This is a genomic window from Escherichia sp. B1147 (assembly GCF_001660175.1).
Classification (GTDB): domain Bacteria; phylum Pseudomonadota; class Gammaproteobacteria; order Enterobacterales; family Enterobacteriaceae; genus Escherichia; species Escherichia whittamii.
The window spans coordinates 288,358-346,028 of record NZ_LFHY01000015.1 but is presented as its reverse complement, the minus strand read 5'-3'; the positions used below and the strand labels follow the sequence as shown (position 1 = coordinate 346,028).

Below are 57,671 nucleotides of genomic sequence, written 5' to 3'. Positions count from 1 at the left end.
GTTCGACAAGCTGCCTTTCCCGGGTTATGAGCCAGTCCGGCGGTAGCTTGTCCAGAAACGTAAGCTGCTGCAGTGTTTGCGTAATTAAAGTTTGTGGCAACGGAGATTGCTGACGCAATAGATCCAATTGTTCAGGCGTGAGTACTGCGGGTAACGGTGCCAGAGAGGCAGTAAACTGGGTTTGTAACGGGTCCAGGCGATGAAAAAACTGCCAGGCCCATACCGTTGCTGCACCTATCACCAGCATGGTACACATCCCGCCGACAAAAGATTTCCATTTTTTTACTGGCGCAGGTATTGCCGGCAGTACCTCCACGTTCGGCTGCGTAACATATACCCACTGCACTGCACTGTCTGGCGCCCGGATATCTTCAAACGAACGACCAGTATGGGAAGCTGTTGTTATACCCACGTCATTCATGACCGGATCATGCGAAACGATACCCGACTGAATTGTCGCCCCTGTGCAGATTGTGTCATCGCTGTTCTCCAGCCTGACAGCGTTGTTATGCATCAGGGTACGCAATGTATCCAGCTGACTAAGATGTCTGAGCTCCAGGCGCTGTAAAACCATCCCCAAACGGGTAAGCAGCTGCTCTGCTCGATACAGTTGGCTAAGGTCGCTGTATTTCAGCGGGAGTGAGCGCATCCGTTGTTGCAAACGCAGGCTCAGATTACTGAGGATCTCAATCCTAATATGGACAGGCTAACGGCTGCAGCCAATTGCTCCACTGCGCCACACGTTCACGGCTAGCATCAAGGCGTGTTGTCGGCTCTGTCTGACAAGCGCTAACCAGGGCATTTAACGTGCTCATAAATTAACCTCAGCTGCATCACTGTTTGTGCTGGCGACCGGGTCTGTCACTGCCACTTTCGCCGTGCTGAAGATGGAATCTGGCAGACGGAAGTTTCGCAGTTTCAACAACGCTTTACCGCTGAATGTCTCCACATCCAGCAATGCACCGCAGGACGGAATGTCCAGACGGTAGCGGTTCAGCCCGCCTTCAGTTAATGCAGACAACGCGTTCTTCAGCGTATCTGTCAGACTCATAAGGTTCCTTCAGTCATATTTAAACTCCAGCACAATCCCTTCTTCATCATTCCAGCAGAGCACCAGGGAGTGTGGTTTCTTTTTCGCCGCCATATGAACCAGCAATTGCTGACTCAGCATCGGCAGAATTTGTTGGTTGAGTAGGCTGTCAACATTACGCGCCCCGGTGTCCGGTAGCAGGCAGGCAGCGGTCAGCGCGTCGAACAGGCTTTCATCAATCTGCGTAGTCAGACCATAGTGACGATGTAAGCGCTTGCTGACCTGGGAGAGTTTCATCTCCACAATTGTGTGCATCGCTGCTTCCACCAGCGGACGGTAAATCACGGTCTGGAAACGGGCGAGCAGCGCAGGCTGGAAGTGGTCGCGCAGTATCGGGCGCAGCAGTTCGTGCAGGTCGGCCTCGGTGGCTTCCGGCTGTTCGTTCAGCAACTGCATCAGGTGGTCGCTACCGAGGTTGGATGTCATCAGGACATCGCCTGTGCATCCTGCCAGATATCCAGTGCACTCAACTCTGATACTGGACTCAGATTAATTTTTTCCAACAGGGACGCATAAACTCCACTTGCCACAGGACGTTCAAGGACCACACTCTCGCCACCAGTGGCATTCTCATTATTTACAGACATCAACATATTCCTTATTAATCCGTTAAATCGTTATGGCTGTTTTGGTGCCAGGGCTGAGAGTTCGGCTCTGAGTTCTGCGCTTAATGCCGGGTCCAGCAGAATATTTTCCAGTTCTTTGCGGAAAGCCTGGTTATCCAGAAGATTTGCTTTTAAATCACGAAGTAAATTACGCATGGAAAGCATGGCCTTCAGCTGCGGTATTTGCCGGGAGACTTGTTCCGGGGAGAAATCCTTTATACTGCGGAATGTCAGGTTGATGCTGTCTTCGCTATCGTCATCAGCAAGTGTATTTTTAACGATAAGATTTACTTTTGGTGAATAATCAAAAAGGACTGCATCAAAGTTATTTTTGTTAAGATTAACCTTTTTACGCTCTGATAATGGCGCGGATTCCTGACCATTACTGAAATCACCCGTAATAAGTAACTTAAGGGGTAATTCCATTTTTTTGCTTGCGCCCCCTGTATGCAAATCTAATTTTAGATTAATACGGGCCTTCGGGATCTCCCGCTGGAAGCTGTCACTCATATTTCCCTCACGTAATTCAGTTAAAGTCAAATTAACAACAATATTTCCCTAACCGAATACCAGGCTAATATTAAGTTCAAAAAAAACAATACAGATCAATAAATTGAATTTAAAAAACAGTAAGAAAGCTATCAAACAACAAGAACAATCCCATACATATCAACTAATTAAAAACGCATTTATATATGTTCTTAATTATATTTTCATTACGTAACTAAATTATTTTTATACCCTAATCCAGATTGTACAAAGTGCGAAATGCCTATTTATTAGATAACAACGCTCCTCATGATACTCATGCAGCAGCCCTGAATGTTTTTGCGATGTAATATCAAAGTAATTCGTTTGTATATAAAATCCATCACTATAGTAAACCGTGAATATTCACCGTTCTCTGGCATTTCCTCTTTTCGCCCCCCAGCTCAAAGTCAAACCAGTTTCTATTAGGTTAAAGACCGTAGAAAGAAAGTTTATTTATTAGTACTTTTATTTCAGGAAATCGGAATTTTACATTTTTTGCATCCGCAAACTGCTTCAGGAATACTTTGATTACGCATAAACATTGACGCAGCGCAGCATATTATTTATTTTCACCACATATATTCAAATAGACATTGTAATTGCACAGTAAAAGTAGGTACTTATGCGTAATGGAGTATTTCGGATTAGTAAGTATTTGGTTGTTATTACTGCGATATCCTGTATGTATACCGGATTTGCATTTGCAACGAACGTCGCATTGAATTCTGTCCAGGTAGAACATCTGAATAGTGTTATCAATCGTGAGGTAAAAGGGAAGAATGACCGTAATTTTGTCGATACCAACTGGACTGAAGCTCAACGCGTAGCCGAATTTATTTGCCGACCGCTCGCCCTAAAAGAGCTGCAGAAGCAGTACCCCGACGTAGATAAGGTTATTTTCGATCAGGGAAAACATAATATGCAGAGGCTGCTTTCACCTGCACTACTGACAGGCAATGGCCAGTACCGTAGGGGTATTAACTGGACGACGTTTCACTTCGAATGTGAACTGTCAGTAAAAACCGGGGAAGCAACAGGATTCAGGTTGACGAGAAACAGAGTCCTGACCATGGCTCCAGGGCCAGTTTTTCGATCTGAAGGAGTCAGCCAGTGAAAAATATACTTACGGCATTTCTCATCATTACGTTGCCTGTTTTCTCTGTCACGGCAGCCAGTTTTGACTATCGCCAGTCCCGCAGTGCGGATGAAAAAGCGATTTGTGCATCGCGTACCCTGAATGACATGGATGTGGAGATGAGCGTTAAATACAAATTCCTCCATGGACTTTACGCAATGGGTGCCGCCGGGGAACTAAAAGAATCACAGGCACAGTGGCTGGCTGAACGACGCCATTGTGGCAGTGACAAACCCTGCCTGAGAGAAATATACAGAAAGCGCTTAACAACCTTGAACCATCTTTATGACGCGATTAACAAACCACTCTGAATCTAAAGTGGCCTCGTTGGTTGTCGGAAGTGCCTTAATGTGAGGCACTTCCTTACCAGTGCGCGCAGCTATTGGTTAACGCGTGATAATCCCCGCCATTATTTTTTAATTTAAAAATAGTTTCCATAGAAAATATACGCAGTGATAAATGTGACCTGGATTTAAAAACATATTTATCGCCATAAATAGTCAAGCGCAAAACTATCATATTGATCAATATTCACCGCAAGAATTTTATTATTTTCTTCTGCTTTACCAGGGGATTGTCAACATGTTTATTATGTCCAACTTAAATAGTTAATCACTAAATATCATCGCCATTACTGACGTGTTTTATTTATTGATAACAGTGACATACGTTCTTTTTTTTACAAGCAAACAATCAATCGCTAAATTGTTTTTCGACTCAATAGTTAATCGCGAAACATTTTAAGGATTGATAAAAATCCTAAATTCCTTGTTCATAATGTAGGGGTGTGTTAAATAGGTGGGCAAAATTTGGTTCCCCCTTCTCGCCTGTAATATTGCAGCATCTTCGCACTTCCACGAGACATTGCGACTTAATAAGAAGGTGATAAGCCCTACATAAGCGCATGGGCTGACCATGGTTTTATATTCATTAAAAGACTTCGTTATAACTAATTGATTTAATATCAATAATTTATTGTGGGTTCGGGTTTGTTGTGACTATGGCATTATTTCCGAGCAAAGGAGTTGATATGTCTGAAAGACATTTACCTGATGACCAGAGCAGTACTATCGATCCATATTTAATTACTTCGATTTGCCAGACTCTGGCAGAACAAGGTGCCGCATTACAAAACTTGTCCAAACAGTTGGATTCCGCTCAGTACCAGCGTGCTCTTGAATTGATCATTAATTGTAAAGGACACGTTATTCTTTCGGGGATGGGTAAATCCGGGCATGTTGGTCGAAAAATGTCTGCCACGCTGGCCTCTACAGGTACGCCGAGTTTCTTTATTCATCCCGCAGAAGCTTTCCATGGCGATCTGGGCATGATTACGCCCTACGATCTTCTGATCCTTATTTCCGCCAGCGGTGAAACAGATGAAATCCTCAAGCTTGTCCCGTCACTGAAGAATTTCGGCAACCGGATTATCGCCATTACCAATAATGGGAATTCTACCCTGGCGAAAAATGCTGATGCCGTGCTGGAACTTCACATGGCGAATGAAACCTGCCCGAATAATCTTGCACCAACAACGTCGACCACGCTGACCATGGCGATCGGCGATGCATTGGCGATTGCCATGATCCACCAACGCAAATTTATGCCGAATGATTTTGCGCGCTATCACCCGGGCGGTTCATTAGGTCGTCGCCTGCTGACCCGCGTTGCGGATGTCATGCAGCATGATGTCCCTTCGGTTCACCTGGAGGCGCCATTTAAAACCGTGATTCAACGTATCACCAGCGGTTGCCAGGGAATGGTGATGGTAGAAGACGCAGAAGGCGAACTGGCGGGCATTATCACCGACGGTGACCTGCGTCGCTTTATGGAAAAAGAGGATTCTCTGACATCCGCCACGGCGGCGCAGATGATGACGCGTGAACCGCTGACGTTGCCAGAAGACACCATGATCATCGAAGCGGAAGAAAAGATGCAAAAACACCGCGTCTCGACGTTATTGGTGACCAACAAGGCGAACAAAGTCACTGGCCTTGTGCGCATTTTCGACTAATTAAGCAACAGGGCGCGAGAGTTAACTCTCTCATTGAATTTGCGCCCCACTGAAACTCTGATAATCGTTACATGTTGATAAAAGTGAAGTCTGCCGTATCCTGGATGCGTGCTCGTTTGTCTGCCATCTCCCTGGCAGATATCCAAAAACACCTGGCGAAAATCATCATTCTGGCACCGATGGCAGTGCTGCTGATCTATCTGGCTATCTTCAGCCAGCCTCGCTATATGAGCGAATCGAAAGTTGCCATTAAACGCTCAGATGATTTAAACAGCGGCAGCTTAAATTTTGGTCTGCTGTTGGGTGCCTCTAACCCCAGTTCCGCAGAAGATGCGCTGTATCTGAAAGAGTACATCAACTCTCCAGATATGCTGGCGGCGTTAGATAAGCAACTGAATTTTCGCGAAGCGTTTAGCCACAGCGGGCTCGATTTTCTTAATCATCTTAGCAAGGATGAAACTGCAGAAGGTTTCCTGAAGTACTACAAGGACCGTATCAACGTTTCGTATGACGATAAAACCGGATTGCTGAATATTCAGACGCAGGGCTTTAGCCCGGAGTTTGCGCTTAAGTTTAACCAGACCGTGCTGAAAGAGTCAGAGCGCTTCATCAATGAGATGTCACATCGCATTGCGCGTGACCAGCTTGCCTTTGCAGAAAGCGAGATGGAAAAAGCACGCCAGCGTCTGGATGCCAGCAAAGCGGAGCTGCTCTCTTATCAGGATAGCAACAACGTCCTGGATCCACAGGCACAGGCAGAGGCGGCGAGCACGTTAGTCAATACGCTGATGGGTCAGAAGATCCAGATGGAAGCAGACCTGCGTAACTTACTGACGTATCTGCGTGAAGACGCGCCACAAGTGGTAAGTGCGCGTAATGCGATTCAGTCATTGCAGGCACAAATCGACGAAGAAAAAAGCAAAATCACGGCGCCACAAGGTGACAAATTAAACCGTATGGCGGTGGATTTTGAAGAAATCAAATCAAAAGTAGAGTTCAACAGCGAACTCTACAAACTGACCCTGACCTCCATTGAAAAGACCCGTGTAGAAGCGGCTCGTAAGCTCAAGGTGCTGTCTGTGATCAGTTCGCCACAGTTGCCGCAGGAATCATCTTTTCCAAACATCCCTTATTTGATCGCCTGTTGGTTACTGGTGTGCTGCCTGCTGTTCGGCACCCTGAAACTGTTGCTGGCTGTTATTGAAGATCACCGAGATTAACGCTGTCGCTGAATGAGTTTGTGATGAAATTATTTAAATCAATTTTACTGATTGCCGCCTGTCACGCGGCGCAGGCCAGCGCGGCCATTGATATTAACGCTGACCCAAACCTGACAGGAGCAGCGCCACTGCCCGGTATTCTGAGCGGACAAAAGTCGGATACGCAAAACATGAGCGGCTTCGACAATACCCCACCGCCAGCGCCGCCGGTGGTGATGAGCCGTATGTTTGGTGCCCAACTATTTAATGGCACCAGCGCGGATAGCGGTGCGACGGTAGGATTCAACCCTGACTATATTCTGAATCCGGGCGATAGCATTCAGGTTCGCTTGTGGGGGGCGTTCACCTTTGATGGTGCGTTACAGATTGATCCCAAAGGTAATATTTTCCTGCCGAACGTCGGTCCGGTGAAAGTTGCCGGGGTAAGCAATAGTCAGTTGAACACTCTGGTCACATCCAAAGTGAAGGAAGTGTACCAGTCCAACGTCAACGTCTACGCCTCCTTATTACAGGCGCAGCCAGTAAAAGTGTACGTGACCGGCTTTGTGCGTAATCCAGGTCTGTATGGCGGTGTGACGTCTGATTCGTTACTCAATTATCTGATCAAGGCTGGCGGCGTTGATCCAGAGCGCGGAAGTTACGTTGATATTGTGGTCAAGCGCGGCAACCGCGTGCGCTCCAACGTCAACCTGTATGACTTCCTGCTGAACGGTAAACTGGGGCTTTCGCAGTTCGCCGATGGTGACACCATCATCGTTGGGCCGCGTCAGCATACTTTCAGCGTTCAGGGCGATGTCTTTAACAGCTACGACTTTGAGTTCCGCGAAAGCAGCATTCCTGTAACAGAAGCGTTGAGCTGGGCGCGCCCTAAGCCTGGTGCGACGCACATTACGATTATGCGTAAACAGGGGCTGCAAAAACGTAGCGAATACTACCCGATAAGCTCTGCGCCAGGCCGCATGTTGCAGAACGGCGATACCTTAATCGTGAGCACTGACCGCTATGCCGGCACCATTCAGGTGCGGGTTGAAGGCGCGCACTCTGGTGAACATGCCATGGTGCTGCCTTATGGCTCCACCATGCGTGCGGTTCTGGAAAAAGTCCGCCCGAACAGCATGTCGCAGATGAACGCAGTTCAGCTTTATCGCCCATCAGTGGCTCAGCGTCAGAAAGAGATGCTGAATCTCTCGCTGCAAAAGCTGGAGGAAGCGTCACTTTCTGCCCAGTCCTCCACCAAAGAAGAAGCCAGCCTGCGTATGCAGGAAGCACAACTGATCAGCCGCTTTGTGGCGAAAGCACGCACCGTGGTTCCGAAAGGTGAAGTGATCCTCAACGAGTCCAATATTGATTCTGTTCTGCTGGAAGATGGCGACGTCATCAATATTCCGGAGAAAACGTCGCTGGTTATGGTTCACGGCGAGGTGCTGTTCCCGAACGCGGTGAGTTGGCAGAAGGGTATGACCACCGAGGATTACATCGAGAAATGCGGTGGCCTGACGCAGAAATCGGGTAACGCCAGAATTATCGTCATTCGCCAGAACGGTGCTGCGGTCAACGCGGAAGATGTGGATTCACTCAAGCCGGGCGATGAGATTATGGTTCTGCCGAAATATGAATCGAAAAACATTGAAGTTACCCGTGGTATTTCCACCATCCTCTATCAGCTGGCGGTGGGTGCAAAAGTGATTCTGTCTTTGTAAGGAGTTGAGATGAGCAAAGCAGTTATTGTCATTCCGGCTCGCTATGGCTCCTCGCGCCTGCCAGGTAAGCCACTGCTCGATATTGTTGGTAAACCGATGATCCAGCACGTTTACGAGCGTGCGTTACAAGTGGCGGGCGTTGCGGAAGTTTGGGTGGCAACAGACGACCCGCGCGTTGAACAGGCCGTGCAGGCGTTCGGCGGGAAAGCCATCATGACGCGCAACGATCATGACTCCGGCACCGATCGGCTGGTCGAGGTGATGCATACGGTGGAAGCAGATATCTACATTAACCTGCAGGGCGATGAACCAATGATTCGCCCGCGGGATGTAGAAACGTTGCTACAAGGAATGCGTGATGATCCCGCGTTGCCAGTGGCAACGCTATGCCACGCGATTTCTGCCGAAGAAGCGACAGAGCCAAGCACGGTAAAAGTGGTGGTAAATACCCGCCATGATGCACTTTATTTCAGCCGTTCGCCGATTCCCTATCCGCGCAATGCTGAAAAAGCGCGCTACCTGAAACACGTTGGTATTTACGCTTATCGTCGCGAAGTGCTGCAAAACTACAGTCAGTTACCGGAGTCCATGCCGGAGCAGGCGGAGTCACTGGAGCAGCTACGGTTGATGAACGCGGGGATCAACATTCGCACATTTGAGGTTGCCGCAACCGGGCCGGGCGTCGACACACTGGCATGCCTTGAAAAAGTGCGCGCCCTGATGGCACAGGAACTGGCTGAAAACGCATGATTGGCATTTACTCGCCTGGCATCTGGCGTATTCCACATCTGGAGAAATTTCTGGCGCAGCCGTGCCAGAAACTTTCTCTGCTGCGCCCTGTTCCGCAAAACGTCGATGCTATCGCCGTGTGGGGGCATCGCCCCAGCGTGGCGAAACCGGTGGCAATCGCCAAAGCAGCGGGAAAACCCGTCATCCGTCTGGAAGATGGATTTGTGCGCTCGCTGGATCTTGGCGTTAATGGTGCGCCACCGCTCTCCCTGGTGGTGGACGATTGCGGCATTTACTACGATGCCAGCAAGCCTTCGGCGCTGGAGAAACTGGTACAGGATAAAGCCGGAAATGCAGCGCTGATAAGCCAGGCCAGAGAAGCGATGCACACCATCGTGACCGGGGATTTGTCGAAATATAACCTGGCGCCTGCGTTTGTGGCTGATGAGCCGGAACGTGCAGACATCGTTCTGGTTGTCGATCAGACATTTAATGATATGTCCGTGACCTATGGCAATGCTGGCCCACATGAGTTTGCCGCCATGCTGGAAGCCGCAATGGCGGAAAATCCTCAAGCCGAAATTTGGGTGAAGGTGCATCCGGATGTACTGGAAGGAAAGAAAACAGGTTATTTCGCTGACCTGCGCGCCACGCAACGAGTACGTTTGATTGCCGAGAATGTCAGCCCGCAATCGCTGTTGCGGCACGTTTCCCGGGTTTACGTCGTGACCTCCCAGTACGGCTTTGAAGCCTTGCTGGCAGGAAAACCAGTGACATGTTTCGGTCAGCCCTGGTATGCAGGCTGGGGCTTAACCGACGATCGTCATCCGCAATCCGCTTTGTTATCTGCCCGACGCGGTTCTGCCACGCGGGAAGAACTTTTTGCCGCAGCATACCTGCGTTACTGTCGCTATATCGACCCGCAAACGGGGGCCGCGAGCGATCTGTTTACCGTGCTGCAATGGCTACAATTACAGCGCCACCATCAGCAACAGCGTAATGGCTATTTATGGGCGCCAGGCTTAACGCTGTGGAAGTCGGCGATCCTGAAACCTTTTCTGCGAACGGCGACAAACAGACTGAGTTATTCACGTCGCTGTACTGCGGCCACCGCTTGCGTGGTATGGGGTGTAAAGGGAGAGCAGCAATGGCAGGCCGAAGCGCAGCGAAAATCACTGCCGTTATGGCGAATGGAAGATGGTTTTCTGCGTTCATCCGGACTTGGCTCTGACCTGTTGCCGCCGCTATCGCTGGTGCTGGATAAACGCGGGATTTACTATGACGCCACGCGCCCCAGCGACCTGGAAGTGCTGCTGAATCACAGCCAGTTAACGCTGGCGCAGCAGATGCGAGCTGAAAAATTACGCCAGCGACTGGTTGAAAGCAAACTGAGCAAGTACAACCTGGGAGCCGATTTCTCTCTGCCAGCCGAAGCCAAAGGTAAAAAAGTTATCCTGGTGCCGGGGCAGGTAGAGGACGATGCCTCTATTAAAACAGGCTCCGTCTCGATTAAGAGCAACCTTAAGTTATTGTGCACCGTACGTGAACGTAACCCGCACGCCTACATCATTTATAAACCGCACCCGGATGTATTAGTGGGGAATCGCAAGGGCAATATTCCGGCTAAATTGATCGCTGAACTTGCCGATTATCAGGCACTGGACGCAGATATTATTCAATGCATTCAGCGCGCAGATGAAGTGCATACCATGACGTCGCTGTCGGGGTTTGAAGCGTTATTACATGGCAAGCAAGTTCATTGTTACGGCCTGCCCTTCTATGCCGGTTGGGGTTTAACCATTGATGAACATCACTGCCCTCGCCGCGAGCGAGAATTAACGTTAGCAGACTTGATCTATCAGGCGTTGATTGTTTACCCAACATACATTCACCCAACACGGCTACAACCTATTACGGTTGAAGAGGCGGCTGAATATTTGATCCAGACGCCGCGCAAGCCGATGTTTATTACCCGAAAAAAAGCGGGGCGAGTCATACGCTATTACCGCAAATTAATTATGTTCTGCAAAGTCAGATTTGGCTGAACAATTTCATTATTGACTATTACAAAAATTATTTATGCCAGACAACGCACTAACCGTTTTATTATCGGGTAAAAAATATCTGCTTTTGCAGGGGCCGATGGGACCTTTTTTCAATGACGTCGCCGAATGGTTAGAGTCATTAGGTCGTAGCGCTGTGAATGTCGTATTCAACGGCGGTGATCGTTTTTACTGCCGCCATCGACAATACCTGGCTTACTACCAAACGCCGAAAGAGTTTCCTGGTTGGTTGCGAGATCTCCACCGACAATATGACTTTGATACCATTCTCTGTTTTGGTGACTGCCGCCCATTGCACAAAGAAGCAAAACGCTGGGCAAAGTCGAAAGGGATCCGCTTTATGGCATTTGAAGAAGGATATTTACGCCCGCAATTTATTACCGTTGAAGAAGGCGGAGTGAACGCATATTCATCGCTACCGCGCGATCCGGATTTTTATCGTAAGTTACCAGATATGCCTGCGCCGCACGTTGAGAACTTAAAACCTTCAACGATGAAACGTATAGGCCATGCGATGTGGTATTACCTGATGGGCTGGCATTACCGTCATGAGTTCCCTCGCTACCGCCACCACAAATCGTTTTCCCCCTGGTATGAGGCTCGTTGCTGGGTTCGCGCATACTGGCGCAAGCAACTTTACAAGGTAACACAGCGTAAGGTATTGCCGAGGTTAATGAATGAGCTGGATCAACGTTATTATCTTGCCGTTTTGCAGGTATATAACGATAGCCAGATTCGTAACCACAGCAATTATAACGATGTGCGTGATTATATTAATGAAGTCATGTACTCATTTTCGCGTAAAGCGCCGAAAGAGAGTTATTTGGTGATCAAACATCATCCGATGGATCGTGGTCACAGACTCTATCGACCATTAATTAAACGGTTGAGTAAGGAATATGGATTAGGTGAGCGAGTCATTTATGTGCACGATCTCCCGATGCCGGAATTATTACGCCACGCAAAAGCAGTAGTAACGATTAACAGTACGGCGGGGATCTCTGCGCTGATTCATAATAAACCACTCAAAGTGATGGGCAATGCCCTGTACGACATCAAGGGATTGACGTATCAAGGGCATTTGCACCAGTTCTGGCAGGCCGATTTTAAACCGGATATGAAACTGTTTAAGAAGTTTCGGTGGTATTTATTAGTGAAGACGCAGGTTAATGGGGTTTATTATGGGGAGATGGTTTTTAACAAGATAAAAAATGATAAAAAAGATTGTATTATGCTATCAAAAAAAACATTACAATGAATGGCATTAAAATAATCATTCATTAGTACCCATCCATCAAATAAAAATCAATATGCTATAATTGGAAAACACAAAAAAACATTAAAATAAATAGAATAGGTTATACATTTGGTAATAAGTTATATACTAGTAAAGTTAACATGAGCACTTCGTAATGCAGCTCTGATGGCATTAGTTTCAACTAATATTGAGTCTGGTGCAGAAAATGGTCGATTTTTATTAGTAAAATCAGAATTTCCGATGTAAAGACTTTCTTTATTTCTTAACGCCTGAATGTGCCATCGCGACCAGGAATCCCAATATTTTTGGCGTTCCAGTGAAATGCCCTGAGATGTATATCCTGTGGTAGGTGAATTCATTAACGAGTCGGTACGATGACTTCCTAGTGTCAAAGGCAATTTAATACGATGTATAGAGGAAGCGCCAAAAATTATCTTAAGCCGAGCAATGAATTCACTATCAGCTCCAGTTTTAACGCAGTCCCAAACGCCCGCTCTTTGCAATACCTCCGCCCTTCTAAACAGCAAAGAAGAAGGATTCAGTCTTTTTAGTGGATAGACCGCACGCGCATAAAAAATCCCATTATCTTGTAACCTTACCCAATCGGAGATCGAACAAATTAGTTTAGGGTTTAACAATAAAGGTGAAATCTGTCTAAATAATTTTTCAGGATGGGACCAGTCATCTGAATCATGGCATGTCACAAATTCTCCTCTTGCTTGTTTCAAGCCTATTCGTTTTGCAACATAGGTCCCAACATTTTGAGGCAATTTAATAATTTTTATTCGACTATCTTTGAATGCTAATCTTTTAAGGCGTAATGACGTATCATCAGTACTGGCATCATCCACAATAATTAGCTCAAATGACCGATATGTTTGATTAAGCAATGATATTACTGCATTCTCCACCCGTCTGCCAGTATTGTATGTTGTCATTAAAATAGAAATCAAAGGGCCTGTATGGGTAGAAGAAGGAATCGATGTAATAACATTACAAGGCGATAAGGGAGATGCATTGTCTGCAAGCGCGACCGGAGATAAACCAAAATGAGTATAGTATGCGTTAAGTCTATTTAAAGAGATTTCTGGTGCTTCCCTGAAAGCATTATTTTGCAAGAGTAATATATCAGGAGAAGAAACAATACTACTGGAATCAATCTGAGCAAGTGTTGATATGGCTCTTTTAGATAAGCCAACTCTTAATTGAAGAGCTGCATATAAATCTAAAGGATAATTATCCACATCATCTAACAATGATAAAGAAAACGCAGGAGAGTATGATGCTAAGTTTTTTGCCAACTCAACTCTTTGATATATTTCCGCGAATTCATTTTTAAATTTCGCTAATAAATCCGGAGTTAGACTTATGTCACCACAAGCAACTTTAGCCACTTTAACTGCTAACTTACACCGCCATTCTGGCGGTGTATCGTTGATATTACGCAATGACCAATACATATTAAGATCATACATTGCTAAGATACGTTTTGACTGCCAAAACTGGCAGTCATCGTGTATTGCTGCTAAGGCATAAACATATCGTTTATTTTTTAAGTGCCATAAGAATTTTAAATTCCTGAACATAATTAAGAATCGACACCAAATAAATCACGGGTATAAATTTTCTCGCCTACATCTTCTAATTCTTGTGTACGACGGTTTGCTACTATAACATCAACACGTTCTTTAAACGCATTAATGTCGCGCTCAACATAAGAACCAAAGAAATACGATTCTTTTAGTACAGGTTCATACACAACTATCTCAATTCCTTTGGCTTTGAGTCGTTTCATTACACCTTGAATACTACTTGCTCTAAAGTTATCACTACCTGCTTTCATTATGAGGCGATAGATTCCTACAACTTTTGGTTTACGACTTAATATATCCTCCGCAACAAAGTCTTTTCGAGTAGTATTGGCATCGACAATTGCCTGGATTAAGTTCTGCGGAACATCACGATAATTTGCAAGTAATTGTTTAGTGTCCTTTGGTAGACAATAACCTCCATAGCCAAAAGAAGGATTATTATAATGTTGACCAATTCTGGGATCTAAACCAACGCCCTCTATGATTTGTTTTGTATCTAAGCCATGAACTGCAGCATAAGTATCCAGCTCATTAAAATAAGCTATCCGCATTGCAAGATAAGTATTTGCAAAAAGTTTAATGGCTTCAGCTTCAGTGCTATCCGTTAACAATATTGGAATATCTTTTTTTATAGCGCCTTCACAGAGAAGCTCTGCGAACTTTCTTGCTCGTTCACTACGCTCTCCGACAACTATGCGAGATGGATATAGATTGTCATAAAGAGCCTTACCTTCACGTAAAAATTCAGGGGAAAAGATAATGTTATTCGTGTTTAGATCGCGTTTTAGTCGTTCAGTAAAGCCGACGGGGACTGTAGATTTGATTATGATAGTTGCATCAGGATTTATACTTAGTACGTCACATGCCACTGATTTGACAGAGTGTGTATCGAAGTTATTATTAATAGGGTCATAATTGGTTGGTGTCGAAATAATAACATAATCAGCATCTCTATAAGCTTCATATTTTTCTGTTGTAGCATATAGATTCAACTTTCTATTTGATAAAAAATCTTGTATTTCAGGATCACATATTGGTGATAGCCTTTTATTAATTAACTGAACTTTCTCAAGATCTATATCCAGAGCAATAATATCGTGTTTTTGTGAAAGCAATGTTGCAATTGACATGCCAACATAACCAACACCTGAGATTGTAATTTTCACAATTAACTCACAATTTATATTATTTATATTGTCTTTACTGACATTAATACCAAGCGAAAATTTATGATAAGGGCAAATAATAGAATAAATTAAGTCAATTTTACCAAGGTAAAGATCATAAAATTTTATGGCTTACATTAAACTTCTTCAAATGTTTTAATTTTGGGCAACCCATTGACTTCAAGATATTCGTTAAAATTATCAAATAATTTGTTTATATTCTTAAAAAATCTGTCATAATTCATATATGACTTAATTTGACTTAATGACATGGAATAAATATCCTCTAAGTCAATGCTGGGCAGATTAAAAAACTCAGTCAATTCTTGCGTTCTAGCATCGTGAGTTAACCATAATGCAGGAACACCACTAAGAACAGAGGCCATATTCACGTGAAATCTAGTTCCGAATGTATAATCTACACATTCTCGATTGAATTCATACCACGCTTTCGTATTTCTAAATAACCTATATCTTGTTTTTATATACATATTTAATTGTTCTTTATTAAGTAAAAATTCATCATTATTAATCATTGATTTAAAGTAGTATGGTATCTCAAGGTCTTCTTTCTCTTTAATGAGATCAATATAATATTGATGAGTACGTTTATTTACTGGCTCAATAAAAAATGCATTGCTTAGCACTGCTCTTTCAAAAAGTTGTCTCTCTGATGCTCGTGACAAATTTGTCACATTTATAGATGCCACATTAAAATCTCTTTTAGAATATTTTTCATAAAGAGCACGTAATGCTATTGGATCAGAAAATAAAGATGGACAACCAGTAACAAACACATTTTTTATATTGGTGCACTTTTCTATTACTTGCTTTGTAAACTCACCTCTTACGCCCAGATACATTGATTTGAAAGACAAAAAATCCAGTAACTCAATAGCCTCCTTACAAAGCTCTGCTTTATTTATATCTCGAACACTTGATTGAATACCAAGTCCAAAAACAATAATAGGCACATCATACTGCTTAAGAGAGTCAAGAAGCCTTTTATATTTATCTGGACTTGGTTCTTCTAATGAAAGAGAGTTAGCAAGGGTAATAATCAAATGAGAACATGTTTTATTTACAAAATCTTTAAAATTTGTTTCTCCTGATAAAATAAAACTACTATCTTTGTAATGTACTGCCCTTGAAAACATCCTTAATGGTGCTTCAGCGTGAATCATGTTCCCAGAATTTTCTGGAATTAAAAGTGGAAAATCGACAGGAAGTTCAGGTAAGCAGCCTATAACGCCTATATTTTTCATTCAAACTTATCCGCCATGCTAACTTTCACAATTGAATATTTCCTGCTTGAATCATCACTATTTACAGGCTTAAAACAATATGATTTTATACCTTGACGAGCCAAAGATTCATTTATCACTTTAAAGTGATTATTTTTCTGCACGCCTATTTTTTTTATAGATGTATTATCTCCATGCAATACCCTGTTATAGCATATTTTATTTATATGTTTGAATGGACCTACCTCGCTAAGTTTTAGATAAATATCATAATCAACAGCATTGCTAATCTGTTCATTAAATCCATCCGTTAAATTCCATGCCCTGGCCGTAAACATTCTAAAATGATGACAAATCATTGCCGTGGTAAGTTTCTCTCGCGAGAATTCTGGCCAGTTATAACCATTTTCAATCAACTTTCCTTGACTATCAACATTTCTGTTCGTTGTGTAAACACATGCCAAGGATAGATCTCTTTTAAACTCATTTAAACAAAGTTCCACAGCATCAGGTTCCAGGTAATCATCGGAGTCAAGTTGACCAATATAAAAACCACGACACAATTTTACCGCTGCATTGGAAGCAGCTCCAATACCTTTATTTTTTTGTGTAATAAAACGTACTCGCGGGTGATTTCCATAATATTCTTCTAGAATTTTTAACGTGTTATCCGTAGAACCGTCATTACAAATGCATACTTCCAGGTCAGTGATTGTTTGATTCAATGCACTATCGACACAACGTACAATATGGTCTGCACAGTTATAGGCTGGAATATAAATTGATACTAAAGGAACCTTCTTGAGTGTTGAATTTTCAATTTTGTCTATTTTTCTATAATAATATGGAACTTTTTCTTGTATTAATTGAATAGTGATAGATTTTCCAGTTTCTCGGTCTGTTTCATTTTCTTTACCTGGCGGTTCCTGATGATATGCCATTGCACCATCTACAGAACGAAAATAACATCCTTCCCTGTACAGACGGTATCCAAACTCGTTATCCTCCCCTCCCCAGTGTGTGAATTCCTCATCAAACCAACTTGCACGCTCAAGCCATTTTTTTGCAAATGCCACATTACCACCGCTGAAATATCGAAATGGAGTATTACAGAGCCTTAAGTTATCTGTTTTCTCAAAATGTTCTAACCGCCAATCAACTGATTTGCTTCGTTCAATTTTTCCCGCAACTTGGTTATTTGTAATAATTTCGGGTAGTTTCTCAAGCAAGCTTTCGTCTTCAAGGAACTCTAAATAATTATATTCGGTAGTGTCAATGTATTTTCTTGGACCGATCAGAGCCACATCATCATCTAATTCAAGTAACTCCATATAAGATTGTACCCAAAGAGGATTTGGAGCCATATCGCAATCAAGTATAGCAACGAAGTTGTATCGTGCGGTTCTAAGTCCTAAATTTCTTACTGCACATAATTGATAGCCATTATCCTTCTGGCGTACATACTTAATATCAATTAGCTGCTCAAACTTTCTAATCACTTGTTCTATATTTTCTTTACTTCCATCGTCGGCAACAATTACTTCATAATTAAATTTTGTTTTTTGGTTACAAAGACATGCTAACGTTATTTCCAATATTTTTGAACGATTGAAGGTTGGTACGACGATACTGAGACCATCAATGTTTTTATTCTTACGCCTCCCATCTTTCACTAATTTTTTATTGGCAAGCCATTTAAAATCATTAGTACTCTCTGGCAATTTGGATAAATTTAAATCTTTTGGCCAATCAGAAGGAATAGGATTTATAGTTTTCGTTTCTGCTGTTTCTGACTTTCTTAAAGTTGCTTTATTATATTTTTTTATTAATTCACTAATCTCCTTTTCACTCAATTTTTTAATATTAGAATTTGAATACATGATCTGTGTTGCAGGGTCCCACTCTATATTTTTTTGTGCTGAGATAGTGTGAACATCACCCAAATCTTGCAATGCTTTTTTACATAAAATTATATTTACCTTAACCCAACTAGCATCATATATTTCGCTTGCTTTTTCAAATAATAGCAATGATTTATGATATTCACCATTCTTATACAATTTAATTGCTTCGTTTAAAATACTCATATTTTTATAACCACCTTAATTTCAGCATATCTATTGCAATTTTTTTAGTTATTAAGTTATTGTTATGTTTTCCGATATGATTGGTAAATTCATAAAATGTATATTATTTTAAAAGAGTTGAAACATATGAGTAGATCAAATAGTACCATTTGCAATGGCATACATTAAAAAACTGTCATACTCAGCAACGTAAATTTAAGATTATCTTTTGCACTTACAATATTTTGCTATAATTAATATTATGAACAAAACAACATCCTTCCTTTTATATCTTATCATTAATTTAATTGATACTTTCTATTGCCGTGAACTTAAGCAATCATTTTAACTGATTAATAGCTATATCTATAATATTATGCGTTACTAAATTAGCATCATAAAAATCATTATGCATAATAATTTCTACATTTTACTTTATAACCTTATCCTTTTTGATTTTCTTAAATTGACGAACAGTTCTGTATATAGAAAATGGAAGAGTAATGAATCCAAAAAATGATCCTTTTTTCTGTACTAGTATTTTCCCCAACATATAAGATAAATGCTGCTTAACTCTATCCGCTTCATGGGCATCACGGTACATACACAGTGCTGGAAGATTACTTTGTTTTTCAGCAGTATACTGCTTATGCCATATTTTTCGCTCTTTTACTATGGCTTTTGGCATACTAATTACACCAAATAAAGATTTAGAATGTTGAATCATGATAGCGCCGAGACGATATTCCAGCCCTTCTTTAATTCGCTTTGCTGCCCCATATAGTTCTGGTAATTGATGTTGTTTCAGTTTTTGATTTTCCAAATAATATTGTTCTAGTTTTTCCTGAACTAGATGTAACTGAGTTAGCATCAAGTCTTTTTCTTTAGTAATTCTATCTAAATTTTGTTTTTGTTGATCTTGATTAGATTTTTCTTTCACCAATTGATTATTAAGAACATCTATATGTTTTTTTAATTCTTTAACATCAAAATCATCTTTCTCTTTAATCTTTTGATTATGTTCAACTTCTTCTTTCAAATTATGGAGTTCACGTTCAATAAATAGTAACTCTTTTTCTTTTTTGCTAATAAAAGAAACTTGTTTTTTTAGTTTCTTTTTTAACTTCCTGTTTTTTGCATATAATTCTTTTTTTCGTACATTATAATATTCAAGCTTTTCTTTCATCTGATTTAATTGTGATGAAAGTAGATAATGCTCCTCTGCTTGTTGAGTAAGGTTAGCTTTATAGTCAATAAGAGAATTTTTATAAAGTTGATGTAGTTTTGAAATGATTTCTATTGTAACCAATCTTTGTTGAACTAAACTAGCCCAAATAATATTAGGATTAAATTTTTTATCATTACCTGAAAGTGCAGGGATATTTGCTTCTGATTGAAGTTTACTGTAGAGGCATTGACTCTCAGGATATTGAGTGAGTACGATTTTTAATAAATAATCTTCAGCAACATTGTCATTGAAGCATTTATCACCTATTTTAATATCAATACCAGAAAGGGCCATAACTTCTTGTTTTGCCTCTTCATCTATTAATAAAGGTGATGCGGATGATTGTTCGCTACAAGAATAAATGCTTGTATTTATACATTCTTGAAAAGAGCATATATTTAGCGGTATCTTTAGTACTGACTGTAATTTCTCTACAAGATTTTTTGTGTTTTTTTTAATTTGCCCCGAGCTGATTAACAGGCAGCGCTTCCGGTTATTAGAGTAAAAATCAAGCAATGCCGTATTATAAGCTATCCAGTTATCAATTAAATGCTCTACCGTGTTATTAACAAATGACTCTCGGCTATTAGCTGCTTGCTCCAGGACAGACCTTGGATGATCATAAACCAGAATGAAAGTTAGGTTTTCATCAAGTGATGCCCAGTAGTCTAAAGTATAAATAGCATACGGATCTGACCATCCCCAAAATTGTCGCTCTAAATTATTAAGAAATAAGTCTAGTGCCATACCATGCCAGACACCGGAGACATTTAAAGGAGAGAATCCAGATATATTGGTAACTTCACTGATCTTGGGAACATTATATGCTTTACAAATAATGTTGGTTATATCTTGCGGAGTTAAGCGTTCTCGTTTTGATGCACTAGGAATCTCCATCCCATATTGAAGGAATTTTTTCTCGACAATATCAAAATTTGAATTAGGGTGCCCAACTATAATTATTTTGTTCATCAACTTCCTCTGCTTAATACATTATGCAATTTTAATAATGAATATTATCTATCATTATAACCATTGGGGTTTTTCAATTGCCATTGCCATGCATCAGCTAACATTTGATCTAAACTTCGTTTAGCTTGCCATTTTAAATATTTATTGGCTTTCAACGGAGATGACCAAGACTCGGCAATATCCCCCTCTCTCCTTTCCGCGATTTCATAAGGAATAGTTATGCCTGATACCTTTTCAAAGCAAGAGATTAGTTCTAAAACAGAATACCCTTTACCCGTCCCTAAATTGAATGCATGATAATTAGTTTGATGGTTTTTAGTAATATATGATAGAGCGGCTTCATGTCCCTCTGCTAAATCCATTACATGTATATAATCTCGCACACCTGTACCATCTTTTGTAGGATAGTCTCCCCCAAAAACCATAAGCTTTTCTAGCTTACCAATTGCAACTTGTGTTATATAAGGAACTAAATTACTCGGTATATCAGATGGGCTTTCTCCAATCATTCCTGATTCATGAGCACCTATTGGATTAAAATACCTCAGGCAAATGAAATTTATATTGCGATATGTTTTTGCAATATCCATAATCATTAACTCTGATATATATTTCGATGTACCGTAAGGATTTAAAGTACCACCTATAGCGCAATTTTCAGTAATAGGTATTATATTAACATTACCGTAAACTGTTGCAGAAGAACTAAAAATAAAGTTAGCAACGTTATTATTGATGGCAAGATTAATTAGATGTAATGTCCCAGATACATTATTAGCATAATAAAAATCTGGTTTTTTTAATGATTCAGCAACAGATTTCGCTCCGGCGAAATGCATTATACATTCAATCTTATGTTTTTTTATTATTTCAGAAACTCTGTCTTCATCATTTATATTTAACCCATACAATATAACTTTTTTTTTAGTGATAGCTTCAACTCTTACAATGGACTCTTTGGATGAATTACTAAAATCATCAATTATTACAACATTATGCCCTTTATTTAATAGACATAAAGTCGTATGTGAGCCAATATATCCTGCCCCACCTGTTACCAATATATTCATTATCACCTCAAAATAAAATATCAGTGTTTATTTCTTTCTTTTCTATACTCCTCCATCCCCTCCTGAACATCCTCATGAAAACTAACCCTATTATCGTCTTTAAAAACAATCGCCACATCACAAAACTCTTTCAATAAATTCAAGCTATGTGAAACCATCAAAAAGCTAGACTCTTTATGCCTTTCTTTAAACAATTGAGCGCACTTCTCTTTAAACCTGGCATCACCGACCGCTGTTACTTCATCGACGATATAATAATCAAACTTAAATGCCATGCTTAAACCAAAGCCTAAACGCGATCGCATACCAGATGAGTAAGTTTTAATCGGCATATCAAAATACTTGCCGAGTTCGGCAAATTCTTCAACAAACTCTATTTTCTCTTTCAATTCTTCTTGCTTCGCATATAAACGCGCAACAAATTTTACGTTTTCGCGTCCGGTTAAACTTCCCTGAAATCCACCTGCGAGGCCGACTGGCCATGATATCGTTTTATTGGTGATGATCTTTCCACTATCGGGGCGGTCAATGCCGCCAATCATTCTCAGTAACGTTGATTTACCAGCACCATTACGACCAATAAAGGCAACGCTTTTTCCCGAAGGGATTTCGATGTTTAAATCCTTAAACACATAGTGTCGCCCCGTTGGCGTGCGATATGACTTCGTCAAATTCTCAATCTTAATCATGATGTCAGCATTGCCTCCTCACGAGTTCGGTATAATGCCAGACCAATGAACAGAGTTATCAATGTGAACATTGCCAGGTAGTTCAGACTCACGCCTTCGCTGATATAGCCAGGCATAACTGCCTCGCGGCTTAACTCCACGACATGCACTAATGGGTTCCAGAGCAGATATGACCAGTATTGCTTAGGAATTGAGTGCAGAGGGAACATAATGCAGGAGATGAAATAAAGAGGCTTAAGAAGTATCGGCAGAACCTTTTGCATTTCGGGGAAGGTTTTACCAACGACCATGAATATTAAGCCAATGCTGCATGAAAATATGATCAGCAGACTCCAGGTGCCGACAAGTTGTAAAAAATTTGTTATCTCGAAATATTCACCTGCCATCCAGACGATAAGCATGAGCAATATATAAACAGCAACGTAAATCAGTGTCTCAAGCAGTGCACGTGCAATGATCGTATCGATGGGTTTTACTGGTCGATAATTAAACAGCCCCTGGTTCGCTTCAATAGCACCTACAGAACGATTGCTGATACTGCTAAAGATAAAAAAGGGAATCAGACCATTAAGTAAAAACACCGGGAACGAGATATCTGGCATCGTGCGGTGCATAATGTAACCAAAAATGCCCAACAGTATCAGCAAATGCGCGGAGGGTTCGAGAATCGCCCACAGATATCCCAGACGAAACTTACCAAAGCGTGTTCGTATTTCTCGTAGAAATAATGCCTCTACGGTGACTTTCTGGACTTCAAATCCACTTCTTGCCATTTGATGATGTGATCCTAATCTCTTCAGGTACGCTACCGCCCTTGGCTTAACAGCTACCAATACACTGGAGGTAATACTTGTTTGTAATTGGATAAAATTCGTTCAGACGGTTTAACTTTTTAATAGTCGCGAACAATTTCAGCAGAAATTATTTCCGCAGGGATAAATTAAGCTATTTCCGCCTCGTTTCTTCTATTCCATTCTTCAGGCATAAATGTATTCGGTCTTCTGGTAATTTCAGAAAACTGGCCGTTTTAGAATGTAGAGTTAATTTCTCAGAAAATTATGCGTAACTCTTTTTGCTTAACCAACATGGTTTAAAAAGACGTAAAACACCATGCATTCTGGATTACTCCGGAACACATGAGCCACTAATTCCCTGAGAAATTATTTTTCATTATTACTATTAACTACTTGATTATAATGCTCCCCTATGAACTTTATGTGTAGCAACATCTGCAATCTGCCTTACACCAGAACGCACGCGATTTATTACCAATAAATTGTTTACCGAGAAACTATTTCCCTATTTAAAATTCACTCATGTACTTCTTATTTATATCTACAGCCCCCTCTTCGCGGTCATATTTGTGATTTCAATCACATTTAAACGATGTTATTTAAATCGCGTAAATAATCCCGACAGCAATTATTGTTGTCGATTAAAATACATGTCTTGATTATTTAGTGTGTTCATTTTAACCAGCATTATAGCCAGCACCATCCCTCAGTAGATATACCTGAGCAGACATTGTTTCAAATCGACGGATAGTTTCTGTGGAAATTATTATACTTATTTAAAATTTCCCTTCTGATTGTATCCAGGAATTTTAGTAATTTCCAGGCTACACAAAATACAGATCACACAAGAATTATCCTATATGTTTTGACCTATCAATTGCCACCTAATGATTTATTGCATCTATTAATAATCATGATGTATTGCCACACGTAAGCATATTTACAGGACGCCAGGCTGTTTCAGGAGAGAACTCGTATCTGCCGTTTTGCAGAACATTCAGTGATGGCGGAAATGGGATATTTCTTATTGCAAAAATATTTAACTCGGTGAGTGGATAAGAAGATTATACACTCACCTTTCGGACTGAATTTCACAGGTAAGGAATTTACTGGAACACTTATCCTCTTATCATCTCCAGTCGCTGCACATTCACCATCCCTGGCTTCTCACCCGCACTGACATCAATTTGTGTCACCCGCAGCGCAAACTTTTCATTCAGCGTATTGAGCCAGTTCAGCAGGTCATTAAACACCACTGGTTCTATCCAGACCTGGATATTCTCCCCGCGCTCGGCTATCCGCTTGATGACCACAGAATGCGCAGAAGCACTGTCACTGATGACCCGCGATACCTGTGCAGGCGTGGTTGTGGTGGATTTTCGCGCCGCAATAATGTCCGGCGCGGCGCTCTTCAGTCGCGAGTTCATCGCCACCAGCTGTTGCAACATCATCTCCTGTTGCTCAATCCGTTCGCTCAAAGGCTGCCAGATGAGGACGTAATATCCGGCGCTAAACAGAAACACCGCCGCTGCCAGTAACATGCCCTTTTCACGCGGCGAACGCCCCGCCAGGTGTTGTGCCAGCCAGTGTTCGCCACGGCTTAACTGGCGCTCACGCCATTGCTGAAAATAGTGAATAAATTTATCGCGTAACATGTTATTTCCTCCGCAACGTTACGCCGCCGGAAACCGCATCACCCTCTTTCTGTAACGCGTCCTGTTGCACAACATAATCAGCCGCCAGTGCGCTACGCAGTTTGTCGAAGCTGGCAAAGTTCGCGGCCCGCAACTGGAGGTGAAGAGTCTGGCGTTTTTGATCAAAGGTGAAACCACGCATCTCGATGTCGGAAAGTGACGCCGTTTTCAGGGTGCTGGCGATCGCTGACAATTCTGCGAGCAGCCAGGTATCGTCGGCCTGTGGGCGATATTTTTTCAGTGCCATCGTCACCTGGGAGCGCAAATTCACAATCCGTTTTTGCTCCGGGAACAGCGTTAAGAACTGTTTCTCAGCCTGGGCGCGGCTTTGCGCCACCTGTTCGCTGACGCTCCATAACGTCACGCCCCTTTCCACGACTAACGCCGCCAGGATAATCAATACCGGCAGAATCATCACCCGCCAGCGCGCCCACTGTTTTCGGTAGCTGACACGAGGCTGCCACGGTCCAGTTAGCAGGTTCCCTTCCGGTTCGCCATAAGCGGTAATGGCGGGCAGAGTCGTAACTGTCAGGTGTTCAGCATCTGCGCCAGCCCATGCAGATAGCTCTTCCGGTGCGATCCCGACCACGGTTAGCGAAAGCGGTAAATCCTGCTCATTGAGCTGGGCGTGGAACATCACCGGAGCCAGCCCCCGCCCGGCGCTCCATCCCCGGCATTCATCAATGCGGCAGATAACCCGTTGCGCATCGCCAGCCATATAGCCACAAGGAATGGACATCCAGTCCGGCGCAACGGTAGCGCGGGTAATGCCGTTTTCCTGCAACCATTGCGCAATGTTGCGCATATGCTGCTGGTGAATCACTGCCACGGTTGCCAGTTTCTGGTCGATTTTCAACGGCGCAAAATGCAGTTCGTCGATATCCTGGTTCAGCTCTTCTTCCAGTAAGGCGGGCAGAATAGTGGATATCTGCTTGCGAGGGACATCAGGCAGTTCAACCTGCCAGACGCTGATCCATTCGCCGGGAATGTAGACTCGAATCGCATCAGTTTGCAGCCATTGCTGGAGCTGTTCGTTGTCAACGTCAGACCAGATGCCGCGCTCCACGTCGGTGGTACGGTGCTGCCAACGGATGGGATCGGAGGCGCAAAGCGGGATAAAAATCTCAAGCATGGAACTCACTCACTTTCTCCTGTCTGATGCCAGAGAACCGAAAAGTGTTGTGGTCCCATACGGACAATTAACGAGTTCATCGTCAGTTCAATCTCATTCACGGTGATATCTGAACGCAGCCAGAAGTAATTGCTGTCCACGCTCAGGACGGTTTTTAGCTGTTTTTTAGTACGCTCATCGACGTCAGCAAGTAGCGGCTGCGCGAGAAACTGATCGACATCTTCCCAGCCCTTCGCCGGACGTTGTTGTAATAATGCCCGCGCCTGAACAGGGCTTAACCATGGGTCAAACAGTGCCTCAAGAATCACGCTTTGCGTGACGTCTAAGGTGTTGATGTTGATTTGTTGGCGGGTCATCGGCAGCGCACAAACCAGCGGTTTGAGTTTTTGATAAAGCCCGGCGTCCATTCCCTGTACCACGCGCATCTCGCTGATATCAGCCAGCGGTTGATTAGCGGCGTAGAACGGCACCGAGCGGGCGAGATACTCGCTGTCTTCACGCCCCAGACGCGTCTGCACGCTGCGGTCCTCGTCAATAAACTCCCACAGGCTTTCGGCTATCAGTTCGGCCCGATAAGCAGGTACGTCGAGGCGCGAGATCAGGGCTATCAGTTGTTGTACCGCGAGCGGACGCGACGCCGTTGTCGGTTGAGCAAGGGCATTCAGGTTGAAGCAGGCCTGTGCGTCGCGCAGGGTAACGGCAATTTGCCCCTGGGGCAGAGGGAAAAAACGAGGGCCAGAAGCCCACGGCTGTGCCAGATGCACACGTTTTTCATTTTTCAGGCTCAGACTGAGCGCACTCAGCGCCAGGCTTTCTGCACTGGCGCTATACCACAGCGCCTGCTGGTACTCCTGCTGGCTGCGCGTTCTTCCCAGTTGCTGCTGCATCCGGCCCGAAAGCGTGATGGTCACCAGCATCATGACCGCCAGCAATACCAGCACCACGACCAGTGCCATTCCGCGTTTTGGTGGTGAGGTGATCATGATAATTGCGGCCCGCGTAACAACCAGATGCGTTCAATCTCGCCCCATTGCGGCGAATGCAGAGTCATGCGCACCGCCACAGGGATTGCCTGCCCTGACGACCAGCTCGCCTGCCAGCGCGTGCCGTCGTAGAACTGCAAACGAAGCGAATCCGCCGGGATTAATTTTTGCGTTGTCGGCTGCACGCTGCCTGCTGCATCGGTCAGCGGCCAGGACAATCGTTCAAGATAACCGTCACGAATACGGTAACCGACGGTGAGCAGATGACTGCGCGGCAGGCGCATCAACGGATTAACCACGCCGCCACGTACAAAGCGCATTCCTTCACTCTCAGACGCCAGCACGCCAACGCCCGCCAGTAACGCAGGTTCTCGCTGCCCCTGCTCGCCTCTTACCGGGCGCGGCATCATTTGTGTCAGATCGTGGGTCAGAAAACTCATCGTTTGCTGCATGAGGTTTAGTTTTTGATCGTGTTCGCCGACGGCGCTATTCACGCGCGTGACGCCGTTTGTCACCTGCTGCGCCATCAGCGCCAGTGAGGCAAAAATGGCGATTGCCACCAGCATTTCCAGTAACGTAAAACCAGCGTGGATCCTTTTCACTGTTGGCCTCCCACGGCGCTAAACCAGGCGCGTCGTGACTGAATCACCCGCGAAAAGTCTTCGTGAAGACTGACTTCAATATCCACCGCCTGGAGCAGCGCGTTACCGGTATTCAGCGGTGTGGTTCGCCAGTACCAGCGGTTTCCGGCCATATCGCTCTCGCCCTGGTGCCTGACCGCCCGTTGTTCGCGGGTCATCAGGTAGAGCAATGCGGTCTGGTTTTCGGCCACCCAACCAGCCACCGTTTTCTCCTCAAGCACCTGCTGATTACTCAGCGCACCGCTGGCAATCTGTAGTACCGCCGTGACCGCCAGCGCAAAAATCGCCAGCGCAAGCATCACTTCCAGCAACGTAAATCCGCGCTTCATGGCAACTTCTCATCACATTGATTGAGGGATAACGCGCCATCGTGCGCCAGCTTTACCGCCCAACATGCGTTTTGCGCAGCAGCGTAAAAACGCAGCGTAAACGGCGTGGCGGGTTCAAAAGGCGAAAAACGGATCTGCGGCGTCTTCTTTTTCGCCTCTTTTTGCAGCTCCAGTTCAATATCATGCAGCGTCAGGCGGCGACGTTGCAGCTCCAGCGCATACTCCTTCTGCCAGATATCACTTCCGGGTTGTAACAGCATCTGCACCTGTTTCGGCACCGTAACCTGTGCCGATAACCGGGTCGCAGAAACAGGCAACCACTGCCCCTGACGACGCTGCATAAACTGGTAGCCGGGCGGGTCGATTAACACACCGAGTGTTTGTCCTTCAATCACCGCCCTGTCCTTAAACTGCGCAAAGCGAGTCAGAAAATCCTGTGCCGCTTTTTTCGCGGGTGGTTCAGAACGGCTCGCAAAAGTCTGCACCACGCCAGCACTGGCAAGGCCGATAAGGAAAATCACCAGCATGATTTCCAGAAGAGTGAATCCGCGTCTGGGCACTGATTACTGAAACTCCTGCAAATTCCAGTTACCGATATCTGCGCCAGCGCCTTCTCCGTTTTCCTGACCATCCGCCCCTAAGGTGTAAACATCAAACAGTCCTTTTTCACCGGGGCTGAGATACTGATAATCATTGCCCCACGGATCCTTTGGCAGTCGTTTGATGTATCCACCGGTACGGTAGTTGCGGGAATCCGCCATATTAGCCGGTTGCTGGATCAGCGCCTCCAGCCCCTGCTCGGTGGTTGGATAACGGCCATTATCCAGTCGGTACATATCCAGCGCGTTTTCCAGCGCCACGATATCGCTAATGGCTTTTTGCCTGTCTGCTTTCTCTTTGTTGCCCAACAGGTTAGGCACCACCAGGCTTGCCAGAACGCCAAGAATAACAATCACCACCATTACTTCCAGCAGGGTAAAACCTGCCCGTGGTTTTTGCGTGCGAGATAACGAATTCATGTGATAACTCCGTAAATTACATTCCAACCATATTGTTCAGTTGCAGCATCGGTTCGAGGATGGCGATGACGATAAACAGCACCACGCCCGCCATCATCACCACCAGCGCCGGTTCAAACAGCCCTAATGCCAGCCCCACCTGGGTATCAAACTCCCGTTCCTGATTGACTGCGGCCTGTTCAAGCATGGTTTCCAGCTCGCCGCTCTGTTCGCCGGAGGCGATCATGTACAGCATCATTGGCGGGAACAGGCGAAGCTCCGCCAGCGCGGCGCGCAGACTGCTTCCTTCGCGGACGCGATCTGCCGCCAGCAGCAGTTGTTGCTCGACATAGCGATTTGCCGACACGGCGGCGGCGGTCTGAATGCCTTCCAGTAGCGGAACACTGCTGGCGGTGAGGATGCTTAACGTGCGGGAAAAGCGCGCCGTATTCAGTCCGCGCGCAACACGCCCCGTCACGGGCAGGCGCAGCAAAGTTTTATCCCAGCGCAGGCTCATAGCAGGGTTTTTGAGTAGCCGTTGCCCCAGCACCAGAAGCCCCAGCAGGCCCGCCAGCCAGTAAACGCCGCTGGTCTGTAACGCGTCGCTCATGGCAATAAGCGTGCGGGTGGAGGCGGGCAGCGCGTGTCCAAGATGATCAAACTGTTCGATGATTTTCGGCACTACCGCCGTCAGCAAAATAGTGACCACGCCCGTTGCCACCACCAGCAATACCAGCGGATAGAGCATGGCCTGCAACAATCGTGATTTCAGGCGCTGGCGCTGTTCGGTGTAATCCGCCAGGCGATTGAGCACCACGTCGAGATGCCCGGATTTTTCTCCGGCAGCCACCATCGAACAAAACAGGGAATCAAAGACGCGGGGATGTTCGCGCAGGCTGTCCGACAGGGTATAACCTTCCTGAATCCGGCTGCGTAGCGCCATTCCGAGACTTTTTACATGCAGTTTTTCACTTTGCTCACTGACCGCCTGTAAGCAGGTTTCCAGCGGCATTGCTGCCTGCACCAGCGTTGCCAGTTGGCGAGTGAACAGCGCCAGATCTGCCGCCGCCACGCGACGATGTGCGTGCCGCCGACGCTGCAACATTCCTCCTGACGAAGCATTCAGCCGGGCTTCAATGTGTACGGGAATGAGCTCTTTACCGCGTAACAACTGGCGGGCATGACGCGCGGAATCAGCCTCAATCATGCCTTTGGTTTTGCGACCATTGCGCTGTAGCGCCTGATAGTAAAACAGTGCCATTACGCCTCCATGGTTACCCGCAGCACTTCATCGAGAGAGGTTTCTCCGGCGAGCACTTTCTCAATGCCGTTGCTGCGGATACCCGCAGAGTGTTGCCGGACATAACGTTCCAGCTCCAGCTCCCCGGCCTGACGGTGGATCAAATCACGCAGCGTGGCGTCCACCACGATCAGCTCATGGATGGCGGTACGCCCGCGAAAACCTTTGTGATTACAGGCGGGGCAGCCCTGAGGATGGTACAGCGTGACGGTACGCGCATCGGTAATCCCCAGCAGGCGTTTTTCTTCGTCAGTGGCAGGTGCGGGCTGGCGGCAGTCGGTACACAGCGTGCGAACCAGTCGCTGCGCCATCACGCCCGTCAGGCTGGAAGAGAGCAGAAAAGGCTCCACGCCCATATCCTGCAGGCGCGTGATCGCCCCTACCGCCGTGTTGGTATGCAGCGTGGAAAGTACCAGATGCCCGGTCAGTGAAGCCTGAACGGCGATTTCTGCGGTTTCGGTATCGCGGATTTCACCGACCATCACCACATCCGGGTCCTGACGCAAAATCGCGCGCAAGCCACGGGCGAAGGTCATCCCGACGCGGGTGTTGACCTGCGTCTGACCGATCCCTTCAATCATGTATTCGATGGGATCTTCAACCGTGAGAATGTTGCGCGAGTGGTTGTTCAGCTCCTGCAATCCGGCGTACAGCGTGGTGCTTTTGCCGGAACCTGTCGGCCCCGTAACCAGAAAAATGCCGTGCGGTTTGTGTAACAGCTGGCGCAACTGCGCGGTCAGTTCGTGACTTAACCCCAGACGTTCCAGCGTCAGACGGGCCTGGTTTTTGTCCAGCAGTCGCAGCACCACGCGCTCGCCCCAGGCGGATGGCATGGTGGAGACACGGACGTCGATCGCCCGACCGCCCAGCAGCAGCGCAATACGGCCATCCTGCGGCACGCGCTTTTCGGCGATATCCAGCCGCGCCATTACCTTGATACGCGATACCAGCAGCGAAGCCAGTTTGCGCCCCGGGCGCAGCATTTCATGTAATGTGCCGTCAACGCGAAAACGGATCACCAGACTCTTTTCAAACGTCTCGATGTGGATATCCGAAGCGCCTTCTTTAATCGCCTCTGCCAGCATGGCGTTAATCAGTTTGATGATCGGCGCATCGTCGTCGCTTTCCAGCAAATCTTCCGTTTCCGGCAGCTCTTCTGCGAGGGTAAAAAAGTCCTCGGCAGAACCGAGATCTTCCATCAACTGGCGAGCTTCGGAAGAGTCCCGCTGCCAGACCGCATTCAGTCGCTGTTCAAACTCGGCCTCATCGATTTGCCGCAGCGTAAACGGCGCGTTCAGCCCCCGCTGCAGCTCCTGCAAAACAGAGAGCGACAACGGGTGGACGTGGAGGATCTCCAGCGACGCTTCGCACCATGCCACCAGGCTAAACCGACGGCTAAAACTGTAAGGCAGACGCACGGTGTTAGCGGTGGTTTCCTGTGCTACAGGCACCATTAACGCGTTCTCCCGGCATTAAGAAACGCGCGGACTTCCGGCGGTAAGGCCTGGTTTTGCGCTGGCAGCACCGGCTGCGCGGTGTGCGGCATCAGGCTTAAGCCTTGCTCATCGCGGTAGATCTGCTCGGCGCGCATATAGTTATATTTGCGCTGCGAAACGCCGTCTGCCGCCATACCGTCACGCAGAATGGTCGGGCGGATAAATACCATCAGGTTACGTTTTTCTTTTTTATCCGCCGTCGATTTAAACAGGTTACCAATCAACGGGATATCGCCCAGCAACGGCACTTTCGCCACGCTTTCTCCCGCCTGGTCGTCCATCAGACCGCCAAGCACAATCAGCTCGCCATCGTTAGCCAGCACGGTGGTTTTCAGTTTGCGCTCACCAAATACCACATCGAGGCTGGTCTGTCCTTCCACCTTCGACACTTCCTGTTCAATCACCATCTGCACCGCGTTACCTTCGTTAATCTGCGGTGTGACTTTCAGCATGATGCCGACTTTTTTCCTCTCTACGGTGTTGAAAGGGTTGCTGTTATTGGAGCCAACGGTAGAGCCGGTTAATACCGGAACATCCTGCCCCACCATGAAGAAGGCTTCCTGGTTGTCCAGCGTGGTGATGCTCGGTGTGGAGAGGACGTTCGAGCTGGAGTCGTTTTTAACCGCCTGTACCAGCGCCATCCAGTCGCCTTTTACCACGCCAACCGCCGTACCGCTAAAGCCGGAAAGTAGCTGGGCGAGCGTGGAGAGATCGCCATTGGTGTCCGGGTTAATGGTGGTAGCGCCGTTTTCGCTGATCACCGTGGAGCCTTTCTGCGGCTTCGCCTGAGAAATCGCTGCCCCCAGCGTGCCGATTGGGATCTGCGTACCGTTGGCAAACTGCATTAATCCGGCATCTTTCGACGCCCACTGCACGCCGAAGTTGATATTGCTGCCTTCGGCAACTTCCACGATCAACGCTTCGACATGCACCTGAGCACGGCGAATATCCAGTTGTTCAATTACGCTTTGCAGCGACTGCATGATGTCCTGCGGCGCGGTAACAATCAGGGCATTACTGTGTTTGCTGGCGGCGATAGAGACGACCTCACGCCCGCTACCGACCGTGCCTTCCGCCTCTTCTTTAGCCGCCGTGAGCGTGCCGCTGACCTGTTTCAGAACATCGACCAGATCTTCCGCTTTGCTGTATTTGAGATAGAACACCTGGCTGTTGCCGCTGCGTTCCATTTCTGAGTCCAGGCGACGGATCAGGCGGCGCATTTTGTCTCGCGTGGCGGGGTCACCGCTGACAATTACGCTGTTAGTGCGTTCATCAGCAACAATTTGTGATTTCAGCGTCGCAGGCTGGTTCTCGCCGCTATTTTTGGTCAGGCTTTCCAGCACGCGGGCAATTTCCGAAGCCGAGGCGTTATCCAGCGGGATAACCTCTTCGGTGCGATTTCCTGCGTGATCCACGCGCTGGATCACTTCCGTCAACCGCTCCACGACTGAGGCGCGTCCGGTAAGCATAATCACGTTGGAGGGATCGTAATTAACGACGTTGCCTGAGCCCGCGCTGTCGATCATCTGGCGCAGGATCGGCGCCAGCTCGCGTACCGACACATTGCGTACCGGCACCACTTTAGTGACCATTTCATCGCCCGCGTAGTTGTCGCTGCCTTCACCAACCAACGGCAGCGGCTCAACTTTTGCGGCGCTGGATTTCACCACCTTCAGCACGTCGTTTTCCATCGGTACGACCGCATACCCCTGCGCTTCCAGCAGGTTAAGGAATAGCTGGTAATACTGGCGTTCATTGAGCGGGGTCATGGTGCGAATACTCACTTTCCCCTGCACGCCCGGCCCCATAATGATGGTTTTATTGAGATTAGCGCCGACGGTTTCGATGAACGATTTCAGGTCGGTATCTTTAAAATTGGCGGTAAAAGTGGCTTCTTCCGCCCAGACCGGTGAACTACATAATGCCGCTGCCAACACCAGCGGCAGTAAACGCTTTTTTGTTTTGAGGCCAGTTGTCTTCTTACGCCAGACCGACAACGTAATATCACGCCAAAACACGATGAATGATTCTCCTGGATTAAATGCGGTTAGCGCAGCGCGATGGAAATGTCGTAGCGCGCACCCTTGCGTAAAACCGTAAGTTGAATGGAATCCATTGAAGGTAACTGCCGCATCAGAGCAATCATTGCTCGTGGATCAGTGAAATCCTGCTGATTTAGCGCAATAGCGATATCGCCTTCCTTGAAACCGCTGGCATCGAACAGAGAACGATCTGCCCCCGGCTTCACTGCATAACCGACAATCCCCTCCTTACGCACAGGCGTAAGTTGGATATAGTTAAAAATTTTCTGCGGATCTTTCGCCAGTGCCTGACGCACAGCCGTCGGGATCTCAACTGGCGCACTGACAGCAGGCTCAACAACAGCTTGTTTTGCTTCGTCACTGGCGGCTTTTTTGTTGGTCACAGCAACAGTGGAACGTTCCTCTTCTGCCAGACTCAGACGCTCTATTTTTCCCTGATAACGCAGCATCACATGGTCGCGGTTGATTTCCTCAATCACCGCGTTGTGAGAACCAAGCCGTTCGCCCTGCAAATAGACCTGCTGTTTGCCGCCTTCTTCAATAACCGCACCGGGTCTGGCGCCAAAGGCGATCCCGCGCAGTACCACGTTAAGACGCGTTTCTGCCACTGGCGCAGGTTCGGGTTGTTTTACGGGCGCGGCAACGGGCTGATATTTGCCAAACCAGTTTTGCTGGCTGATTAATTGCACGTCGTTTTTATCGAACGTTTTTGCATCCGCACGGGTCGGTTTATTCACCGATGGGGAAACCGCCGTATATTCCGCAGAAAAGGAGATATAGCGCCAGAATGAGTACGCCATTTTTGCAGAAATAATAAGCAGCATCAGCCAGAACATCCCGCGTACAATTTTTCGCAGATGCTCTTTGTCTGTATTAAGAGATTGTCTCTGGTTAAGAGTGTGACGAATTTTAGTCAGCCACTGAATGAGATAAATTCGTGCGTCACGAAAAACAACCCGCGCCAATTTATATACCCGACGTTATGCTTTGACTATTCCACAGGTGGTACGATCCAGTTTCCGCTGATACTGGTTACCTGTACGTGTATCATTAATCGTTATGCTGTAATTAATTCCCTCAGTGATCATTAATTTCACCGTTGGGTCTGCACACATTTGTCGTTGATAGCTGGTTAAAAAGGCGTCAGGCGTCTGCGTGGTCTGAGAACCCGCTTCGCTAATAATGGTCATTTTTACCGTCGCACCGCTACTTTGCGCCAGCACTAAGGTATATCCCGCAGATTTAATTGGCAGGTTTTGGCTGATATTTTGCGCCTGTTTTTTCGCCAGCAAACTGGCGTTTTCATTATGGCTGGCGCAGCCACTTAATAATCCTGTAACGCTCAACAATAGCGATATTAATACCCTCCCTGGCATCTTTTTTATCGACATGGTTAATAATCTCTAAGGTTATTAATAAGAGTAAAAATGTCACTTCGATAATGACGTGGTTATCATTAAAGCAATGCCTGTAGATAAAGTGTTGCTATACCGCCCAGACTTAAACACGGTCCAAAAGGCAGTGTGGTTGACCCTCTTTTTGTAATAACGGCATATATCAGGCCGCAGCATGAGGCAATTAAAGCCACATTGGGTAACGACAACGCCCCTACCCAGCCACCTAAAGCGGCGAAGAGTAATACATCGCCCATGCCTAATGCTTCTTTACGCAGAACTATTCCGGCTACCCAGCGCAGAGAGTAAAACGTAAAAAACCCCACCAGAACGCCGGTGACTGCGTCTTGTAGCGTGAGCGGACTCTGCTGCGCCCATGCCGCAATCAGCCCTGTCCACAATACGCCCTGCGTAAAAACATCAGGCAGCCATTGGTTATCGAGGTCGATGATACTCGCGGCAATCAGCCAGGCGGATAATATCATCACCGCCAGCCCCCATCCACTTTCCGGCCAGACCAGACTCGCCAGTAAAAAAGCGAGTGCCGTCAATAACTCCACCAGCGGATAACGCTTGCTGATTTTTGCCTGACAGTTGCGGCAACGCCCTTTGAGCATCAGCCAGGAGAGCAGCGGGATGTTGTCACGAACGCGGATGGTCTGCTGGCAATGTGGACAGTGCGAACGCGGTAGCGCAAGGCTTATTTTTGACTGCGTACTCGGCGTTTCACCGTGAAACTCCGCCATTTGTTGGCGCAGCATGATGGGGTAACGCCAAATCACCACATTCAAAAAACTGCCGATAATCAATCCTCCGGCGGTAGCCAGTATGGGCATCGCCGCGGGGTATTGCTGAAAAACATCAAAATACATAGTTAAAGGTTATTTGTTGTAACTTGCCGGATGCGGCGTAAAACGCTTTATCCGGCCTACAGGAGTCAGCCAACGCAAATAATCGCGGCTTTCCCCGTCTGTAGGCCCGATAAGCTGGCGCATCGGGCATATGTGTTAACCCGATGCGCCTTATTTCATGCCGGATGCGGCGCGAGCGCCTTATCCGGCCTACGGGTGTCTGCCAGCGCAAAGAATCGCGGCTTTCCCGTCTGTAGGCCCGATAAGCTGGCGCATCGGGCAAATGTGTTAACCCGGTGCGCCTTATTTCATGCCGGATGCGGCGCGAGCGCCTTATCCGGCCTACGGGCTTACTCGGCTGACATCTTATGCTCGGTAACCTGATTAATGGTTTCCGGCCCTTTTACCGGTTTCGGCAGACCAAGCGACGCCAGCGTCTTGTAAGCCGACTGGCTCACACCGCCTTCGAAGCTCATCTCGCTCGCTCCCGGAAGCTGGTAAGCATTCGCGCCCGGATTCCATTTCTTAAAGAACGCCGAAAGATCCGTCTGGGCTACCCAGGAGGCGCACAGCATCAGCGTGTCCGCAGCGTTACCGTTGGATTCGGCACAGTAATTTCTTTCGCCAAACTTGGTTTTACCAACCTCATCGCCGCGCGCTTTACGGTGCATCAACTGGAACAGGTTCCAGCCTTTCATCCCTTCACGATCGCTGTAGAACGCTGGCAGTTGCCCCTCTGGATACCAGTTCTTGATATCAAAGTTTTTCTCTGCCCACTCTTTCAGCTGTGCGTACATCAGCAGACGGTCACCCGCACCGCCGCGCGCCCATGCCTGACCGTTGCTCTCGTTCAGATATTCCGGCGCAACGGTAATATCTTCAGCGACACGGTTCATCTTGCCGAGATAGCGATCCTGCATGTACAGCGCCAGCACGTTGTTCGCGACTTCAGTTGCGCCCGGTACAGTCAACGGCGTTTCTGCAGCGTTGTGCCCTACTTCGTGCCAGATCAACCAGTCGTTCAGCGGCGTCGTCGGCAGCGTGGTGCTGTTCGTCGAGAAGCTGCTGTTCATTACCGGATAACCAGAGTGCGCATCACCAATGGAGATCTGCACATCGTTGGCGAAACGATGTTTATGCCCTGGCAATGCTTCATAGGTAAACATCCGGTGGTTACCACTTTCGCCATCACGACCGTAGAAGTCATTCATCGAGCTGGCAAAGGTATCCAGTTCCTCAGCGAATTGTTTCAGACCGCCCTTGTAATTGCTGGCCTCAAGGTTCTTCTTCGGCGTGGTATAGACGAAAGAGTCTGACTCCAGCTCGCCCAACGGCGCAGGAGATTTCAGATCGTTTATCCATTTACCGTCTTTATAGAACGGCGCTTTCACCACACCAGTAAAGTTGAATTCAGCTGATTTCTCCTCCTTGCTGTCGCCCTTGATATAAATCAGACCACCGTAAGGAACCGTAAACTTCACCTCACCATTGGCTTTCAGATCATAGGTTTTAGTCACTCTTGGCGGACGGTTCAGAGCAACTTCATGCTTCTCACGTCCGGTCAGGTCGTCAGCCAGCGCCACGGTGACAGTTACAGGAACGTTCGCATTGGACTTAATGGTGACCTCTTTCTGAGCCGGAGCCCACAGACCAGTAGACTGCATGTTACCCGCAAACCATTTGGTCGGATTCGAGTACAGGCTGATAGTTTCAGTAACCTCCTGCCCCTCTTCCGATACCGCCCCCGGATACTTCTCGACATCAACCTTAATGTTCAGATCCCACCAGGAACGGCCCAGCATCAGGCGTGTCAGCGGTTTTTCCATATAGTTGAGCGGATAGCTCGGATTCATCATGCCCGCTTTATTAACGCTCTTCTCGCCGTAGATCATGTTGTTATCGACCAGCGATTTTTTCAGCTCATCAGAACACTGCGTGCCGCCAGTATAGGCATTGTTGGCGTAGCAGTTCAGGAACTCGGTGAACGTTTTAAAGCCCAGCTCGTCTTCCTTGCTGCTGTCATAGCTATATTTAATGTCGTTCCACAGCCAGACCGACATGTTCTGGTACAGACGTTCCAGATCGACGCTGCTCAGACGCTCACCTTTGCGACCATTGGTACGGAAGTAAAGCTCATGCTGATACAGGCGCTGAATGTTGGTTCCCAAATCCGCTGCCTGTAGCATCGCTTTTGCAGTGTCGGCGCTGAGATTCAGTTGCGTATAGCGCGGAACATACATGCCACCAGTAACCGGAACCCCCGTGCCAGGACGATGTTCCAGGCAGTTGATTTCGTAGTGGTAGTCAGGATCCTTACACACCTCTAATCCAGGAAATGCCTTAATGATTTTTGCCTTGGCCGCCTCAAGAGATTCTTTTGTTTCATGCTCTGCCTCATCGATAAAGGCATAGCGCTTGACCTGTTTGCCATCAACATCTTCCAGCCAGCTGGCCACTTCCAGTTTCGGCTTGTCATCAGGCTTATTTTCTTCCTGATATTTCCAGGTCACTTTCCCCGTATCTGGGTCGATGGTGTACGGCGGCTGCGCACCGTCTGCGGCTGGATAACGTTCATATACCCAGATACCTTTTTCGCGCTGCTGACGAACGCGATCCGGATACCCTTGAGGATCGTTATTCACCACCGACTTGTTCAGTGCCATTGACAGGCCTGCGGCATCCAGCAGACGCACAAAGCCAGACGCGCTCTCTTCCTTAAGATTGCTCATCACGTTTTCCATGATCAGCACCGAGCCACCTTTGTTCATATAGGCGATCAAATCGGTCACATCCTGCTGAGTCAGCTTCGGTTTGCTGGTATCTGCACGCAGAGGCACTGCATAGGGATCGCCCCCCACCTGAGTCACATACTCAAAGCCGTTGAGGATCAGCAGCGGCATTTTCTGCGGATCGAGATCGCCATAGCTACTTAAATGCTCAACGGAGATACCCGCAAAATCCGGATGGAAGCCGAACTCAGCACTGTTTCCTGTAACCTGACCATGACGTTTGAAATAGACGGTATCCAGGTTGGTACCTACGGTCATGCTGGTTTTCGCGTCTGGTGTCCAGCTATTGTTAGACAAATAGCGCAACACGTTCTGCATAAAGTGCTTCATGTCATTTGAATCACTGTTACGCATACACTGACCGCTTTTATCAACACCGCCTTCCCAGCTGTAACCATTCGGACAGCGGAGAATGCTGTTGTAGTGCGGGTTACCGATGACCATCAGTTTGCCTTCACCGACTTGCCCCAGCGAGATAAACGGCAGGTTGAAGGTGGCAGTTTCGCGTGTCACGTTCTCCGGGCGCACAATGGAAGGCGCTTCAGTAATGTACGCCAGCTCATTTTTATCCCAGGCGCGTTTTTCGCCGAAGGCCAGCCAGTAGTTTTTATCATTACGCGCCATCAGAATCGGGAACGCCGCGTTGGAAATATTCACCACTGCCTGACCGCGCGCATTACCCGTGCTGCCATAGAAGTTGGTAGAGTCATGGAAGACGTGGAATTTCGTCACAGATTTGTAATCTTCATCCACACCCCACAGCTTGTTGATTACGCCCTGAATCTGACCTTCATTAACATTGCGTGCTGTCAACGAGAACCAACGTTGAGAGTTGCAGCCCCCAAGGGAGTCACAAATTGCTGTATCAATCTCTTTAGCCTGCCCGGATTTAAGCTGCTCAAGAAATTCGTTTTTCCGCTCAAAGGTTTGATCGCCTTCGCTCAACGCCTCACCATTGGATAACGAGAGATTGATAATCTCGTTGATCACGTTGGGATATTCAGCAAAGACCTTACGCACTACGTCCGGCACTTCACGCTCATCATTTTTTCCGGCCTGGGAGTAACGATGAATAAGCTGATCGATATTCGCGCCGCGAACTTCGTCGCCCAGTTCCGTCAGCGCAATAGTCGACTTGTTACCGCGCACTGAGCCCAGTTCAAAGGTGTCGATGCCAAAGGAGATGGTTTCACCCCAGCTGAAGTTGAATTTGCCGTTTTCGCCAGTTACGCCACGGCCTGAGCTGGTGTAGTAATTGACGCCAACCACACCATTGCCCATGCTATCTACCAGTCGACCTTCGGAGAGAATGATTTCCGTAGGTTGATACTGATAAAACTGTTCCGCGTTAGCCGACACGAAGGAGGCGTTCAGATCCGGTTTTGTTCCCGGCGTGGTGACTGGCACGACCGGTGAAGTATGAGTGGATGGCGCTTTATCGGTCGCGGCATTGTTTTCCACCTCTTCATTGACCAGCTTTTTGAACTCTTCCGGTGCCAGATCGATTTGCTTATACAGCGAGTCAAAGCGTTTACTCTCGATCACCGAGGAGAACGTCAGGCAAACCTGCTCTGTATCCGCCGGACAACTGTTCATGGAGGTTACCAGCGAGAGCGCATTGCTTTTCTTGTCGTCGGAACCCGCCAGTTCTTGCGCGTCCTCAAGGCTAAATGACACTTTTTCAACCGCACGCAGGCTACGCGCGGCTTCTGACTGGGTGTCGAAGGTGGCAATTGTCGTGTTGTTCCCTGCCACACAGGTGACTTTGTCGCCTGGCGTAAAGGTAAAGCCGTCGCTGGATTCACCATTACATTTAGCACCAGTTACCCGCTGGCTTCCGCCCAGGGTCAGGTAACCTGTTTTCGTAGGAACAGGTTCTGGCTCCGGTTCTGGTGTTGGCTCTGGATCAGGTGTCGGGTCCGGAGTAGGTTCAGGCTCCGGGGTTGGCGTTGGATCGGGTTTCACTTCCGGCAAAGCCCCTGTTCCAGAATCTACAGGCGGGTTATCGGAGGAAGAACCTGAACCGCCGCCATCACAACCGGTTAATAAGGTTGCGCTTAAAATAGCCGCTAAAAGCGATTTTTTATATTTAAATTTCTTATTCATTAATAACGCAAGTGACAAAAAGTAGTTAAAAAATTCGTAACTGAGGAAATAGTTTTATGTTTTATCTTCTCTAATAACTTCCTCCATTCTTAAAAAAACTGCATTATTGATAACGAAACAGGTGAAATTTATAAGAATATCCCCTATTCGAGGTCAGACAGGGTATTCATAAAAAGATTCAACAAACAAAAAAGTAACAATTATTCACAATGTAACTATCCCAAGTTGTTGATAGTTTTAACGATTGCGATTGCAAAAGCAACAGATAGCACGGTGTTTACTCATCAAGCGAACACAATTAATACAGACTTGTTTTGCGTGGCAAAAAAATAGATGTTCTCACTCCCTTAATTATTTAGCGAGTTATCTGAACACGAAATATTATTTACACATGGATAATAAACCACGAAATGATTTTGCAATTATTTAGTCAGGATAATGAAACGAGAGTAGAAAGAAGCCGGATGATATTTACGATCATCCGGCTTTATTGATTTACGAAACTAACATCCCGGTAAACACATACGCCTGCAGCAGGGTGATAATGCCGATAACGCTGGCAAAAATCAGACTGTGCTTCACGGTGTAGCGGAACAGTTCAGATTCTCGGCCCACCATGCCCGTCGCGGCGCAGGCCACGGCGATAGATTGCGGGGAGATCATCTTGCCGGTTACGCCACCGCTGGTATTTGCTGCCACCAGCAGAGTGTCAGAGACGTTAATTTGCTGTGCGGTGGTTGATTGCAGTGAACCAAACAGGGCGTTAGAAGAAGTGTCCGAGCCGGTAAGGAAGACCCCCAGCCAGCCGAGGAATGGCGAGAAGAACGGGAACATCACGCCTGTACCCGCCAGTACCAGCGCCAGCGTGGTGGACATACCGGAATAGTTGGTCACGAAGGCAAATGCCAGCACCATGCCAATCGACAATATCGGCCACTTCAGGCTAATTAGCGTTTCTGCAAAGACGCCAATACCTTTCTTGATCCCCACGCCGAGGATGAAGATAGAGATAATCGCCGCAATAAAAATAGCGGTGCCGCCAGCGGAGAGCGGGTCGAATTTAAACACCGCATCCATTGGCGTTGGCTGGGCGACAATTGGTGCAGCTTTCAAGACTTGTTGATGCAAATGGGGGATCTGAAAATTAATCACCAGCGAATAAAACGCGCCGCCCGGAGCAAATAACGCTTTAAACGGTTTCATGGTCCAGATGGTGACCAGTACCGTTAAGATTAAAAATGGTGACCACGCGCGAATGATTTGCCCAAGGCTATATTCTGAGGGTACTGGGCCGCCAGAAGATGGCTTATTCACTACCATCGCACCTGCGGATTGCCCCATGCTGATTGCCGTTTCAGTATTTTTTGGCCGCCAGACTTTAAGGAATAAAGAGAGTGAGACGATACTTACCAGCGCCGAAGTAATATCCGGCAGCTCAGGACCAATGTAGTTAGAAGTAAAGAACTGGGTAACCGCAAAGCTACCACCCGCAACCAGCGCCGCTGGCCACGTCTCTTTCACCCCTTTCCAGCCGTCCATCATTGCCACCAGCCAGAACGGCACCAGTACCGACAGGAACGGCAACTGCCGTCCCGCCATTGCGCCAATGTCGAACGGGTCAATGCCAGTCACCTGCCCGGCAACCAGAATAGGCACGCCCAACGCACCAAACGCCACCGGCGCGGTGTTGGCTATCAGACACAGTCCCGCCGCGTATAACGGTTTGAAGCCCAGCCCCACCAGCAGTGCGCCAGTAATCGCCACTGGCGCGCCAAAGCCCGCGGCACCTTCTAACAGCGCGCCAAAGGAGAAACCAATCAGTAACACCTGCAAACGCTGATCGTCGGTGATGGAGATAACCGAGCTGCGGATAATATCAAACTGACCGCTGGCAACGGTTAATTTATACAGGAATACCGCCGCGACAATAATCCAGGCAATAGGCCATAATCCATAAATAAAGCCATAGCCCGCAGCAGCAAATGCCATATCAATCGGCATTTTAAAGGCGAATATCGCAATCAGGATAGATAATATAAGGGTTATCGCTCCGGCGACATGTCCTTTCAGACGTAATACCGCGAGTGCAACGAAGAAGAATATTATCGGGATCAGGGCAACCAGAGCGGATAGCCCTAGTCCTCCCATCGGCATATACATTTGAGTCCAGGTAACCATATTGTTCAGTCTCTTATTATCTTTATATGCTTGATATGACTAAGGTTGTAATAAGCAAAAGAGGACTGAACTGTAAAATATAGGCGTTATACTTTACAGCAACAGTACGCTGCTAACGCAATTGCTACCTCTGGCATAACAAGTATATCGGGTAAGGGTTTCTGTTCCGCACACGCAGGCGCAGAGTATCGTTAAGATGTCCATATTGTTGTTTTAGGCCCGCTAGTAATGCGCTACGGGTATTTAATTTTGTTAAACCCTGATAATCGCTCCGGTTATTTCCGGGATAAATGTACTACCGCAGTTACTATAATAGCCCCGACAATAAAACTTGCCGGGGCTTTTTTTGACGCTATTAATGACTTTCTTTTTCGCGTAAACGCCAGGCGTGTAATAACGGTTCGGTATAACCGTTTGGCTGTTTCACACCGAGGAAGATTAAATCGCTGGCGGCTTTAAACGCACACGAGTTAGCGAAATTCCCCACCATCGGACGATACGCCGGATCGCCAGCGTTTTGCTGATCAACCACCTTCGCCATATTCTCCAGCGACGCCTGCACCTGTTCTTTAGTCAGAATGCCATGGCGTAACCAGTTGGCAATATGCTGGCTGGAGATGCGCAGCGTTGCGCGGTCTTCCATCAGCGCCACGTTGTGAATATCCGGCACTTTTGAACAACCAATCCCCTGCTCGACCCAGCGCACCACGTAGCCCAGAATTCCCTGCACGTTGTTATCCAGCTCTTGTTGGATCTCTTGCGCCGACCAGTTAGCGTTTTCAGCAACCGGAATGGTCAGCAGATCGTCCAGCAGCGGTTCAAATTCAGCATTGAACTCGGTCTGAGCAATGTTAGCTTGCACGCTCTGCACGTTGGTTTGGTGGTAATGCAGCGCATGCAGCGTAGCCGCGGTTGGTGACGGAACCCAGGCCGTGTTCGCCCCGGCACGTAACTGATCGCCCTTCTGGCTGTACATGTCTGCCATCAGGTCCGGCATTGCCCACATTCCTTTACCGATTTGCGCTTTGCCACGCAGCCCGCAGAACAGGCCGGAGAGCACGTTGTTGCGCTCGTAGGCTTTGATCCACGGCGTCGATTTCATCTGGTTTTTACGCAGCATTGGCCCAGCTTCCATCACCGAATGCATTTCATCGCCAGTACGGTCGAGGAAGCCGGTGTTGATAAACGCCACGCGGTTGCTCGCCTGAGCGATACAGCTACGTAAGTTCAGCGAGGTCCGGCGTTCTTCATCCATAATGCCCATTTTCAGGGTGTTCGGCGCCATACCGAGCATTGTCTCAATGCGAGTAAACAGTTTGTTGGCGAACGCCACTTCCTGCGGACCGTGCATTTTCGGTTTCACAATGTAGACGCTGCCGGTGCGCGAGTTTTTCTGCACTTTTAAGTCGTAGAGGGCAATCGCGCCAGCCATGACGCCATCAAGAATGCCTTCCGGGATTTCATTGCCTTCGCTGTCCCAAATTACGGGAATGGTCATCAAATGACCTACGTTACGGATAAACAGCAGCGAGCGTCCGTGCAGAGAAATTTCAGAGCCATCGGCGGCGGTGTACTGACGATCGTCATTCAGTTTACGCACGATCTGCCGACCGTTTTTCTCCATTTTCTCTTGCAGAGTCCCCTGCATCAGGCCCAGCAGGTTGCGGTACAGCAGGATTTTATCTTCCGCATCAACCGCCGCGACCGAGTCTTCACAGTCGAGAATGGTACTGATGGCGGCTTCGACGATTACGTCGTTAATATGCGCCGGATCGTCTTTGCCAATCCGCCCGTTGGCATCAATTTGCAGTTCAATATGCAGACCATTATTTTTCAGCAAAATGCAGGTCGGCGCAGCGGCATCGCCACGGTAACCGACAAACTGCGCCGGAGTACGTAACGTGGTTTCTGTGCCATTTTTCAACTGGATGCGTAATTGTTTGTCGACCACCTTAAACGTCGCCACATCCTGATAGCTGCCATTTTCCAGCGGTAGTGATTCATCGAGGAAGCGACGAACCCAACGAATAACCTGTTCACCGCGCTGCGGATCGTAGCCGCTGACCATCGCCCCTTCCTGCGGGATGATGTCGCTGCCGTATAGCGCGTCATACAGTGACCCCCAGCGAGCGTTCGCCGCGTTCAGCGCGTAACGGGCGTTCATCGCCGGAACCACCAGCTGTGGCCCCGCCTGATGGGTAATTTCACTGTCGATCCCCGTGGTTTCCACCGTAACGTGGTCCGGCTGCGGTACGAGATAGCCCAGTTCACGCAGGAAAGATTTATAAGCCGCTTTGTCTTTTACCGGCCCCGGATTGCTGCGATGCCACTCGTCGAGCGCAGCCTGAATGCGATCGCGTTCTGCCAGTAATTGACGATTTTCTGGCGCCAGATCGTGAACGATCTCATCAAAATTGCGCCAGAACGCGGCAGCGTCCAGTTCCACGCCCGGTAAAACTTCTTCATCCACAAAACGTTTAAAGTCGGCGTCAATGCGTAAACGGCCCTGGGTTATGGTTTGACTCATTGTTTATCTCCTCGTTTTCGCTTATTTCGCCAACACCGCTGCTGCCGCTTTCGCGACCTGCGCATCCTGTGCTCCGGTTAAACCAGAAACGCCCACGGCACCAATAATTTGTCCATCAACAACAACCGGTACGCCGCCTTCCAGCGACGTCAGTAACGGCGCAGTCACAAACGCCGCGCGTCCATTATTTACCATCTCTTCATAGCCCTTGGTTTCGCGGCGCCCCAGCGCGGCGGTACGTGCTTTCTCCTGGGAGATATAGGCCGCTATCGGCGCGCAATCGTCCATGCGACTCAATGCCAGCAGATGACCGCCGTCATCAGCAACAGCAATGGAGACAGACCAGTTATTTTTCTGCGCCTCTTCCTGACCTGCGGCAATAATTGCACTCGCCATTTGCTGGCTAAGAATGACTTTAGTTTTCATTTTGTTATTCCTTTTCAAGGGCTTGCTCTACAATTTCAATCCAGTGACGCACAGAGGTACGACCGGCGCTCGCCAGATGCGTCTGGCAACCGATGTTGGCGGTGACGATCATTTCCGGTTTGCCGCTTTCCAGCGCATTCATTTTGTTATCCCGTAGCTGGCGCGCCAGATCGGGATGCGTTAACGCATATGTTCCCGCCGATCCGCAGCACAGATGGCTGTCGGGAACGTCGGTTAAGGTAAATCCCAGCCGCAGTAACACTTTTTCTACTTCGCCATTCAGCTTTTGCGCATGTTGCAGAGTGCACGGGCAGTGAAAGGCCAGTTTTTTATCACCGCGAATCGCCAGCGTTTCCAGCGGCTCCTCACGCAAAAGTTCGACTAAATCGACCGCCAGCTTGCTGACCTGACGCGCTTTATCGGCATACAGCGCATCGTTTTTCAGCATCTGCCCGTACTCTTTGACGAACGCACCGCAACCGCTGGCGGTTTGCAAAATCGCCTCAGCCCCCGCTTCAATCGCTGGCCACCAGGCATCGATATTATTTCGCGCGCGCGCTAGCCCTTTTGCTTGCGCATTAAGATGATAGTCCACCGCACCGCAACAGCCCGCTTCGCTGGCAGGCGTGACGCTGATCCCCAGACGATCCAACACCCGCGCGGTTGCCGCGTTAGTGTTGGGCGAAAGCGTAGGCTGGGCGCAGCCTTCCAGCATTAAAACCAGACGCTTATGGCGCAGCGGTGGACGCGGTTTGGCTTTCACGGTTTCAGCGGGCAGTTTTGCTTTTATCTGTTCCGGCAGCAGTGGTCGCAGCACCAGCCCTACCTGCGTCAATGCGCGAAAGATCGCCGGACGCGGCACCACCTGACGCAGCCCTTCGCGCAGCATTCGCTCCGGCAGTGGACGTTTCACTTTCTGCTCGACAATATCACGCCCGATATCCAGCAGAGTGTGATAGCGCACACCAGAAGGACAGGTGGTTTCACAATTACGGCAAGTGAGACAGCGATCGAGATGCTCCTGCGTTTTAAGCGTGACTTCGTTGCCCTCCAGCACCTGCTTAATCAGATAGATGCGCCCGCGCGGCCCGTCCAGCTCATCGCCCAAAAGCTGATAAGTTGGGCAGGTTGCGGTACAAAATCCGCAGTGGACACAGGCGCGCAGGATGCTGTCGGCTTCCAGCGCCCGCGCGTTCTGGCGCATCTCCTCGGTTAATCGGGTTTGCATAGCCTGCTCCTCAAAGTTCCGCGTACATGCGACCGGGGTTAAACACGCCGCAAGGATCGAGCTGCTGTTTAAGCTGCTGGTGATAGCGGAATAAAGGAGCCGGTAGCGGGGCAAAGCCGCCATCTCCGGCACTAAAACGGGTAGCATGTCCGCCAGCGTTGCTGGCGATACGATGGATTTGATTGTCATCGGCTGTCGATTTCAGCCAGCGTAACGCCCCGCCCCAGTCGAGCAGTTGCTCGCCGGGTAAATCCATCATTGGCGAATCGGTGGGGAGTGAAATGCGCCATAAAGTACCTGGTAACGAGAAGAACGGCAGTTGTTGTTCACGCAATTGCTGCCAGAACTGACCCGCAACCTCTTCGCCCCCCAGCAGTTCACGCGCCGCTTTTACCGATCCTTCACCGCCTTCAAGGCGGATCCACAACGCGTTATCGAAGTAACATAAGCCACTAATAGGTAACGGCAGGAGTTGCCACTGGGCGATTTCGTTCATGGCTTCACGTAGGCTGATTTCCCGACGCAGGCTCAGGGTGGCGCGCGGTCGCGGCAACACTTTCATCGAGATTTCAGTGAGCACGCCAAGACAACCGTAGCTTCCGGCCATTAACCGCGAGAGATCGTATCCGGCGACGTTTTTCATCACTTCGCCGCCAAAGCGCAGATGTTTTCCAGTGCCGGTAATGATGCGCGTACCGAGGACAAAATCGCGTACCGATCCGCTCCACGGGCGACGCGGCCCCGCCAGCCCGCAGGCGACCATCCCGCCCCAGGTGGCTTCTTCACCATAATGTGGCGGCTCGCAGGGCAGCATTTGCCCGGCGCTCTCCAGCGCAGCTTCAATCGCCACCAGCGGTGTTCCGGCACGCGCGGTGATCACCAGCTCCGTCGGGTCGTAATTAACAATGCCGCGATGACAACGCACATCCAGCGTTTGCCCGGTGACAGGGCGACCTAAAAAGGCTTTGCTATTGCTGCCTTGAATTACCAGCGGCGTTTTATCGCTAATCGCCTGATTCACCTGCTCCAGCAGCGCCTGGCTGTAATCGCACTCGCGTAGCATCAGAAACGCTCCAGTTCAGGGAAAGGTAAATGACCGTGATGCACGTGCATGGCACCAAATTCAGCGCAGCGGTGCAGTGTGGGAATGTTTTTCCCTGGGTTCAGCAAACCATCCGGATCAAACGCCGCCTTAACTGCATGGAAGGTAGTGATTTCATCGCTGTTGAACTGGGCACACATTTGATTAATTTTTTCCCGTCCGATGCCATGCTCCCCACTAATGCTGCCGCCCACTTCGACGCAAAGCTCGAGGATCTTCCCGCCCAGCGCTTCTGCGCGGGCAAATTCGCCAGGTTCGTTGGCATCGAAAAGGATTAACGGGTGCATGTTGCCGTCTCCGGCATGAAAGACGTTGGCAACGCGTAAATCATATTGCTGCGATAAACGGGCAATGCCTTCCAGTACGCCAGGCAGCGCGCGGCGTGGGATGGTGCCGTCCATACAGTAGTAATCCGGGGAAATGCGCCCCACTGCCGGGAAGGCGTTTTTGCGGCCAGCCCAGAAACGTACGCGCTCCGCTTCATCCTGCGCCAGACGGACGTCAGTCGCGCCCGCTTTCAGTAAGATGTCGTTAACTCGCTCGCAGTCTTCCTGTACATCAGACTCCACGCCGTCCAGCTCACACAATAAAATCGCTTCGGCATCGACGGGATAACCGGCATGAATAAAATCTTCCGCCGCGCGGATCGACAGGTTATCCATCATCTCCAGCCCGCCGGGGATAATGCCATTGGCGATGATGTCACCGACGGCGAGTCCGGCTTTTTCTACCGAGTCAAAGCTGGCTAACAACACGCGCGCCACGGGCGGCTTCGGCAGCAGTTTTACCGTCACTTCGGTGGTCACGCCTAGCATGCCTTCCGATCCGGTAAACAGCGCCAGCAGGTCAAAACCTGGCGAATCCAGCGCGTCCGATCCCAGCGTCAGCGCCTCGCCTTCCAGCGTTTGCACTTCAATTTTCAGCAGGTTATGTACGGTAAGCCCATACTTCAGGCAGTGGACGCCTCCGGCATTTTCCGCCACGTTGCCGCCAATGGAACAGGCGATTTGTGAGGAAGGATCCGGCGCGTAATAGAGATTATGCGGCGCTACGGCCTGGGAGATCGCCAGGTTACGCACGCCCGGCTGCACGCGTGCACGGCGCCCAACGGGGTTAATGTCGAGGATCTCTTTAAAGCGCGCCATCACCAACAACACACCTTTTTCCAGCGGCAGCGCGCCGCCAGAAAGCCCGGTGCCTGCGCCACGGGTCACCACCGGTACACGCAGACGGTGGCAAACAGCCAGAATCGCCGTCACTTGTCCCATCTGCTTAGGCAGAACAACCAGTAATGGACGCGTGCGATACGCGCTCAACCCGTCACATTCGTAAGGAGTGATCTCCTCATCGGTATGCAGGATTTCCAGTCCAGGGACATGCTCACGCAGTGCCATCAGTACCGATGTGCGGTCGACATCGGGTAAAGCGCCATCAAGACGCTCTTCGTACAAGATGCTCATGAGTAGGGTTCGCTTTGTTGTGTTGTGTGGCAGCTGATTTTTGCGCGCTGCTTCTGTGAACAGTTATTAAGCGGGCTTTTTGTTTTCGTCTATCTCTTTAGCTACCGGTCAGACCATTTTTTTTCCATCTCTGTGACTTCGCATTGGTTAACTCAATGTTAAATTGATGTAACATAACCACTTACGTGATGTACGTGTTTCGCGAATCAAGAACAGAAAAATTGGTCCTACCTGTGCACGAGGTCCGGGAATGAAAGATGAGCGTCGCCCTATTTGCGAAGTGGTTGCAGAGAGTATCGAACGGCTAATTATCGACGGCGTGCTGAAGGTCGGTCAGCCGCTTCCTTCGGAACGTCGGCTGTGTGAAAAACTCGGCTTCTCGCGTTCCGCATTGCGTGAAGGGCTGACCGTGCTGCGCGGACGCGGGATTATTGAAACGGCGCAGGGGCGTGATTCCCGAGTAGCGAGGCTTAATAGAGTGCAGGACACCAGCCCGCTGATCCATCTGTTCAGCACGCAGCCACGAACGCTGTACGATCTACTCGACGTTCGCGCATTGCTGGAAGGTGAATCGGCAAGGTTGGCGGCTACGCTGGGAACCCAGGCTGATTTTGTTTTGATAACCCGCTGTTATGAAAAAATGCTCGCCGCCAGTGAGAACAACAAAGAGATTTCGCTGATCGAACATGCGCAGTTGGATCACGCTTTCCATCTTGCGATTTGTCAGGCTTCCCACAATCAGGTGCTGGTGTTTACGCTGCAATCATTGACCGATCTGATGTTTAATTCGGTGTTTGCCAGCGTAAATAATCTCTACCATCGACCACAGCAGAAGAAACAGATCGATCGCCAGCATGCGCGGATCTATAACGCGGTTTTGCAGCGCCTGCCGCACGTCGCCCAACGCGCCGCCCGCGATCACGTGATGACCGTGAAAAAGAATCTCCACGATATCGAACTGGAAGGCCACCATTTGATTCGCTCGGCGGTACCGCTGGAGATGAACAAGGGGGGAATGTGAGCCGCGTTTTCCCCCTCTCCCCGAGGCCAGGAGACTGTCCGTGCACTTATTGATACCTGCCGTTAAATCTGCTTTTCATACAATCGGTAACGCTTGTACGGCTCCGCCCCAATGCGTTCCAGCATGTTATTCATGCCGGTATTGGTTTCGAGGATCCATGACATTTCCAGCGCATCAATCTTCCGGCGGGCAAAGGGATCGCGTAAGGCTTCAATCAGCAACAGCGCAATCACCGGGCCGATGCGGCTAAACTGATACTCGTCACGCACGCCCATCAGTGGCACTCGTGCGGTTCGCATACCGCTGACTTTTAAGCGCCACAGCAATTTTGCCCAGCCAAAGGGAAAGAGCGATCCGTTCAGATCGGCAATCGCCTCGTTGATGTTCGGCAAGCCGACAATAAACGCGCAGGGAGCAGAATCAATCTCGGCGATGTAGATCATATCGTCCGGCACCAGATACTTAAGTTGATCGCCCATGATTGCAAATTCGCGTTCGGTAAACGGCACAAATCCCCAGTTGTGCTGCCAGCCAGAGTTGAAAATCTCACGCAGGATCTGCATTTCTTCGGCGAACCGCTGGCGATTAATACAGCGAATGGTCACCTTTTTGCGCACCTGTTCCATCAGTTTTTTTAGCGCCGGAGAGAAAGTGAGATCGGTTCGCTGCATCCACCACGCCAGTAAATCAATGCCTTTGTGATAACCCAACTGTTCGATATGCGCGGCATACCACGGTTTACCGTGCGGCATCATCGCGCTGGGAGGCGTGTCAAAACCTTCAATCAGTAATCCGCTTTCCTGATTGATATTCAGGCTGAAAGGCCCGCTGATCTTACTTGCACCTTGTGACTTCAACCATGCTTCCGCTGCGCCAAACAAAGCGGCAAAAACCTGCGAATCATCAATGGCATCAATCATGCCGAAATGACCGGTATCTTCGCCGTAACGTTCACGATGCAAGGTATCGATTTGCGCAGTAATGCGCCCTACTACCCGCCCTGCTTTTTTCGCCACCCACGCCTGCCAGATAATATGGTCCGTCCCCGGATTTTTCGCTGACAGATGCTCGCTGCGCTCAATGAATAAAGGAGGGATCCAGTTCGGATCATCGGGATAAAGTGACGACGGAAAAGCGATAAATGCCTTTAAGTCGTTTTTATTTATTACTTTTTCAATTTTAATCATCAGCAGATCGCATTCCATATCTTAGTGGATAACAAATAATTAATGCTGAAAATAAACAGCGACGGACGGCTCCTTAATAATCCATCCGGTGAATACAAGAAAAAATTAAATAACATTTATGAATAATTACGATAAAGCAGAGCCACCGTTAGCCGATCAATATTACTATTGTGGACTTAATGCGACCCGGCTGGGCATTATCTTAATATATTCACAAATTAAATATTATTCACAATAAACCGAGTTAAGATTTAAAGTATTATTTTAATCAATGTTCAATATCACACCAATGAAAATACTATCTCATTTATCTTTTATGCATATATAATCCACCGCATTATTGTCACTTTATTTTTGATATCCAATTTTTTCGTGGTGTATATGTCCAATAAAATTTTTACGCATTCCCTACCTATGCGCTATGCCGATTTTCCAACGCTGGTTGATGCTTTGGACTATGCTGCGCTGGGAAGCGCCGGAATGAGTTTTTATGACAGGCGTTGCCAACTTGAAGAAAAATTGGAATATCAGACACTAAAAGCGCGCGCCGAAACAGGAGCAAAGCGACTGCTATCGCTGAACCTGAAAAAAGGCGATCGCGTGGCGCTGATTGCCGAAACCAGTAGCGGATTTGTCGAGGCATTTTTTGCCTGCCAGTATGCAGGATTAGTTGCCGTGCCATTGGCGATTCCAATGGGCGTCGGTCAGCGGGATTCCTGGAGCACCAAACTGCAGGGTTTACTGGCAAGCTGCCAACCAGCCGCGATAATTACTGGCGATGAATGGTTGCCGCTGGTCAATGCCGCAACGCATGATAACCCTGAATTACATGTTTTAAGCCACGCCTGGTTTAAGGCGTTACCGGAAGCTGATGTTGCACTCCAGCGTCCGGTTCCAGACGATATCGCCTACCTCCAGTACACCTCCGGCAGCACCCGTTTTCCCCGTGGCGTTATCATCACTCACCGCGAAGTGATGGCTAATCTACGCGCCATAAGCCACGATGGCATTAAATTACGTCCTGGCGACCGCTGCGTCTCCTGGCTGCCTTTCTACCATGATATGGGGCTGGTCGGTTTTCTCCTGACACCTGTCGCCACGCAGCTTTCCGTGGATTATTTACGTACCCAGGATTTCGCCATGCGCCCGCTGCAATGGCTTAAATTGATCAGTAAAAATCGCGGCACTGTTTCCGTCGCGCCGCCGTTTGGCTATGAATTGTGTCAGCGCCGCGTGAATGAAAAAGATCTCGCTGAACTGGATCTTTCCTGCTGGCGCGTCGCTGGTATTGGCGCAGAACCCATCTCCGCAGAACAACTCCATCAATTTGCTGAATGTTTCCGTCAGGTTAACTTTGACGATAGCGCCTTTATGCCCTGCTACGGACTGGCAGAAAACGCGCTGGCCGTTAGCTTCTCCGATGAAGCCTCCGGGGTTGTGGTTAACGAAGTGGATCGCGACATCCTCGAATATCAGGGTAAAGCCGTCGCGCCGAGTGTTGAGACACGCGCCGTATCGACTTTCGTCAACTGCGGTAAAACGTTGCCGAAACATGGCATTGAAATTCGTAATGAAGCGGGCCTGCCAGTAGCAGAACGCGTGGTGGGCCATATTTACATTTCTGGCCCCAGCCTGATGAGCGGCTATTTTGGCGACCAGACTTCGCAGGACGATATCGCGGCGACGGGCTGGTTAGATACCGGCGACCTCGGTTATCTGCTGGACGGTTACCTCTATGTCACTGGGCGTATTAAAGATCTGATTATTATTCGTGGCCGCAATATCTGGCCGCAAGATATTGAATACATTGCGGAACAGGAACCGGAAATTCATTCTGGCGATGCCATTGCTTTTGTTACCGCTCAGGAAAAAATCATTTTGCAGATCCAGTGTCGGATCAGCGACGAAGAACGTCGCACCCAGCTTATCCACTCTCTGGCGGCGCGGATACAAAGCGAATTTGGCGTTTCGGCGGCTATCGACTTGTTACCACCACACAGTATTCCGCGCACATCTTCCGGTAAACCTGCCCGCGCAGAAGCGAAAAAACGTTATCAGAAGGCCTATGCCGCTAATCTTCATGTGCAGAAATCCCTCGCAGGTTTTGCGCAATGAATCAAACGGTCGCGGTGACGGGCGCTACCGGGTTTATCGGTAAATATATTATCGATAATCTGCTCGCCCGTGACTTTCACGTCCGCGCATTAACGCGTACTCCCCGTGCTCACCATAACGATAACGTTACCTGGGTGCGCGGTTCGCTGGAAGATACGCATTCACTTAGCGAGCTGGTTGCTGGTGCCGGTGCTGTGGTCCATTGCGCCGGGCAAGTACGCGGACACAAAGAGGATGTCTTTACTCGCTGTAACGTTGACGGCAGTCTGCGCCTGATGCAGGCGGCAAAAGAGAGCTGCTTTTGCCAACGTTTTCTTTTTATCTCTTCGCTGGCGGCGCGCCATCCCCAACTCTCCTGGTATGCAAAATCCAAACACGTCGCCGAACAACGACTGGCAGCAATGGCGAACGAAATTACGCTGGGCGTTTTTCGCCCAACCGCAGTCTATGGCCCTGGCGATAAAGAGTTAAAACCCCTGTTTGACTGGATGCTCCGCGGTCTGCTGCCACGGCTTGGCGCACCAGATACGCAGCTCTCTTTCCTGCACGTTACCGATTTCGCTCAGGCGGTAGGTCAGTGGTTAAGCGCCGAAACTGTACAAACGCAAACGTATGAATTATGTGATGGTGTCGCCGGTGGCTATGACTGGCAGCGAGTGCAACAACTGGCCGCAGCCGCCCGTCAAGGAGCTGTACGGATGGTCGGCGTTCCTCTGCCGTTGCTCACCTGCCTTGCGGATATCAGTACCGCGTTAAGTCGCCTGGCAGGTAAAGAACCCATGCTAACCCGCTCGAAATTGGGTGAATTAACCCATATCGACTGGTCGGCAAGTAATAACCGTATTTCTGAAGATATTAATTGGTTTCCCGGGATTAGCCTGGAACACGCATTACGCAACGGGCTATTTTGATTGTCTTGTTAAAAGGTGTGTTAACGTTTCTATGGTAAATCGTGAAATAGTAATGGATTACATCCTTTCCTGTTTACAGGATTTGGTCGAAAACGGTGTGGAAATTAAGCCTGACAGCGATCTCGTCAACGATCTCGGCCTGGAGTCGATTAAAGTGATGGATCTCTTAATGATGCTGGAAGACAGATTTGATATTTCCATTCCTATTAATATTCTGCTGGATGTCAAAACTCCTGTGCAATTAATGGAAACACTACTTCCATGGCTGGAGAACAAATAATGGGACTATACGATAAATATGCGCGTCTTGCGGGCGAGCGCCTGCAATTTAGCGATAACGGGTTAACGCCGTTTGGCACCTGTATTGATGAAGTGTATTCCGCCACCGAAGGCTGTATCGGTAATAAAAAAGTGATCCTGGCCGGGACCAATAATTATCTCGGTTTAACCTTCAATCATGATGCCATCGCCGATGGTCAGGCAGCGTTAGCGACACAAGGCACCGGCACCACCGGTTCACGTATGGCTAATGGCAGTTATGCGCCGCATCTGGCCTTAGAGAAAGAGATTGCTGAGTTTTTCAATCGTCCTACTGCTATCGTTTTTTCAACCGGTTATACCGCTAATTTAGGCGTCATCAGCGCACTTGCCGACCATAACGCCGTGGTGTTGTTGGATGCCGACAGCCACGCCAGTATTTATGACGCCTGTTCTCTCGGCGGCGCGGAGATTATTCGTTTCCGCCATAATGACGCCAACGATCTGGAACGCCGCATGGTTCGCCTCGGTGAACGGGCGAAAGAGGCGATTATCATCATTGAGGGCATCTATAGTATGCTCGGTGACGTTGCGCCGCTGGCAGAAATTGTTGATATCAAACGTCGTCTCGGCGGATATTTAATTGTCGATGAAGCTCACTCGTTTGGCGTGTTAGGCGCAACGGGGCGCGGGCTGGTTGAAGCCGTTGGCGTTGAAGATGATGTGGATATTATCGTTGGCACCTTCAGTAAAAGCCTGGCTTCTATTGGTGGTTTTGCCGTGGGTTCGGAAGCGATGGAAGTGCTGCGCTACGGCAGCCGTCCGTATATTTTTACCGCCTCCCCTTCTCCTTCCTGCATTGCAACCGTGCGCTCATCGTTAAGAACCATTGCCACTCAACCAGAGTTGCGGCAAAAACTGATGGATAATGCCAACCATCTGTATGACGGGCTGCAAAAATTGGGTTACGAATTAAGCTCACATATTAGTCCGGTAGTGCCGGTAATAATCGGTTCGAAAGAGGAAGGTTTACGCATCTGGCGTGAGCTTATTTCGCTGGGCGTGTATGTGAACCTTATCCTACCACCTGCCGCGCCAGCGGGCATGACGCTACTGCGCTGTAGCGTTAACGCAGCCCACAGTCGCGAGCAAATTGATGCCATCATTCAGGCATTCGCTACCCTGAAGCAATAATATTGCCCCGCCATGGTGTTAAACGTCATGGCGGGTTTAATTTTGCCTATCAAATAGATACACCAGAATCAACGCCACCAGTACAAATGCTATAGGTAAACCGAGTGCAGTAACGGGCGCACTCAGCGCAAATAACAATCCCAGATTGACCATGATTTGGTAGCTTATCCAGGTAAGTAAGCCAACGATGACGCCCACAGCAAGACGGCTGCCCATCCCCGGCGAGCGCGGGGCGCTAAAGGTAAAAGGCACTGCCAGTAAAATCATCGCCAGCGTTAAAATCGGATTCCCCAGCTTTTCCCATAATGCCAGGCGATACTCACTGCTCGGTTGTCCAGTTTCCTGCAAGTAATTGATGTAATGGTTGAGCTGACGAACGGAAAAGCTATTGCCCGGCATCGACAGTTCTTCAAGATTCATACTGGTGAATGTCGATTTCCAGGCAAGATTATCTAATGTTTCCAACGTTTCTTTGCCGTTCAGCCATTTTTTATGATTCACACCATGCAGGATCCACGTTTTATCGTCTTCAATAGTGGCACTGCGCGCGTAAATGTAGGATTCGAGCGAGAGATCGTCACGGTAATGAAAAATCTCCACCCCCACCGGCTGGCCCTGTTCGTTTAGCGATTTCACCGTCACAAATTCATTGCCGTGTCTGGCCCACAGCATATTGCCAGTAATGTCATCGTCTTCCCCTAACGCGGTGGCGGTCGATTTGAGTTGCAGCGCCTGTTGCTGCAATGGCGACGCTACCCACTCATCAATCGCGCCTAACGAGACAGCCCACAGAATACCAGCGACCAAAACCACCATCGCAATACGAAAAATGGAAAAACCTGTGGTGCGAATGGCGGTAAGTTCACTGTTCTTCGACATCTGCCCAAGACCAACAATCCCGCCTAATAAGGCGATAAACGGTCCAAGATCGATGAGCGTACGCGGCAAGGTCATCAACACTACCATCATCGCCTGGGTCCAGCGATAACCGCCGGGACTGACATCATCCAGTTCGTTAATCAGGTTAAACGTAGTGAAAAGTGGAAGCAGTAATCCAGCCGCAGCCGTAAACCCGAGAAACACGTGACGTATCAAATAGCGACTAAAAATATTCATCGGAAGTATTTCTGCAACAAAGAGAAG

The 57,671-nt window shown here is 48.1% G+C and carries 45 protein-coding genes and 3 pseudogenes (2 of these 48 only partly in view); 12 read left to right on the top strand and 36 right to left on the bottom strand.

Going from position 1 to position 57,671, the window contains the following annotated elements:
• The 5 genes and pseudogenes from A9180_RS16610 to tssB all read right to left on the bottom strand — a co-directional run.
• Positions 1 to 706, bottom strand: a pseudogene (locus tag A9180_RS16610) (VasL domain-containing protein) (its annotated part extends 401 nt beyond the left edge of the window); the annotation flags it as partial.
• A gap of 105 nt (positions 707 to 811) precedes the next feature.
• Entirely contained in the window at positions 812 to 1,051 is a 240-nt protein-coding gene (locus A9180_RS16605; protein ID WP_064529707.1) for a hypothetical protein, read from the bottom strand.
• 9 nt (positions 1,052 to 1,060) lie between these two features.
• Positions 1,061 to 1,522, bottom strand: a pseudogene (locus A9180_RS16600) (type VI secretion system ATPase TssH); the annotation flags it as partial.
• Positions 1,519 to 1,683 (bottom strand): annotated as a pseudogene (locus tag A9180_RS23365) (type VI secretion system contractile sheath large subunit); the annotation flags it as partial. The pseudogenes A9180_RS16600 and A9180_RS23365, both read right to left, overlap by 4 nt.
• Positions 1,684 to 1,707: 24 nt before the next feature.
• On the bottom strand, positions 1,708 to 2,205 hold the full coding sequence (tssB, locus tag A9180_RS16595; RefSeq protein WP_064529705.1) for a type VI secretion system contractile sheath small subunit: 498 nt from the start codon (positions 2,203 to 2,205) through the stop codon (positions 1,708 to 1,710).
• A gap of 1,131 nt (positions 2,206 to 3,336) precedes the next feature.
• On the opposite strand from tssB, the gene A9180_RS16585 reads away from it, so the two are divergent.
• The 7 genes from A9180_RS16585 (at position 3,337) to A9180_RS16555 (ending at position 12,345) form a co-directional block, all read left to right on the top strand.
• The gene (locus A9180_RS16585; protein ID WP_064529703.1) at positions 3,337 to 3,672 is read left to right on the top strand and encodes a lysozyme inhibitor LprI family protein; all 336 of its coding nucleotides are present in this window, start codon (positions 3,337 to 3,339) and stop codon (positions 3,670 to 3,672) included.
• A gap of 719 nt (positions 3,673 to 4,391) precedes the next feature.
• Positions 4,392 to 5,375 carry an SIS domain-containing protein gene (locus tag A9180_RS16580; RefSeq protein WP_064529702.1) on the top strand — a complete coding sequence of 328 codons (984 nt, stop codon included), beginning with the start codon at positions 4,392 to 4,394 and terminating at the stop codon, positions 5,373 to 5,375.
• A gap of 71 nt (positions 5,376 to 5,446) precedes the next feature.
• Entirely contained in the window at positions 5,447 to 6,595 is a 1,149-nt protein-coding gene (locus tag A9180_RS16575; RefSeq protein ID WP_000905918.1) for a capsule polysaccharide export inner-membrane protein kpsE, read from the top strand.
• A 23-nt stretch (positions 6,596 to 6,618) separates the two neighbouring features.
• On the top strand, positions 6,619 to 8,295 hold the full coding sequence (locus A9180_RS16570) for a polysaccharide biosynthesis/export family protein (protein ID WP_010348153.1): 1,677 nt from the start codon (positions 6,619 to 6,621) through the stop codon (positions 8,293 to 8,295).
• Positions 8,296 to 8,304: 9 nt separating this feature from the next.
• A complete protein-coding gene (kdsB, locus tag A9180_RS16565) occupies positions 8,305 to 9,045 on the top strand; it encodes a 3-deoxy-manno-octulosonate cytidylyltransferase (RefSeq protein WP_064529701.1) in 741 nt (246 codons plus the stop codon).
• Entirely contained in the window at positions 9,042 to 11,069 is a 2,028-nt protein-coding gene (locus A9180_RS16560; RefSeq protein WP_064529700.1) for a capsular polysaccharide biosynthesis protein, read from the top strand. Before kdsB ends, A9180_RS16560 begins: the two co-directional genes overlap by 4 nt.
• A gap of 34 nt (positions 11,070 to 11,103) precedes the next feature.
• On the top strand, positions 11,104 to 12,345 hold the full coding sequence (locus tag A9180_RS16555; protein ID WP_064529699.1) for a capsule biosynthesis protein: 1,242 nt from the start codon (positions 11,104 to 11,106) through the stop codon (positions 12,343 to 12,345).
• A 119-nt stretch (positions 12,346 to 12,464) separates the two neighbouring features.
• Here A9180_RS16555 and A9180_RS23360 read toward each other — a convergent pair whose 3' ends face one another.
• The 28 genes from A9180_RS23360 to glcD all read right to left on the bottom strand — a co-directional run bounded on the left by A9180_RS23360 (position 12,465) and on the right by glcD (position 49,842).
• On the bottom strand, positions 12,465 to 13,805 hold the full coding sequence (locus A9180_RS23360; RefSeq protein WP_074399623.1) for a glycosyltransferase family 2 protein: 1,341 nt from the start codon (positions 13,803 to 13,805) through the stop codon (positions 12,465 to 12,467).
• A 128-nt stretch (positions 13,806 to 13,933) separates the two neighbouring features.
• Entirely contained in the window at positions 13,934 to 15,103 is a 1,170-nt protein-coding gene (locus A9180_RS16550) for a nucleotide sugar dehydrogenase (RefSeq protein ID WP_064529698.1), read from the bottom strand.
• A 137-nt stretch (positions 15,104 to 15,240) separates the two neighbouring features.
• Positions 15,241 to 16,368: a polysaccharide pyruvyl transferase family protein gene (locus A9180_RS16545; RefSeq protein WP_064529697.1), complete on the bottom strand. Its 1,128-nt coding sequence runs from the start codon at positions 16,366 to 16,368 to the stop codon at positions 15,241 to 15,243.
• Complete coding sequence (locus tag A9180_RS16540) at positions 16,365 to 18,434, bottom strand: glycosyltransferase family 2 protein (protein ID WP_064529696.1); 2,070 nt, start codon at positions 18,432 to 18,434, stop codon at positions 16,365 to 16,367. The genes A9180_RS16545 and A9180_RS16540 overlap by 4 nt, the downstream gene beginning before the upstream one ends.
• 409 nt (positions 18,435 to 18,843) lie before the next feature.
• Positions 18,844 to 20,613 (bottom strand): hypothetical protein, encoded by a 1,770-nt coding sequence (locus A9180_RS16535; protein WP_064529695.1) that lies wholly within the window; start codon positions 20,611 to 20,613, stop codon positions 18,844 to 18,846.
• Positions 20,614 to 20,657: 44 nt separating this feature from the next.
• Positions 20,658 to 21,683 (bottom strand): UDP-glucose 4-epimerase GalE, encoded by a 1,026-nt coding sequence (gene galE / locus A9180_RS16530; RefSeq protein ID WP_064529694.1) that lies wholly within the window; start codon positions 21,681 to 21,683, stop codon positions 20,658 to 20,660.
• Positions 21,684 to 21,703: 20 nt separating this feature from the next.
• Complete coding sequence (locus tag A9180_RS16525; protein WP_064529693.1) at positions 21,704 to 22,372, bottom strand: ABC transporter ATP-binding protein; 669 nt, start codon at positions 22,370 to 22,372, stop codon at positions 21,704 to 21,706.
• Entirely contained in the window at positions 22,369 to 23,145 is a 777-nt protein-coding gene (locus A9180_RS16520; RefSeq protein ID WP_064529692.1) for an ABC transporter permease, read from the bottom strand. Before A9180_RS16520 ends, A9180_RS16525 begins: the two co-directional genes overlap by 4 nt.
• 1,139 nt (positions 23,146 to 24,284) lie before the next feature.
• Positions 24,285 to 24,821: a GspM family type II secretion system protein YghD gene (gene yghD, locus A9180_RS16515; protein WP_064529691.1), complete on the bottom strand. Its 537-nt coding sequence runs from the start codon at positions 24,819 to 24,821 to the stop codon at positions 24,285 to 24,287.
• A gap of 1 nt (position 24,822) precedes the next feature.
• Positions 24,823 to 26,001, bottom strand: coding sequence for a type II secretion system protein GspL (gspL, locus tag A9180_RS16510; protein WP_064529690.1), 1,179 nt, complete (start codon positions 25,999 to 26,001; stop codon positions 24,823 to 24,825).
• Positions 25,998 to 26,975, bottom strand: a complete 978-nt coding sequence (gene gspK, locus A9180_RS16505) for a type II secretion system minor pseudopilin GspK (RefSeq protein ID WP_000633209.1) — start codon at positions 26,973 to 26,975, stop codon at positions 25,998 to 26,000. The genes gspL and gspK overlap by 4 nt, the downstream gene beginning before the upstream one ends.
• Positions 26,972 to 27,577 (bottom strand): type II secretion system minor pseudopilin GspJ, encoded by a 606-nt coding sequence (gspJ, locus tag A9180_RS16500; protein WP_064529689.1) that lies wholly within the window; start codon positions 27,575 to 27,577, stop codon positions 26,972 to 26,974. The genes gspK and gspJ overlap by 4 nt, the downstream gene beginning before the upstream one ends.
• Positions 27,574 to 27,945 (bottom strand): type II secretion system minor pseudopilin GspI, encoded by a 372-nt coding sequence (gene gspI, locus A9180_RS16495; protein WP_064529688.1) that lies wholly within the window; start codon positions 27,943 to 27,945, stop codon positions 27,574 to 27,576. The genes gspJ and gspI overlap by 4 nt, the downstream gene beginning before the upstream one ends.
• The gene (gene gspH, locus A9180_RS16490) at positions 27,942 to 28,505 is read right to left on the bottom strand and encodes a type II secretion system minor pseudopilin GspH (RefSeq protein ID WP_064529687.1); all 564 of its coding nucleotides are present in this window, start codon (positions 28,503 to 28,505) and stop codon (positions 27,942 to 27,944) included. The genes gspI and gspH overlap by 4 nt, the downstream gene beginning before the upstream one ends.
• A gap of 3 nt (positions 28,506 to 28,508) precedes the next feature.
• Entirely contained in the window at positions 28,509 to 28,964 is a 456-nt protein-coding gene (gene gspG, locus A9180_RS16485) for a type II secretion system major pseudopilin GspG (protein ID WP_001087296.1), read from the bottom strand.
• Positions 28,965 to 28,980: 16 nt separating this feature from the next.
• Entirely contained in the window at positions 28,981 to 30,204 is a 1,224-nt protein-coding gene (gene gspF / locus A9180_RS16480) for a type II secretion system inner membrane protein GspF (RefSeq protein WP_064529686.1), read from the bottom strand.
• Complete coding sequence (gene gspE, locus A9180_RS16475) at positions 30,204 to 31,697, bottom strand: type II secretion system ATPase GspE (protein ID WP_064529685.1); 1,494 nt, start codon at positions 31,695 to 31,697, stop codon at positions 30,204 to 30,206. Before gspE ends, gspF begins: the two co-directional genes overlap by 1 nt.
• Positions 31,697 to 33,757: a type II secretion system secretin GspD gene (gene gspD / locus A9180_RS16470; RefSeq protein ID WP_000498829.1), complete on the bottom strand. Its 2,061-nt coding sequence runs from the start codon at positions 33,755 to 33,757 to the stop codon at positions 31,697 to 31,699. Before gspD ends, gspE begins: the two co-directional genes overlap by 1 nt.
• 29 nt (positions 33,758 to 33,786) lie before the next feature.
• Positions 33,787 to 34,746, bottom strand: coding sequence for a type II secretion system protein GspC (gspC, locus tag A9180_RS16465; RefSeq protein WP_064529684.1), 960 nt, complete (start codon positions 34,744 to 34,746; stop codon positions 33,787 to 33,789).
• A gap of 15 nt (positions 34,747 to 34,761) precedes the next feature.
• Entirely contained in the window at positions 34,762 to 35,172 is a 411-nt protein-coding gene (gene gspS2 / locus A9180_RS16460; RefSeq protein ID WP_064529683.1) for a type II secretion system pilot lipoprotein GspS-beta, read from the bottom strand.
• 65 nt (positions 35,173 to 35,237) lie between these two features.
• Positions 35,238 to 36,047: a prepilin peptidase PppA gene (gene pppA, locus A9180_RS16455; protein WP_064529682.1), complete on the bottom strand. Its 810-nt coding sequence runs from the start codon at positions 36,045 to 36,047 to the stop codon at positions 35,238 to 35,240.
• Positions 36,048 to 36,376: 329 nt separating this feature from the next.
• A complete protein-coding gene (gene sslE, locus A9180_RS16450) occupies positions 36,377 to 40,921 on the bottom strand; it encodes a lipoprotein metalloprotease SslE (RefSeq protein WP_064529681.1) in 4,545 nt (1,514 codons plus the stop codon).
• Positions 40,922 to 41,416: 495 nt separating this feature from the next.
• Positions 41,417 to 43,099 (bottom strand): glycolate permease GlcA, encoded by a 1,683-nt coding sequence (glcA, locus tag A9180_RS16440; RefSeq protein WP_000259282.1) that lies wholly within the window; start codon positions 43,097 to 43,099, stop codon positions 41,417 to 41,419.
• Between the two features lie 355 nt (positions 43,100 to 43,454).
• Positions 43,455 to 45,626, bottom strand: coding sequence for a malate synthase G (gene glcB / locus A9180_RS16435; protein ID WP_064529679.1), 2,172 nt, complete (start codon positions 45,624 to 45,626; stop codon positions 43,455 to 43,457).
• A 21-nt stretch (positions 45,627 to 45,647) separates the two neighbouring features.
• Positions 45,648 to 46,052 carry a heme-binding protein gene (locus tag A9180_RS16430; protein ID WP_064529678.1) on the bottom strand — a complete coding sequence of 135 codons (405 nt, stop codon included), beginning with the start codon at positions 46,050 to 46,052 and terminating at the stop codon, positions 45,648 to 45,650.
• 4 nt (positions 46,053 to 46,056) lie between these two features.
• Positions 46,057 to 47,280, bottom strand: a complete 1,224-nt coding sequence (gene glcF / locus A9180_RS16425; protein WP_064529677.1) for a glycolate oxidase subunit GlcF — start codon at positions 47,278 to 47,280, stop codon at positions 46,057 to 46,059.
• Between the two features lie 10 nt (positions 47,281 to 47,290).
• On the bottom strand, positions 47,291 to 48,343 hold the full coding sequence (glcE, locus tag A9180_RS16420) for a glycolate oxidase subunit GlcE (RefSeq protein WP_064529676.1): 1,053 nt from the start codon (positions 48,341 to 48,343) through the stop codon (positions 47,291 to 47,293).
• On the bottom strand, positions 48,343 to 49,842 hold the full coding sequence (gene glcD, locus A9180_RS16415; RefSeq protein ID WP_064529675.1) for a glycolate oxidase subunit GlcD: 1,500 nt from the start codon (positions 49,840 to 49,842) through the stop codon (positions 48,343 to 48,345). Before glcD ends, glcE begins: the two co-directional genes overlap by 1 nt.
• A gap of 250 nt (positions 49,843 to 50,092) precedes the next feature.
• Here glcD and glcC point away from each other — a divergent pair, with 250 nt between their 5' ends.
• Positions 50,093 to 50,863: a transcriptional regulator GlcC gene (gene glcC / locus A9180_RS16410; protein ID WP_064529674.1), complete on the top strand. Its 771-nt coding sequence runs from the start codon at positions 50,093 to 50,095 to the stop codon at positions 50,861 to 50,863.
• 62 nt (positions 50,864 to 50,925) lie between these two features.
• Here glcC and yghO read toward each other — a convergent pair whose 3' ends face one another.
• Positions 50,926 to 52,068, bottom strand: a complete 1,143-nt coding sequence (yghO, locus tag A9180_RS16405; RefSeq protein WP_064529673.1) for a protein YghO — start codon at positions 52,066 to 52,068, stop codon at positions 50,926 to 50,928.
• Between the two features lie 363 nt (positions 52,069 to 52,431).
• Here yghO and A9180_RS16400 point away from each other — a divergent pair, with 363 nt between their 5' ends.
• The 4 genes from A9180_RS16400 to spt are packed head-to-tail and all read left to right on the top strand — an operon-like array spanning position 52,432 to position 56,528.
• The gene (locus tag A9180_RS16400; RefSeq protein ID WP_206748689.1) at positions 52,432 to 54,165 is read left to right on the top strand and encodes a fatty acyl-AMP ligase; all 1,734 of its coding nucleotides are present in this window, start codon (positions 52,432 to 52,434) and stop codon (positions 54,163 to 54,165) included.
• Positions 54,162 to 55,076 (top strand): NAD-dependent epimerase/dehydratase family protein, encoded by a 915-nt coding sequence (locus tag A9180_RS16395; RefSeq protein ID WP_064529672.1) that lies wholly within the window; start codon positions 54,162 to 54,164, stop codon positions 55,074 to 55,076. The genes A9180_RS16400 and A9180_RS16395 overlap by 4 nt, the downstream gene beginning before the upstream one ends.
• 31 nt (positions 55,077 to 55,107) lie before the next feature.
• The gene (locus A9180_RS16390) at positions 55,108 to 55,356 is read left to right on the top strand and encodes an acyl carrier protein (protein WP_001697422.1); all 249 of its coding nucleotides are present in this window, start codon (positions 55,108 to 55,110) and stop codon (positions 55,354 to 55,356) included.
• Positions 55,356 to 56,528: a serine palmitoyltransferase gene (gene spt, locus A9180_RS16385; protein ID WP_064529671.1), complete on the top strand. Its 1,173-nt coding sequence runs from the start codon at positions 55,356 to 55,358 to the stop codon at positions 56,526 to 56,528. The genes A9180_RS16390 and spt overlap by 1 nt, the downstream gene beginning before the upstream one ends.
• 36 nt (positions 56,529 to 56,564) lie before the next feature.
• On the opposite strand, the gene lptG is transcribed toward spt, so the two are convergent.
• Together lptG and lptF are read right to left on the bottom strand one after the other, a co-directional pair.
• Complete coding sequence (gene lptG, locus A9180_RS16380; RefSeq protein WP_064529670.1) at positions 56,565 to 57,644, bottom strand: LPS export ABC transporter permease LptG; 1,080 nt, start codon at positions 57,642 to 57,644, stop codon at positions 56,565 to 56,567.
• On the bottom strand, positions 57,641 to 57,671 hold the final stretch of the coding sequence (gene lptF / locus A9180_RS16375) for an LPS export ABC transporter permease LptF (RefSeq protein ID WP_064529669.1). 1,040 nt of this gene lie beyond the right edge of the window; the window shows 31 of its 1,071 coding nt (coding positions 1,041-1,071); the start codon falls outside the window, past its right edge — the gene reads right to left on this strand; the stop codon is at positions 57,641 to 57,643. Before lptF ends, lptG begins: the two co-directional genes overlap by 4 nt.

What these genes read in the sequence shown, in the direction of transcription:
- A9180_RS16605 (WP_064529707.1), bottom strand. Translation starts at nt 1,051, where the DNA reads ATGAGTCTGACAGATACGCTGAAGAACGCGTTGTCTGCATTAACTGAA.
- tssB (WP_064529705.1), bottom strand. Translation starts at nt 2,205, where the DNA reads ATGAGTGACAGCTTCCAGCGGGAGATCCCGAAGGCCCGTATTAATCTA.
- A9180_RS16580 (WP_064529702.1), top strand. Translation starts at nt 4,392, where the DNA reads ATGTCTGAAAGACATTTACCTGATGACCAGAGCAGTACTATCGATCCA.
- A9180_RS16575 (WP_000905918.1), top strand. Translation starts at nt 5,447, where the DNA reads ATGTTGATAAAAGTGAAGTCTGCCGTATCCTGGATGCGTGCTCGTTTG.
- A9180_RS16570 (WP_010348153.1), top strand. Translation starts at nt 6,619, where the DNA reads ATGAAATTATTTAAATCAATTTTACTGATTGCCGCCTGTCACGCGGCG.
- kdsB (WP_064529701.1), top strand. Translation starts at nt 8,305, where the DNA reads ATGAGCAAAGCAGTTATTGTCATTCCGGCTCGCTATGGCTCCTCGCGC.
- A9180_RS16560 (WP_064529700.1), top strand. Translation starts at nt 9,042, where the DNA reads ATGATTGGCATTTACTCGCCTGGCATCTGGCGTATTCCACATCTGGAG.
- A9180_RS16555 (WP_064529699.1), top strand. Translation starts at nt 11,104, where the DNA reads ATGCCAGACAACGCACTAACCGTTTTATTATCGGGTAAAAAATATCTG.
- A9180_RS23360 (WP_074399623.1), bottom strand. Translation starts at nt 13,805, where the DNA reads ATGTATTGGTCATTGCGTAATATCAACGATACACCGCCAGAATGGCGG.
- A9180_RS16545 (WP_064529697.1), bottom strand. Translation starts at nt 16,368, where the DNA reads ATGAAAAATATAGGCGTTATAGGCTGCTTACCTGAACTTCCTGTCGAT.
- A9180_RS16540 (WP_064529696.1), bottom strand. Translation starts at nt 18,434, where the DNA reads ATGAGTATTTTAAACGAAGCAATTAAATTGTATAAGAATGGTGAATAT.
- A9180_RS16535 (WP_064529695.1), bottom strand. Translation starts at nt 20,613, where the DNA reads ATGAACAAAATAATTATAGTTGGGCACCCTAATTCAAATTTTGATATT.
- galE (WP_064529694.1), bottom strand. Translation starts at nt 21,683, where the DNA reads ATGAATATATTGGTAACAGGTGGGGCAGGATATATTGGCTCACATACG.
- A9180_RS16525 (WP_064529693.1), bottom strand. Translation starts at nt 22,372, where the DNA reads ATGATTAAGATTGAGAATTTGACGAAGTCATATCGCACGCCAACGGGG.
- A9180_RS16520 (WP_064529692.1), bottom strand. Translation starts at nt 23,145, where the DNA reads ATGGCAAGAAGTGGATTTGAAGTCCAGAAAGTCACCGTAGAGGCATTA.
- yghD (WP_064529691.1), bottom strand. Translation starts at nt 24,821, where the DNA reads ATGTTACGCGATAAATTTATTCACTATTTTCAGCAATGGCGTGAGCGC.
- gspK (WP_000633209.1), bottom strand. Translation starts at nt 26,975, where the DNA reads ATGATCACCTCACCACCAAAACGCGGAATGGCACTGGTCGTGGTGCTG.
- gspI (WP_064529688.1), bottom strand. Translation starts at nt 27,945, where the DNA reads ATGAAGCGCGGATTTACGTTGCTGGAAGTGATGCTTGCGCTGGCGATT.
- gspG (WP_001087296.1), bottom strand. Translation starts at nt 28,964, where the DNA reads ATGAATTCGTTATCTCGCACGCAAAAACCACGGGCAGGTTTTACCCTG.
- gspF (WP_064529686.1), bottom strand. Translation starts at nt 30,204, where the DNA reads ATGGCACTGTTTTACTATCAGGCGCTACAGCGCAATGGTCGCAAAACC.
- gspE (WP_064529685.1), bottom strand. Translation starts at nt 31,697, where the DNA reads ATGGTGCCTGTAGCACAGGAAACCACCGCTAACACCGTGCGTCTGCCT.
- gspS2 (WP_064529683.1), bottom strand. Translation starts at nt 35,172, where the DNA reads ATGTCGATAAAAAAGATGCCAGGGAGGGTATTAATATCGCTATTGTTG.
- pppA (WP_064529682.1), bottom strand. Translation starts at nt 36,047, where the DNA reads ATGTATTTTGATGTTTTTCAGCAATACCCCGCGGCGATGCCCATACTG.
- sslE (WP_064529681.1), bottom strand. Translation starts at nt 40,921, where the DNA reads ATGAATAAGAAATTTAAATATAAAAAATCGCTTTTAGCGGCTATTTTA.
- glcA (WP_000259282.1), bottom strand. Translation starts at nt 43,099, where the DNA reads ATGGTTACCTGGACTCAAATGTATATGCCGATGGGAGGACTAGGGCTA.
- glcB (WP_064529679.1), bottom strand. Translation starts at nt 45,626, where the DNA reads ATGAGTCAAACCATAACCCAGGGCCGTTTACGCATTGACGCCGACTTT.
- A9180_RS16430 (WP_064529678.1), bottom strand. Translation starts at nt 46,052, where the DNA reads ATGAAAACTAAAGTCATTCTTAGCCAGCAAATGGCGAGTGCAATTATT.
- glcF (WP_064529677.1), bottom strand. Translation starts at nt 47,280, where the DNA reads ATGCAAACCCGATTAACCGAGGAGATGCGCCAGAACGCGCGGGCGCTG.
- glcE (WP_064529676.1), bottom strand. Translation starts at nt 48,343, where the DNA reads ATGCTACGCGAGTGCGATTACAGCCAGGCGCTGCTGGAGCAGGTGAAT.
- glcD (WP_064529675.1), bottom strand. Translation starts at nt 49,842, where the DNA reads ATGAGCATCTTGTACGAAGAGCGTCTTGATGGCGCTTTACCCGATGTC.
- glcC (WP_064529674.1), top strand. Translation starts at nt 50,093, where the DNA reads ATGAAAGATGAGCGTCGCCCTATTTGCGAAGTGGTTGCAGAGAGTATC.
- yghO (WP_064529673.1), bottom strand. Translation starts at nt 52,068, where the DNA reads ATGGAATGCGATCTGCTGATGATTAAAATTGAAAAAGTAATAAATAAA.
- A9180_RS16400 (WP_206748689.1), top strand. Translation starts at nt 52,432, where the DNA reads ATGTCCAATAAAATTTTTACGCATTCCCTACCTATGCGCTATGCCGAT.
- A9180_RS16395 (WP_064529672.1), top strand. Translation starts at nt 54,162, where the DNA reads ATGAATCAAACGGTCGCGGTGACGGGCGCTACCGGGTTTATCGGTAAA.
- A9180_RS16390 (WP_001697422.1), top strand. Translation starts at nt 55,108, where the DNA reads ATGGTAAATCGTGAAATAGTAATGGATTACATCCTTTCCTGTTTACAG.
- spt (WP_064529671.1), top strand. Translation starts at nt 55,356, where the DNA reads ATGGGACTATACGATAAATATGCGCGTCTTGCGGGCGAGCGCCTGCAA.
- lptG (WP_064529670.1), bottom strand. Translation starts at nt 57,644, where the DNA reads ATGAATATTTTTAGTCGCTATTTGATACGTCACGTGTTTCTCGGGTTT.